This is a genomic window from Blastocatellia bacterium (assembly GCA_016713405.1).
Taxonomy (GTDB): domain Bacteria; phylum Acidobacteriota; class Blastocatellia; order Chloracidobacteriales; family JADJPF01; genus JADJPF01.
In genome coordinates this window covers 57672-107196 of sequence record JADJPF010000023.1, presented here as the reverse complement: position 1 = coordinate 107196, position 49525 = coordinate 57672, and the positions used below count along the sequence as shown (strand labels likewise).

35 protein-coding genes and 3 pseudogenes (1 of these 38 running past the window's edge) are annotated in these 49525 nt (G+C 33.8%); 21 read left to right on the top strand and 17 right to left on the bottom strand.

From position 1 onward, the window contains the following. From IPK14_24105 to IPK14_24095, 3 genes and pseudogenes are all read right to left on the bottom strand, one after another. On the bottom strand, window positions 1-354 hold a 354-nt coding region (locus IPK14_24105; GenBank protein ID MBK7996337.1), incomplete at its 3' end, for a hypothetical protein. 55 nt (window positions 355-409) lie between these two features. Continuing rightward, window positions 410-907, bottom strand: a complete 498-nt coding sequence (locus IPK14_24100; GenBank protein MBK7996336.1) for a TonB family protein — start codon at window positions 905-907, stop codon at window positions 410-412. Window positions 908-1011: 104 nt separating this feature from the next. Then, window positions 1012-1659: pseudogene (locus IPK14_24095) on the bottom strand (hypothetical protein). Window positions 1660-1897: 238 nt separating this feature from the next. Here IPK14_24095 and IPK14_24090 point away from each other — a divergent pair. The 8 genes and pseudogenes from IPK14_24090 (at window position 1898) to IPK14_24055 (ending at window position 15647) form a co-directional block, all read left to right on the top strand. Beyond that, window positions 1898-3204 (top strand): annotated as a pseudogene (locus IPK14_24090) (NAD(P)/FAD-dependent oxidoreductase). 113 nt (window positions 3205-3317) lie between these two features. Further along, window positions 3318-4469 carry a pyridoxal phosphate-dependent aminotransferase gene (locus IPK14_24085; protein MBK7996335.1) on the top strand — a complete coding sequence of 384 codons (1152 nt, stop codon included), beginning with the start codon at window positions 3318-3320 and terminating at the stop codon, window positions 4467-4469. 93 nt (window positions 4470-4562) lie between these two features. Next, complete coding sequence (locus IPK14_24080) at window positions 4563-5807, top strand: MgtC/SapB family protein (GenBank protein MBK7996334.1); 1245 nt, start codon at window positions 4563-4565, stop codon at window positions 5805-5807. A gap of 16 nt (window positions 5808-5823) precedes the next feature. After that, on the top strand, window positions 5824-6528 hold the full coding sequence (locus IPK14_24075; protein MBK7996333.1) for a hypothetical protein: 705 nt from the start codon (window positions 5824-5826) through the stop codon (window positions 6526-6528). Between the two features lie 60 nt (window positions 6529-6588). Beyond that, window positions 6589-7941: a response regulator gene (locus IPK14_24070; protein ID MBK7996332.1), complete on the top strand. Its 1353-nt coding sequence runs from the start codon at window positions 6589-6591 to the stop codon at window positions 7939-7941. Further along, window positions 7941-9980, top strand: coding sequence for a sigma-70 family RNA polymerase sigma factor (locus IPK14_24065; protein MBK7996331.1), 2040 nt, complete (start codon window positions 7941-7943; stop codon window positions 9978-9980). Before IPK14_24070 ends, IPK14_24065 begins: the two co-directional genes overlap by 1 nt. Before the next feature lie 149 nt (window positions 9981-10129). Next, window positions 10130-13717: a VCBS repeat-containing protein gene (locus tag IPK14_24060; GenBank protein ID MBK7996330.1), complete on the top strand. Its 3588-nt coding sequence runs from the start codon at window positions 10130-10132 to the stop codon at window positions 13715-13717. A gap of 190 nt (window positions 13718-13907) precedes the next feature. Further along, on the top strand, window positions 13908-15647 hold the full coding sequence (locus tag IPK14_24055) for a tetratricopeptide repeat protein (protein ID MBK7996329.1): 1740 nt from the start codon (window positions 13908-13910) through the stop codon (window positions 15645-15647). 88 nt (window positions 15648-15735) lie between these two features. Here IPK14_24055 and IPK14_24050 read toward each other — a convergent pair whose 3' ends face one another. The 5 genes from IPK14_24050 to IPK14_24030 all read right to left on the bottom strand — a co-directional run bounded on the left by IPK14_24050 (window position 15736) and on the right by IPK14_24030 (window position 22113). Then, complete coding sequence (locus IPK14_24050) at window positions 15736-18762, bottom strand: TonB-dependent receptor (protein MBK7996328.1); 3027 nt, start codon at window positions 18760-18762, stop codon at window positions 15736-15738. 80 nt (window positions 18763-18842) lie between these two features. Beyond that, window positions 18843-19283 (bottom strand): hypothetical protein, encoded by a 441-nt coding sequence (locus IPK14_24045; protein ID MBK7996327.1) that lies wholly within the window; start codon window positions 19281-19283, stop codon window positions 18843-18845. Next, window positions 19259-19861: a hypothetical protein gene (locus tag IPK14_24040; GenBank protein ID MBK7996326.1), complete on the bottom strand. Its 603-nt coding sequence runs from the start codon at window positions 19859-19861 to the stop codon at window positions 19259-19261. Before IPK14_24040 ends, IPK14_24045 begins: the two co-directional genes overlap by 25 nt. Window positions 19862-19900: 39 nt before the next feature. After that, entirely contained in the window at window positions 19901-20302 is a 402-nt protein-coding gene (locus IPK14_24035) for a response regulator (GenBank protein ID MBK7996325.1), read from the bottom strand. Window positions 20303-20817: 515 nt separating this feature from the next. Then, on the bottom strand, window positions 20818-22113 hold the full coding sequence (locus IPK14_24030) for a hypothetical protein (GenBank protein MBK7996324.1): 1296 nt from the start codon (window positions 22111-22113) through the stop codon (window positions 20818-20820). A gap of 251 nt (window positions 22114-22364) precedes the next feature. Here IPK14_24030 and IPK14_24025 point away from each other — a divergent pair, with 251 nt between their 5' ends. Next, complete coding sequence (locus IPK14_24025) at window positions 22365-22847, top strand: heme-binding domain-containing protein (GenBank protein ID MBK7996323.1); 483 nt, start codon at window positions 22365-22367, stop codon at window positions 22845-22847. 122 nt (window positions 22848-22969) lie between these two features. After that, window positions 22970-24796: a bifunctional homocysteine S-methyltransferase/methylenetetrahydrofolate reductase gene (locus tag IPK14_24020; protein ID MBK7996322.1), complete on the top strand. Its 1827-nt coding sequence runs from the start codon at window positions 22970-22972 to the stop codon at window positions 24794-24796. On the opposite strand, the gene IPK14_24015 is transcribed toward IPK14_24020, so the two are convergent. The 3 genes from IPK14_24015 to IPK14_24005 all read right to left on the bottom strand — a co-directional run bounded on the left by IPK14_24015 (window position 24788) and on the right by IPK14_24005 (window position 28522). Then, on the bottom strand, window positions 24788-26449 hold the full coding sequence (locus IPK14_24015; protein ID MBK7996321.1) for a hypothetical protein: 1662 nt from the start codon (window positions 26447-26449) through the stop codon (window positions 24788-24790). The two genes, IPK14_24020 and IPK14_24015, sit on opposite strands and share 9 nt — an antisense overlap. A gap of 192 nt (window positions 26450-26641) precedes the next feature. Continuing rightward, a complete protein-coding gene (locus tag IPK14_24010; protein MBK7996320.1) occupies window positions 26642-28051 on the bottom strand; it encodes a hypothetical protein in 1410 nt (469 codons plus the stop codon). Between the two features lie 204 nt (window positions 28052-28255). Beyond that, a complete protein-coding gene (locus tag IPK14_24005; GenBank protein ID MBK7996319.1) occupies window positions 28256-28522 on the bottom strand; it encodes an AAA family ATPase in 267 nt (88 codons plus the stop codon). 143 nt (window positions 28523-28665) lie between these two features. Between IPK14_24005 and IPK14_24000 the strand changes: the two genes are divergently transcribed. After that, on the top strand, window positions 28666-29790 hold the full coding sequence (locus IPK14_24000) for a glycosyltransferase (GenBank protein ID MBK7996318.1): 1125 nt from the start codon (window positions 28666-28668) through the stop codon (window positions 29788-29790). 14 nt (window positions 29791-29804) lie between these two features. Here the strand turns inward: IPK14_24000 and IPK14_23995 are convergent. Further along, window positions 29805-30094 (bottom strand): annotated as a pseudogene (locus tag IPK14_23995) (TMEM165/GDT1 family protein). 172 nt (window positions 30095-30266) lie between these two features. Here IPK14_23995 and IPK14_23990 point away from each other — a divergent pair. Further along, the gene (locus tag IPK14_23990; GenBank protein MBK7996317.1) at window positions 30267-32096 is read left to right on the top strand and encodes a DUF4388 domain-containing protein; all 1830 of its coding nucleotides are present in this window, start codon (window positions 30267-30269) and stop codon (window positions 32094-32096) included. Between the two features lie 85 nt (window positions 32097-32181). After that, a complete protein-coding gene (locus IPK14_23985) occupies window positions 32182-32781 on the top strand; it encodes a hypothetical protein (GenBank protein MBK7996316.1) in 600 nt (199 codons plus the stop codon). 11 nt (window positions 32782-32792) lie between these two features. On the opposite strand, the gene IPK14_23980 is transcribed toward IPK14_23985, so the two are convergent. The 3 genes from IPK14_23980 to IPK14_23970 all read right to left on the bottom strand — a co-directional run bounded on the left by IPK14_23980 (window position 32793) and on the right by IPK14_23970 (window position 34788). Next, a complete protein-coding gene (locus IPK14_23980; protein MBK7996315.1) occupies window positions 32793-33437 on the bottom strand; it encodes a bifunctional 4-hydroxy-2-oxoglutarate aldolase/2-dehydro-3-deoxy-phosphogluconate aldolase in 645 nt (214 codons plus the stop codon). A gap of 9 nt (window positions 33438-33446) precedes the next feature. Further along, on the bottom strand, window positions 33447-34067 hold the full coding sequence (locus IPK14_23975) for a cyclase family protein (protein ID MBK7996314.1): 621 nt from the start codon (window positions 34065-34067) through the stop codon (window positions 33447-33449). Between the two features lie 196 nt (window positions 34068-34263). Further along, the gene (locus tag IPK14_23970; GenBank protein MBK7996313.1) at window positions 34264-34788 is read right to left on the bottom strand and encodes a CarD family transcriptional regulator; all 525 of its coding nucleotides are present in this window, start codon (window positions 34786-34788) and stop codon (window positions 34264-34266) included. Between the two features lie 354 nt (window positions 34789-35142). On the opposite strand from IPK14_23970, the gene IPK14_23965 reads away from it, so the two are divergent. Next, a complete protein-coding gene (locus IPK14_23965) occupies window positions 35143-36330 on the top strand; it encodes an amidohydrolase (GenBank protein ID MBK7996312.1) in 1188 nt (395 codons plus the stop codon). Window positions 36331-36348: 18 nt separating this feature from the next. Continuing rightward, window positions 36349-36537 carry a hypothetical protein gene (locus tag IPK14_23960; GenBank protein ID MBK7996311.1) on the top strand — a complete coding sequence of 63 codons (189 nt, stop codon included), beginning with the start codon at window positions 36349-36351 and terminating at the stop codon, window positions 36535-36537. Between the two features lie 65 nt (window positions 36538-36602). On the opposite strand, the gene IPK14_23955 is transcribed toward IPK14_23960, so the two are convergent. After that, the gene (locus IPK14_23955) at window positions 36603-38837 is read right to left on the bottom strand and encodes a DUF4388 domain-containing protein (protein ID MBK7996310.1); all 2235 of its coding nucleotides are present in this window, start codon (window positions 38835-38837) and stop codon (window positions 36603-36605) included. 169 nt (window positions 38838-39006) lie between these two features. Here IPK14_23955 and IPK14_23950 point away from each other — a divergent pair, with 169 nt between their 5' ends. Continuing rightward, a complete protein-coding gene (locus tag IPK14_23950) occupies window positions 39007-39249 on the top strand; it encodes a DUF3006 domain-containing protein (protein ID MBK7996309.1) in 243 nt (80 codons plus the stop codon). Window positions 39250-39251: 2 nt separating this feature from the next. Then, window positions 39252-40283 carry a phosphoribosylformylglycinamidine cyclo-ligase gene (locus IPK14_23945; GenBank protein MBK7996308.1) on the top strand — a complete coding sequence of 344 codons (1032 nt, stop codon included), beginning with the start codon at window positions 39252-39254 and terminating at the stop codon, window positions 40281-40283. A gap of 45 nt (window positions 40284-40328) precedes the next feature. On the opposite strand, the gene IPK14_23940 is transcribed toward IPK14_23945, so the two are convergent. After that, on the bottom strand, window positions 40329-42266 hold the full coding sequence (locus IPK14_23940) for an SUMF1/EgtB/PvdO family nonheme iron enzyme (protein ID MBK7996307.1): 1938 nt from the start codon (window positions 42264-42266) through the stop codon (window positions 40329-40331). A 243-nt stretch (window positions 42267-42509) separates the two neighbouring features. On the opposite strand from IPK14_23940, the gene IPK14_23935 reads away from it, so the two are divergent. From IPK14_23935 to IPK14_23920, 4 genes are all read left to right on the top strand, one after another. Further along, window positions 42510-45815, top strand: a complete 3306-nt coding sequence (locus IPK14_23935; protein ID MBK7996306.1) for a TonB-dependent receptor — start codon at window positions 42510-42512, stop codon at window positions 45813-45815. A gap of 313 nt (window positions 45816-46128) precedes the next feature. Next, on the top strand, window positions 46129-46791 hold the full coding sequence (locus IPK14_23930) for an RNA polymerase sigma factor (protein ID MBK7996305.1): 663 nt from the start codon (window positions 46129-46131) through the stop codon (window positions 46789-46791). 518 nt (window positions 46792-47309) lie between these two features. Then, complete coding sequence (locus IPK14_23925) at window positions 47310-49220, top strand: hypothetical protein (GenBank protein ID MBK7996304.1); 1911 nt, start codon at window positions 47310-47312, stop codon at window positions 49218-49220. A 269-nt stretch (window positions 49221-49489) separates the two neighbouring features. Further along, a protein-coding gene (locus IPK14_23920) for a hypothetical protein (protein ID MBK7996303.1) crosses the window boundary here: on the top strand, window positions 49490-49525 show its beginning. Its footprint extends 300 nt past the window's final position; the window shows 36 of its 336 coding nt (coding positions 1-36); its start codon is at window positions 49490-49492; the stop codon falls past the right edge of the window.

Here is a 49525-nt window from a genome sequence, read left to right as displayed (position 1 = left end):
AACATTATAAACTTCAAGGTCTTTATCATTTACTAGTTTTACTATTTTATCCTTAAAAGGTCTTAAGGTATCTATCATACCTGTGTATATAGGCATATCGCTTAGACTAGGAGCCGTACATTTTCCATTCTCAAGCATTACTTCAAAGACTAATTGCTTAAAATTTCCCTCACATATCATAATTTCATTGGGGCCATATTTATGTTGGTTTGCATAAGCTAGAAATTTACTTCGTTTAGGTTGTGGGTCATGCCGCAAATTCTCTCGACATGCTTTTTCTATAATTAAGCTCCAAGGCTCTGGAAAATTTTCTTTTAAGTATTTTATTCCTGCTTCAAAATCTCTACTTTTCATCTATTTCCTTTTAATCAAAATAATTAATAATTAGCTCCTTAATATATTATTTTTTCTAATCCAATGTAAATCTATAGGTTAAAAGTATAGGTGCAGGAATAGAGTTTTTATAATCTTCTGGAAAAGAAAAGGTTGTTTTACAAGCAGCAACAATAGCAACTTCTTGTAAAAGTGGATTATTAGCAGAATCACCACGTGCTAGAACAACATTTCCTTGCTCATTAACTTCAACTCTTATTAGAACATCTCCTGTAATGTTTTCTGCCTTTGCTTTTTCTGGATAAATTGGAATTTCTCGATGTATTACTTTTACAGGGACTATGTTGCAATATGAACGTTTTACTACTTTAGGAGATTGCTTATTTAATAAACTTTCTTCTATTTCTGTAATGTCTTCTAATAACAAATCTTCTTCAAAATTATTTTGAGAGGGATTTTCTTTAGATTTATTAGTGCTATCAATGTTTATAAAATAATTATTTGTATGATTTACTAATGTTCCAACAAAAAATGCGAGTATTAAAGTAAAAAATTGTTTTATAGAGTTTTTCATCTTTGTAGACTTCCTTTACAAAGTTATGATTTTTTTATTTTAGACACCAACTTTTTACTTTTGTTCCGCTTGCATTTTCTCTTTTTGCTATTGATTACAGGTATTTATTCCCAGTAGTTTTCCCAGTCATCTGCAAAAGCTTGTTTTAATTTTTCCAGATATTCATAGGTTTTAATTTTTACCATCCATAAATCATCCCCTTTTCCACCTTTGCAAATAACTCCTTCAACTACATCATATTTTCCTTCACGTACATCATCCTTAAATTTTCCTGTAAGTTTGCCTTTATAAACTACTTCTGCAATATTTAGCTCTGCAAAATCTACAATAAATTCATCAGGACTAATAATTTCTATATCTGTTTGCACATCAAATAAAACTAATTCTTTAGAGTCGTCTTTTTGTGCATTCCAGCAAAAGAATTAGGGCCAAAAACTCTGTAAAACTATAATTTCTGGGCTAGTTTGATATTTTGGATTTTCTAAAAATATAGTTTCTAGTGGTTTTGCAAAATTCTCTAAGAAAATTTCTGGTGACTCTTCAAGTCCTGGATGAGCTTGGTTAAAATCCTTAATCCCTTGCTCATCTAAATCAAAGCGATCTCGGCGTGTTCCAAAACCATACCAGCTAAGTTCTCTTTCCCATACCCAATGCAAATTTGTCCCATCATATTTCCTAAAAGCAATACAAGCTTTTGTAGGAGAATTTCTACTATCAGGAATTTTTGGGTAAACTAAATTAACTTTGACCATAGAATTTTTATAACTAACAGTATTTTATTTATTAATAAAGATAAAAGCATAGATCTTAGATTTTTTACAATAAATAATAACAATCAAAATCCTTCAAAAACTGTTATTTTACTTAAACTTAATCATTTAACACTAAGATTTTATCTAACAATGATAAACTCTATTGGGTTTGCAGACGTAAAACCCAAGTGTAGTAGTTATATAAAACTATAGAACTAAAGCGAGGTCTTTGGAAGATATGTCAAAAAAACCGCATGTAGTAATTATTGGAGGTGGTTTTGGTGGCTTAAAAGCTGCCAAAGAATTAAAATCGGCTACTGTTGAAATTACACTAATAGATAGACTTAATCATCATCTTTTCCAGCCCTTACTCTACCAAGTTGCTATTGCTGGTATTTCTCCAGCAGAAATAGCCTTTCCGCTTCGTTCAGCTTTGCGAAAACAAAAAATACTAATGTCATCCTAGATGAAGTTTTAAGCGTAGACTTGAGAAATCGGACAATAAAAACTACTAATGGTCAAATTAACTATGATTATTTAATTTTAGCCACTGGGATGAAAAACAACTATTTTGGCAATAACAAATGGGAAAAATATGCTATTGGACTTAAGGATTTAGATGAAGCAATAGAAATTCGTCGTCGTGTGCTAGTTGCATTTGAAGAAGCCGAGCGTGAACAAAATGCAGAAAAAGAACGTCAATTACTAACTTTTGTTGTTATTGGTGGCGGCCCGACGGGTGTTGAACTAGCTGGAGCCTTAGCTGAACTTGCACGTCATGTATTAAAGTCTGATTTTCGCACCATTAACCCTACATCTACAAAAGTAATTTTAGTTGAACGGGCTGATAAAATTTTATCCTCATTTCCAGAAAATCTTTCTCAAAAAGCTACTGAACAATTGCAAAACTTAGGTGTAGAAGTTCGCACAGGTGTAAGTGTTGTAAATATAAATGCTGAAGGTGTAGAACTAGATAAAGGATTTATTCCTTCTGCAACTGTGCTTTGGGGCGCAGGTGTACAAAGTAATTCAATTACTAAAACTTTAGGAGTTGAGCTAGACCGGGCCGGACGAGTAATAGTTAATAAAGATTTAACCATACCAGGTCATAAAGAAGTTTTAGTAATTGGTGATACAGCTTGTTTTACACATCAAACAGGCCAACCATTGCCGGGCGTTGCTCCTGTTGCAATGCAGCAAGGCGTTACAGCAGCTAAATCAATAATTAATATGCTAGAAGGTAAAGAACCCCTAGAATTTCACTATGTTGATAAAGGAAGTATGGCAACAATTGGACGTTCAGCAGCAGTTGCATACTCAGGAAAATTACAATTTAGCGGTTTGCTAGCCTGGGTTATGTGGATGGCTGTACATATTTTCTTTTTAATAGGTTTTCGCAACCGTTTTATAGTCTTTTTTCAATGGGTTTGGTCTTATTTTACTTATAAACGAGGTGCGCGTCTTATTACAGGCCATCGCTTGCATGCAGGTGCGCCGGAGGAAACCCAACTAGGAAAACAACCTGAGCAAGTTTTAACAAAATAGCTAGATGCCATCTTTGGAAAGATTTTTGTATGTTATAATCGCCAAAGCTCTGTTTATCAGTATTTTACTTAGCTTGAAAATAGAGCAAATATCTTTATTTAGTGAGGTTTGGCGTGACCAAAAAATCTAAACCAGATATTCGTATGATTACCCGTCTAGTTCCACCAAGTGGAAATTTAGTGCAGGGTCAATCTGAGGTGGCCCTAGAACCAGTTTTATCAGCCGCGCTTAATCAAGTAATAAGCGATGGGCTTAACCATTATTCATTATTTGAAGGAGTGCCTGAACTACGTAGAGCAACAGCAGAAAAAATAGCTCGTTTTAATAAAATTAAAATTGATGTGGATTCTAAACCCTATCAAATCCTTATCACTCCTGGAGCAACAGGAGCATTAGTATCAATTGCACATACTTATTTGACTAATGCTTCAATGATTTTATTTGAGCCTTATTATCCTTATCACAAAAAAATCCTAGAAACTTGTAATGCTAAAGCAGATGTAATTGAACTGCAAGGACAGGACTTAAAACTAGATGTAGCTGAGCTTCGCGCACGATGTCAAGCAGGAAAAGAGCGCAAAGACTACCCTCTCAAAGCAATTTTAGTTTGTAGTCCAACCAATCCAACAGGAAAAGTTTTTACTCGTGATGAGCTACAAGCAATTGCTGATTGTTGTATAGAATTTGACCTTTTATGTATCTCTGATGAAGTTTATGAGCATTTTGTTATTTCAGAAGAAGACCATATTTCCATTGCAACACTACCAGATATGTACTCACGCACAATTACTTGTAACTCTTTTTCTAAGTCTTGGGCGGTCTCTGGCTGGCGTTTAGGCTATGTTTTTGGTGCTGGCGAGTTAGTAGGGCCAGTTCATAATGTAGGAAATATTTTTTATGTTTGTACTCCTACACCACTTCAACTTGCATTAGCCCGTGTTTTAACTACTGATGAAGGCTATTATGAAAGATTGCGTAGTGCCTATGCAGCTAAACGAAAGATTTTAACCGAGGCTCTAACTAAAGTAGGTTTTGATGTTTATGATTCTCGGTCTAACTTTTATGCTTGGGCAAAAATTCCTGAAAATTTTGCTGATTCAGAAAGTTTAACTCAATTTTTAATTGAAAAAGGCCAAGTTGCTGGTGTACCTGGCACAGCTTTTACTGATAGTGCAGCAGGTGAAAAATATATGCGTTTCTGCTTTGCTCGAGAAGAAGATATGCTCATAAAAGCAGCAGAACAAATTGTTAAAGCTCTTTCCTAACCCCTTTGTTTGATAGCTTCCCAAAGAAATCTTTGGGAAGCTTCACATCATTAAAATTTAATCTTAATTTAGCTGCAAAAGTAATTAATAAAAATGGAATTAACAACTATATTTGAGCAATTAGCAATAGCTTTAGGTTTAGGTTTACTTGTTGGACTGCAAAGAGAGTATGCTGCTGCTGCACATTTAGCAGGGTTAAGAACATTTCCGCTTATTACAATTTTTGGAACAGTTTGCGGACTTTTAGCTAAAAGTTTTGGTGGTTGGGTAATTGCATCCGCTTTTTTATCACTGGCTGCACTGGTTTTAATAGGTAATTTAATTGCTTTAAAAAATGAGACTTCCTTAGCAGGTATAACTTCTGAAGTAGCTATTTTATTAATGTTTGGTGTTGGAGCTTTTTTAACTGTTGGCCCGCTAGAAGTTGCTATTGCTATTGGTGGCTCTGTAGCTATTTTACTACAATTAAAAAACCAGTTACGTGGAATACTAGCTAAATTAGGAGATAATGACTTAAAAGCAATTATGCAATTTGTATTAATTGCTTTAGTGATTTTACCTGTATTACCTAATGAAACCTATGGCCCATACTCAATTTTTAATCCTTATAAAATGTGGTTATTAGTAGTTTTAATTGTAGCTATTAACTTAGGTGGATATATAATTTATAAATATAGATTTTTCCAAGAAGATGTAGGAATTTTTGTTAGTGGCATATTAGGAGGAATGATTTCTAGCACTGCAACTACTGCTAGTTATGCAAAACTTTCTGCAAATGCACCTGCAAATAATAATGCTTCAACTCTAGTAATAATTCTTGCTTCGACCGTCGTTTTTATTCGTGTCCTTTTAGAAATTGCTGTTGTAGCTCCAAGCTTCTTACCTAAAGCAAGTATACCGATTTTAATAATGTTTGTTACTTTTCTACTGCTTTCTTTTTTACTTTGGTTTTTTGGTGACAAAATTACTGGGCAAATGCCTGAGCAAAACAACCCTGCTCAACTAAAAACTGCACTGTTTTTTAGTGTTTTTTATGTTGTAATTTTATTTGCTATTGCTGTAGCTAAAGACTATTTTGGCAATAAAGGAATTTATATAATTGCAGCAATTTCTGGCTTAACAGACGTTGACGCTATTACAATTTCTACGGCTCAACTTGTTAAAAATAATACATTTGATGCTGATAATGGTTGGAGAGTTATTTTAATTGCAATAATGGCTAATTCGGTCTTTAAGGCTGCTATGGTAGCATTGCTTGGTAATAGACAACTTTTTTATAAAGTTTCTCTTATCTACATTTTAGGGTTTATTGTTGGTATATTTTTAATATTGTTTTAAGCAAGGAAGAAAATGTATGAAGCAATTAAGAAAACTTCTTTTTGGTACATTTGATGAAATGCCAGAAAATCATAAAGAACAGTTTCTTAATGAGTTAATGCATGTTAGTTACCTTCAATTAAAGACTTTTGCTTGGTTTTGCATTATTTGGAGCGGTTTTGCAATGTCTTTAATTAATTTCTTAAATATATTTTCTTTTAATTCTGTTTTTGCAAGACCTTTTTGGCTATTACATTCACTACTTCTTATTAGCTCTTTAATATTTTGGCTAATTTTTGACTATAATATACCAAAATTTAGTAAAAACATCAACTCTCTTCATAGATCACTATCGTTTATATATTTGATTTTTATTATTGCTTTTTTTGACATTTTATTTTTACAAACAATGATTGTTAGAAAATATGCTTATATTTATATATTAATGACTTTTATTTTATCTTCTATATTTTATTATCCTAGTAAGTTAATACTTCCTCTATTTTTTAACTATATATTTTTTATTTTATCAATACGAGAGTTAATAAATATTCCTGAAGCTTATTGGGCTGGCACTTTTAGCACTTTTGTAGCTTTTTATTTTGCTAGGTTTTCTTTTAATATTCGGATGGGTAATTTTGTTAATGCCAGAATCATAGAACAACAGACTATAGATTTAGAAGCAAAAAATTTATTATTAGATAAAAAAATGAAGAACTTAAAGAAAAAATTCAGAAGGTAGAGCTATCAGAAAAAAAAAGCATCAGAAGCTAACCAAGCTAAAAGTACATTTTTAGCAAATATGAGCCATGAGTTACGCACACCACTAAATGTAATTTTAGGGCTACTTCAAATAATGCAGCATAAAAAAGAACGTGAAGCAGAAGAGAAAAAATACTTATCTATTATGACACGTAATGGAGAGCATTTATTAGGATTAATTAATGATGTGTTATCTATTTCAAAAATCGAGACAGGAAAATTAGCCCTTATAGAAAAGCCTTTTGAGCCTTTTTTGCTGCTAGAAGATATTGCTTCAACTTTTGCTACTCGTGCAACAGCAAAAAATTTAGAATTTATCTACAAGCCTGCTAATAATTTACCTCAGTATGTTTTAGCAGACGCAAACAAACTCCGCCAAGTTTTAGTCAACCTTATTAGTAATGCAATAAAATTTACTCAAAAAGGTAAAATTATATTGCGTGTAAGTTGGGACAAAGATATTGCTAGTTTTGAAGTTGAAGATACAGGGATAGGAATCCCAGAAAATGAGTTAGAACAAATATTTGAACCATTTGCACAGGCTAGTAATAGAGAGTCAACTCAGGAAGGGACAGGGCTTGGACTATCTATTAGTAGGGATATTATCCATTTAATGGGAGGTAAAATTTATGCTAAAAGCAATTTAGGTAAAGGAAGTTGTTTCTTTTTTAATGTTAAGTTACCTAAAAGCAATATGGAAACCAGTCAAACAGAGTTTGCTAGAGTAGTTGGTTTAGCAAACAATCAAGCTACATTTCGCATTTTAATAGTTGATGATTATTTAGAAAGCCGTTATTTACTTTCTTTAATGTTACAAAAAGTTGGTTTTTTAGTTCAAGAAGCGGCTAATGGACAAGAAGCTATTAAAATCTGGTCAGATTGGCACCCTAGTTTAATTTGGATGGATATGCGTATGCCTGTTTTAGATGGTTATGAGGCAACTAAACAAATTAGAAAACTAGAGTTAAAAAATAAAACTCTTAAGCCTACTGTAATAATTGCATTAACAGCTAGTGCATTTAAGCAAGAGGAATCAGAAATTTTAAGTTGTGGTTGTAATGATATTTTAACAAAGCCTTTTCGAGAGATAGAAATTTTTGACACTTTAGCTAAATACTTAAAAGTAGAATTTCTTTATGAAAATATAATCTCTACAGAAATCTTGCCTGATAAATTACTTACAGAAATTTTTGAAAGAGAAAGATTAAACCAAGTGCCATCAGAATGGCTAAAAGAACTTACTCAAGCACTTACAATTTGTGATACTGACAAGGCTGAAACTATAGTTGATCAGATTAAAGAAAAAGATTCAGAATTAGCAAGGCAGATGCAATCTATGATTAGCAATCTAGAGGTTGACAAACTCTTAGATCTTATCGAAAGGGTTAATTAATGGCTAAAGCAGATATTTTTGTAGTAGATGACAATATAGATAACATAAATGTTTTAGAAAAAATCCTAAAAGAAAATCAATATAAAGTTAGAAAATCAACCTCTGCAACTCGCGCTTTAACAGCAATACGTACTCTACCACCAGATTTAATCCTCTTAGATATTTCAATGCCTGAATTAAACGGCTACGAAGTTTGTCAGGAACTAAAAAAAGACATTAACACTAATAAACTACCTGTAATTTTTATTAGTGCTATGGATGATGTATTAGATAAGGTTAACGCTTTTAAGGTAGGTGCAGTTGATTATATTTCTAAGCCTTTTCAAGTCGAAGAAGTTCTTGTACGAATAGAAAACCAGCTAACAATTCACTTTTTACGTAAAGAGTTAGAAGAAAAAAATCAACTTTTAGAAAATCAATACCAAGAATTAAAAAAAGAAAAAGAAGCTTTAATAGAAGAGCAAAAGCGAACAAATAAAGTTTTTTCCACATTAGTAGATCTATTACCAGGACTGGTTTTAGATAAAAAATATAAATTAGAGAAAAAAATAGGAAAAGGCGGCTTTGGTGCGGTTTATCGTGCAATTCATCTTAATTTGCAAATGGCTGTAGCTATAAAGATTTTTCGCCCCTTTACAGGTAGTGAAAATAAACAAGCATTAGAAAGATTTCAACTAGAAGGAATTTCAGCTTGTCGGGTAAATCATCCTAATGCAGTTACTGTAATTGATTTTGGAATCTCTGAAAATGGAATGGCTTATTTAGTTATGGAGTTATTAGAAGGCTACACGCTTGCTAGTGAAATGGCTCAAAGGACTATTTTCTCACCTGTAAGACTAGCAGAAATACTTATCCCTGTTTGTAATGTCCTTAGCAAAGCACATCAATTAGGTATTATTCATAGAGATATAAAGCCAGATAATATTTTTCTTCATAATTCAGAAAATGTTGAAATTATTAAAGTTGTTGATTTTGGAATTGCTAAAATAATTAGTCAAGTAGAAGGTTTTTCTCAAGAATCTTTAACCCAAACAGGTCATCTTATTGGTACACCAAATTATATGGCACCTGAACGGCTACAAGGCTTGACCTACAATGGTCAATCTGATGTTTATAGCTTAGGTGTAATTGCATATCAAATGCTTTGTGGAACTCTGCCTTTTTTATCAGATTCTAGTAATTTTTTTACTTTAATAGGGACAATTTTAACCCAAGAACCTAGACCACTTAGAGAACTAAATCCTGAAATTTCTGTTTCTTTAGAGCAATTAGTTATGAGTGCTTTAGTTAAAGATCCAAAAAAACGCCCTACCCCAGATGAATTTGCTGAACAAATGCTTTTACTGCTAGAACTTGACCCAAACAGAATGATTTCAAATAGTGAAAGGGTAGAAAAAATTAGTTTTGAAAGTTCAGATTCTACAATCACAAATAAAACGATTAATAAAACAAATTTCATTAATAATGATACTTTGTCACATCTTCTTGATAATCAACTAATTACACAATTACTTAATAAGTGGAATGACGGCGAAAAATTAGCCTTAGATAAGTTATTACCTTTAGTTTATACAGAACTTCATAAAATAGCTGATAGTTATATAAGAAAAGAGCGAAGCAATCATACACTTCAAACAACTGCACTTATTAATGAAGCTTATATTCAAATAGCAGAATCAGAACTAGAATGGGAAAACCGCAAGCATTTTCTTGCCTCAGCAGCTTGTATTATGAAACATATTTTAGTGAATTATGCGATATCACATAATAGAGCTAAACGAGGTAGCAACTTTTATAAAATCCCTATTGAAAATATTCTTCACTTGTCTAAAACACAGGATCTGGATTTATTTGTTTTAGAGGATGCTCTAAACAAATTAGCTGAGGCAAACCCAAGACAAGCCCAAATAATAGAGTTAAGTTTTTTTGGTGGTTTTACTTCAGAACAAATTGCAAAACTATTAGATATTTCAGATTCAACTGTAAGACGTGAATTAACTGCGGCTAAATCTTGGTTACAAGAACTTTTATCAAAATAATCTTCCTAAAATCCACTATATCTTTATCCTAAATTTTCAAATTTACCGGAAAAAGTTTTTATTTTGTGAGCAGTTTTGTTTGAAAAAACTGCATGTCCTAGATGAAGACCAAAAGAAATCACGAATAAACAAGAAGGAGCATAGAATTTATGCTAAAAGTTAAGGCAAGAGGACTTAAAACAGAACTTTCTCCATATAACCTCAAAGAAAGACTATTGCTTTGTTTTATTTGTTTAGTTTTCTCTTTGCTTATCTTTGTCCCATCCTTTGGTTTGCATTCTTCGGCAAATTCAGCAAATAACTTAACTCAATCCAAAATCAATGAAGCTATCAATCCACTAGCACTTGTTCAATGTTCTAACATTAATTTTGATACAGGCTTTATTACTTCTCGTTCAGTAGCAACAGGTGATATTGATGGTGATGGCAAAATTGATTTGGTTATTGGCAGTAATGCTACTGCTTCAACATCAATATTAAGAAATATTGGTACTAATGGTTCTCCTGTTTTTAATGGCAAAATCGATTTAGATTCTGGCATTAATGCTGTGGCTGTTTTAGCAACTGATGTAGATGGAGATAGTAAACTTGATGTAGTGATTGCTAATGCTGGTGGGGCTAATACATTATCAGTCCTAAGAAATACTAGCACCCCTGGTAATATTTCTTTTGCCCCTAGAGTTACTTTTGCTACTGGTAATCAACCTGTTTCACTGGCAGCAGGAGATTTAGACGCAGATGGAAAGCTTGATATTGCAACTGCTAACAACACTGCTAACACAACATCAATATTTAGAAATACTAGTAGTGTTGGAAATATTTCTTTTGCTACAAAAATTGATTTAATGACTGGTAGCAGTCCCCAATCGGCATTAATAGGCGATATAGACGGGGATGGAAAGCTTGATTTAGCTATTAGCAATTTTTCTAGCTCAGTTTCATTATTTAGAAACATTAGCACTTCTGGCACTATTTCCTTTGACACAAGACTTAATTTTTCTATTAGTGGTAATCCTCGTAGGGGAGTTATAGGTGATATAGATGGTGATGGAAAGCTTGATCTGGCTTTTGCTAATAGTAGCACTAGCAATATTATATCAGTGTTAAGAAACACTAGTACAAGTGGCACTATTTCCTTTGCTTCTACAGTTACTTTTGCCATAGGTTCTAGCTCTTTTGGTATAACAATTGGTGACTTAGATGGGGATAGTAAGCTTGATCTAGCTGTTACTAATCAAAATAATAGTAGTCTTTCTGTATTAAGAAATACTAGCATTTCTGGAACTGTTTCTTTTGCTAATCAGCAAATATTCCCTATTGGTGCAGGTTCTTCGGCTGTAGTGGCTTCAGATTTAGATACTGATGGCAAATTAGATTTAGTTTCTGCTAATGATACTAGTAACTCAATATCAATTCTAAAAAATACTAGTATGATTGGTGCTATTTCCTTTACTACCAAAAATCTTAGAGGAAATGAGTTTCCTACTGGCACTAATCCTTTTGCAGTAGTAACAGGAGATATTGATGGGGATGGTAAAGTTGATTTAATTAGTGCTAATCGTCCAGCTAACACAGTTTCTGTTATAAGAAATACTAGCTTAAGTATGTCTGTTTCTTTTGCTCCTAAAGTTGATTTTGCTGTTGGTATTGGCCCACGTTCATTAGTAATTGGTGATATTGATGGGGATGGTAAAATTGATTTAGCTGTTGCTAATAGCAATAACAACACAGGCGGAGCATCAACAGTTTCCATATTAAGAAATACTAGTTCAATGGGTTCTATTTCCTTTGATAATCAACTTACTTTTACTGTTGGTGACAACCCTAGTTCAATAGCAATTGGTGATATTGATGGCGATGGTAAACTTGATTTAGCTATTGCTAATGCAAATATTTTATCTAGTAATCCTATTCAAACAGTTTCAGTATTAAGAAATAATAGCTCACCTGGTTCTATTTCTTTTGAAACTCAACTTACTTTTAATGTTGGTAGTAAACCTGGTTCAGTAGCAATTGGTGATATTGATGGCGATGGCAAACTTGATTTAGCTGTTGCTAATTCTGACAATATTTCAAATGTTAATGTTGATCCTGATACAGTATCAGTGTTAAGAAATACTAGTTCAATGGGTTCTATCTCTTTTGCTAACCAAGTTACTTTTCCTACAGGTATAATTCCTCAATCTGTAAAAATTGGCGATATTGATGGCGACAGCAAGCCAGAACTTGTTGTTGGTGAAACTAACACTAACAACATATCAATTTTTAGAAATACTAGCAGCACAGGTATTATTTCTTTTGCTACTAAGATTGATTTCAATACTGGCGGCGGAGCTAAAGCTATATCTTTAGGTGATCTTAATGGTGATAGCAAACTTGATATTGTTTCTACAATTTCTAATGAATCTAAGATAGCAGTTTTTAGAAATACTAGCTCTATTGGTTCTATAACTCTTGCAACCAAAATAGATTTCCTTGTTGGGGAAAATCCTTTTTCATCAGCTATAGAAGACTTTGACAAAGATAATCGCCTTGATATTACTACAGCTAATACTACTAGTAATAGTGCTTCTGTATTAAGAAATATTTGTTTAGGACAAGTTTGTCCAACAATAACATTAAGCCCAACTAGCCTTGCTATGGCAACAAGAGGCATAACTTATAGTCAAACTATTACGGCAATTGGTGGAATTGCCCCTTATATCTTTAGTCTTACATCTGGAGTATTACCAACAGGTATTACTCTTTCTAGTGCAGGTTTATTATCTGGTACAACTACTCAAACAGGTTCTTTTCAAATTACTATAACCGCAACTGATGCTAATAGCTGTACAGGCTCTCAAAGCTACACTCTAACAGTAGTTGGAGGTGTAAGTAATAACACGCTTTATGTTGCTGATACATTAAATAATCGTGTTCAACGTTCTACTAATAATGGTATGACTTGGCAAAGCGTTGGAAATGGCCCAGGAACTTCACCAGGCCAATTTAATACTCCTCGCAGTGTAGCAGCAAGTTTTGATGACACAATTATTTTTGTTGCAGATACAAACAATAACCGCGTCCAACGCTCTACCAACAGCGGAACAACCTGGACAGTAATTGCAGCAGCAGGAACAGCCACAAATCAAGTAAATAGACCTAATAGTGTATCTTACGATGAAACAAATAATAAACTTTATATTGCTGACACAATGAATAGTAGAATTCTAGTTATAAGTAATGCTACAAATGTAACCCCAATATTTGAAATATTTGCAGGGGCAACAGCAGGAACAACCGTAGGGAAATTTAATCAACCTCAATCAGTAGCAGTAAATGCAAGTGGAATGGTCTATGTTGCAGATACAGCAAACAACCGTGTACAAATGAATATAAACGGTCTAACTAATGGTTGGTTAGTTTTAGCTACTGCTGGACTGGAAGTTGGTCAAATGAATACACCAAAAGGTGTTTATGTAGATGATAGCGGACGTATCTGGGTAGCTGATACAGCAAATAACCGTATTCAAGTTAACACTAATGGAATTTGGTCAATATTTATGGGTGCTGGAACTACTATTGGTTCAGTAAACCGACCTGAAGCAATGGTTGTTAACCTATCAGGCAATCTCTTTATTGCTGATACTGGAAACAACCGAATCCAAAGCAAACCTGTTAATGGTGGTGTAGCTAGTTTGGTAGGCGGGCCCGGAACAACATTAGGTAAATTTAATCAACCTAGTGGCATTCGCTAGTAAAAACTCTAGGTTTTACTCCTTTTTCTTTATCCATTCTAATTTATAGCTTGGTACTAAAAAATACCAAGCTATATTTTTTTATTTTTGATGAAAATTACTAATTTTTTACTTAACAAAAATCCGATATACTTAATGCTTTCGTATTACAATAAATATATTAATATTAAAAACTTTTTGGTGTAGAAAAATGAGCCGACCATTACAAACTTTTCAAGAAAGATTAGTCTTTACTTCTCTTAGTGGAAATAATTTACCTAAACGCAATGATTTCTTTACTGGTAGAGAGAATATACTTAATAAATTATATGAGGTATTCTCTATAAATGAAAATAATGCAGTTATCCAAGTCCTTAGAGGTTTTAATGGAACTGGAAAAACACATACAGCACTTGAGTTTTGCTATCTTAATATCACTAAATACCAAAATATTTTTTGGATTAATGCTAAAAATGAGGTTACTTTTAGCAATAGCTATTATGATATTGCTCGTCTTTTAGGTTTAATAACAACTGGCAGTGTTAACAACTTTAATTCTCGTCGTAATATATCATTGGTTAACAATTGGTTATCTACTCACTCTGATTGGCTTTTAGTTTATGATCAATTGGAAGATATGGCATTATTACCAGAATATTTACCAGCTAATTATCAAGGTCATATCTTAATTACTACTAAATGCCAAGACCTAGCAAATTATTCTTATGTTATAAATTTAGCTCCTTTAAGTGTTGATGAAGCAACATTGTTTTTATTAAAAAGAGCAAATTTAATCGCAAAAGATGAAAAATCGTTAGAAAGTATTTCTGATAAAAATAAATTCCCAGCACAACAAATCATCCAAGAAGTTAATGCCTTACCATTAGCTTTGTCTTTGATTGCTGCTTATATTGAGCAAACAAAGTGTTCATTAACAGATTATCTTACTCTATACCAAAATATTAAGTACTTTCCTGGTAAGCTCACTGACATAAGTGGTGAAGAACTTGATATTGACAATATTATTAATGCTATTTACAAGTTGACTATTGACCAAATAAACAAAAAAAATCTTGCTGCAACAGAGTTACTTCAATGCTGTTCAATCTTATCATTTGAAAAAATTCCAGAAGAGATATTTATAGAATCAGCGCACCTTTTGAGCGATATACTTTCTGATTCATTTAATAATTTTTTTATCTACAATGAATCTCTTTCGCTTTTGTTAAATTATTCATTGATAGAACGAGATAATATTGATAACTCTATTTCCCTTCATAGTTTGCTTAAAACATCTATTGTCAATTCAATGAACTACAATACTAAAGTTTCATTAGTTGAAAGTTTGACAAAGTCTTTAAATTATTTGGTGTTAAAAGATCCTCAAGGCTCTCAATTTACCTTTTTACATCAAAGGATATTATCTTCTGCCCTAGCATTGTCAGAATTTATTATTTCCATGAAGTTTAACTGTTTGGAAGTAGCTACTTTATTTTACCAACTAGGAATTTATTGCCAAAAGCAAATGCTATTAGACTCTTCTTTAGATTGTTATTTTCTTGCGCTAACTAGCTATAGAAGTACTTTTGGCGATAATCATTCTTGTGTTGCTGTCACACTTAATAATATTGGTGAAGTTTATCGCAGCCAAGAAAACTACTACTTAGCCTTAAATTGTTACTTACAATCACTAGAATGTTACAAAGAATCTTTTTCTGATAATCACCCTTCTGTTGCAATGACTTTAGCTAATTTAGGTATTTTATGTGCTGAAACAGCTAGAGAAATGGAAGCAGTTGATTATTACAAAAGAGCTATAGCAGTCTTTGACCTATCGCTAGCCAATGATCATCCTTGGGTTATTAAAACAATAAGAATGTACTCTAATTTACTGTTTCAACTTAATAGAAATGAAGAAGCCCAAACTCTATTAAATCGCATCAATGTTTAATCTATGGGGAAGTCAATACACTGTAAACTAAATTTTCTGACTATAGTGAAAGAGCAGTTTTTAACAAACTGCTCTTTCTAACTAAACATTAAAAAGATATTTTTACCCCTATCTGAAACTGACGAGGTGAAAAAGCAGCACGAAAGCGATCACGTGGTGCAGTAAAGCGATTTCCATCTTTAGCAGGTAAATTAAAATTACCATTAGCATCAGGTGGGAAAATAGGATTAACATCACTAATATTGGTTCGATTAAATAGGTTAAATGCTTCTATTTGAAATTGTAAGCGATATTTTTCATTAACAGTAATGCTACGAGATAGCCTTAAGTCAACATTAGCAAAACCTGGAGTTAAACCGCTGTTTCGAGCAATACTAGTAGAACCTACTAAAGGTCTATCACCTGGAGGGTTGTCTCCATTTAAGTTTAAATCCACTCCAGCCAATAAGTTATAAGCGCGGCCAGACTCTAAATTAACTATGCTAGATAATTGAAAGTCTCTCAAAAATGGATTTTTTGTATAGGACAATTCCCAAACACCAGAAAAAATAAATCGGCTACGAACGTCTTGTAGTGATAATCCTCTTTCGCCTCTTGGGTTTGTAGGATCTACAGATTGTTGTAGTTCATTACGAATATCAATAAAATTGTCTATTGATTTTGCAAAAGTATAGCTACTTAAGAAACCAAATAGCTTACTTAAACGACGATTGAATGAAACACTAAATGAGTTGTAGTAGCTATCATAAGCATTAGTAAATTCTAAAACATCCCCTTTTGTTGTATCAATTCTTCCTGTCATTGCACTTCCTGTAGGATCTCCAACAATTGGTCTGACAATAGGATTTATATTGCGTTGGGATAAGATTTTTAATCCTCTAACAAAAGCATAGCTCACAGAAAGAACTGTATTACTATCTATTAAGTAGTCTATCCCTAGATTTGCTTGCTGTGTATAACTAGCACGTGGGTTAGGTTGGTTGATAAAACCTAAACTAAGTTGAGGAATTAAGCTAACACCTGGTGGTAAAGTTTCTCCAATAGGTAATCGCCTATTTGGTGAATTATATAAAGGGATTGATAAAGGAAATTGTAAGGATAATATTTGTAAAGCACCTTGTTCTCCTTCATTACCAACAAGAGCAGGCCCATAAATAGTAGGAGCAAAAAATAACCCATAACCTCCATGGATTCGCATTTTAAGTAATCGGTTAGGTTGATAAGAAAAAGCTACACGCGGAGCAACATTTCCATTATTACTACCTAATACATCAACACGGCTAATATCATAGCGCACTCCCAATTTTAATAAAAAATTAGAACTTATCTTTATGTCATCTTGAAAGAAGGTAGAAAAAGTATTTCTAGCAACATCAGTTGTTCCACCTGTAGTACGTGTAAAGCCTTGAATAAATGCAGCAGGTAAGCCAGAATTAGCTAAATCCAATCGAGGAAACCCAGGTATCATTCCTGGTAAAGCTTGAGATAAACCCATTAGAAAAGCTTTTTGTTCTGGGGTTCGTAGTGAAGGATCAAATGCTTGTAATCCGCTAAATGCAGGGCCACCAAGAGGGCTTAAATCTAAGGGTTGAAAGAAAGCAAATCCTGCTCTAAATATAGGAACAAAGCCTGATGCTATACCATCTCTAGTATAGTCTGCTCCAAACTTAATTTGTTGAGAACCTTTACTAAGACTAACATTATTAACTATTTGATAAACATTTTGTATTCTAGGTTGTGGTAACAAAGTCCCTGCACCAAAAACTACTAAACCCTCTGGAGCAACAATGTTAACCTGTGGGCCGTTAGGGTCAATAGGTACAATTGTTTGGTTTCTACGACTATAAAGAAACCGAGTTTCATTGACTAGATTTGAGCTAGGATTGACATAGCTATTATTAACAGCTATGGAATTATCATCTAAAGACAATCGACCAGCATTAGTATCTGCTACTCTTGAACCACCTATTAAATCTCCAAAAGGTTCACCAGCACCATTGAATGTACGTCCATAATTATATCTAACAAAAAGCCTATCATTGGGAGCTATTTGGAAATCTGTTCTTGCCAAAAAGGTAGAAGTACCAATGCCAAAAGCTATAGGGCCATTACGAATAGAAAAACCTTGACTGTTAATTGACCTTACAGTATCATCTGTAATAGTTACTACACTATTTTGTTTTACAGATAAACGTTCAAAAGAAAGGAAATAGAAAGCTTTGTTTTTCTTAATTGCTCCTCCCAAAGTTGCACCAAATTGGTATTGCTTAAACTCAGGTTTAATTGGTGAAAAAGCATTACGGGCAGCAATAGACTCATTACGATTAAGAAAAAATAATGAACTGTGTAGTTCATTGCTACCACCACGAGTAATAATATTAATTACTCCTCCTAAAGCCTTACCAAATTCAGCAGAATAGCTATCAGAGACAACTTGAAATTCCTGTACTGCTTCCTGACTAAATGTTGAACGCACCCCTCCAGGAGCCGCATCATTATTATCTAGACCATCAATAGTAATTGAGTTATTACGAGCAGGTAAGCCATTAAAGGACAATCCAGAAGTAGCAGCAACACCTTGTTGAGGTGTGCGATCTGGTGTAACTCTAGGAGAAGTTAAAGAAAAATCTAGAAAATTTCTTCTATTAATTGGTAGCGAGTCTATTCTACCACGATCATTATTTGAACTACTTGCTGTTCTATTTTCATCTAGGATATTGTTTGCAATAACTTCTATTATTTCCTGCTCTTTTGCTTCTACAGTCAAAATAAAATTGTAATAACTAGTTGTTCCTAATGTTAAATTGAATTTTCTTGAAATCTTAGCAAAGCCTTCGGCATAAGCAGAAATTTCATAATTGCCGGGAGGAAGTTCATTTAGTAAAAACAAACCTTTTTCATTTGTTTGAATTTCTCTTGTTTGATTTGTTTGTAAGTTTACTGCTGTTACAGAAGCATTAACTATAACTCTACCTTCTTCATCTGTAACAACACCATTAGCATTAGCAGTGGTTGCTCCGCTTTGAGCTAAAATAGGCTGGGGATTACCTAATAAAAAAAAGTATAAGAGCAATATTAAGAAAACAAATTTAAGTTGCTTACCATTGTGCTGCATCAGTGTCTCCAATCTATATATTCATAAATTTTAACTTGACTTTTGAAAACTACAAATTAGGAGGATCAATTTATACAAATCTATACATACGGTTTATGTATATTATTTGTATTCTTAATAAAAAGCTTTGTATTACTATCAATGTATAGTCTGCAAGAGACTAATAAAGACTCAATAATAAAAATGTCTTGATCTACTATTGTATGTTCTATCATTTTTCCAAAAACGCTGAGTAATCTAAAATCATTGTTATTACCAAGATACATTTCTTGACTCAAGAGTTTTAGCCTTTGAAAATCCTTTTTAGCTAAAGCTTGCTCAAGCGATAAAATGACTTGTTTTTCTGAAGAAATTTTTGTGTGGGCAAAATTTTTTTGTGTATTTTGAAACATAATATTAGTGTTTTTGCAGATTATAAATTCCTTTTGATTAATAAAATAGGTAAGCCAAGTATTATAACTATAATAACCTAAAATTTTTACTTTAGAGATTTCATCTAAAGCTTTGATGGTTTTTGCCAAGAGATTTCCCATTCACAATGAGAACAACTAAGGGAAAAACATTTAGTATGAAATACTTTGACATTTTCTAGGCCATTTAATTGATTAGTTCTTTCTAACCAACCGTAAATACGATCACACATAACTGGTTGAGTTGGTATATTTGTTAGTTTAACAATAGATTTTCCTTTGTCTACCCTCAGAGTCTCCATCTGACCTTTATCATATAAACTAGACCAAATTATAGAAGCTTTTGCTAAATGTACGTTAGGAGTACGTATTTTTGAGTAAATATTATAAGTACTTTTCATTCCTATTTCAGCACTAAATCTTCCTGCATCTCTAGCAAAAAGCCTTATAGGTTTTCCTTTAATAGTAGCGGCCATTATGGTTAACTCATTTAATGTAGACACAGACACTTTATGAGTGGGAAGGATATTGTTATTAATAATTTTGTCTTTATATTCTGAACTAATTTGAGAAATAAATTTCTCTTTTTGTTGTTGGTCTAGTTCTTTAAATATATAAGCCAACAAACTTAACAAAACATTCCCTTTTACTAAACCTGCATCTTGTTTGGAAACAACTGTTTGACTCATCTTTATTCTATTACCCTATCAATAATTAGCTGCTTTTTGTTATGAAATACTAGAGGTTGTATAAGTGATAAGAGCATGATCAACAGCCTTTTTAAGAGCTTTAATAGAGCCATTTTTAGGTAGAGAAAAATCTGCTCCAGCAACTAAAACAGAGTTTTGAATTTGTTGGTCATAACACAAGCCAGAACAAACAATAATTTTTGCTTTACCATCAGCTTTGCGAAGGTTTTTTAGGAATTCAAAAGTATGGTTTTGTTTAGGAAAAAAACCATTAATGTCAGGAACACGCAAATCTGTAAGAATCAAATCGGGTTGGTGTTGAATGGCCGCTTCTATTGCATCATTGGTATTAGTAGCTTGTAAAATCACATGTTCTTTTAATACTGTAGAGTATAATTCACAAATAGTTTGATCATCTTCTATGATTAGAATAGTAGACATGCTCTCACCTTTGCCTTTTTTAATCTTTAATTCAAATAATCAGTAATATAACTAGCTATATAATATATAAAAAACAGTGAGGCTAACCTTACCTAATTTAGTAAAGTATTTTATAGTTATTAAAATGAAAAAATATTGCCTAAGTAAAGTTATAAACTACAAGTAAAGTATTCAAAGTAACAATTGCACAGTAATTATAGGGGCTATTTTTATTAATACAGGCATTGTTTGTTAGGGGTATCTGGTAAAGTTACTACTATCTACACACTAGCTATATGTAGGATAGCAAAAATGCGATAAACTAATCAATAGTTTTGTTTATTAAAATCCCTATTAAACCGCTTAAACCGCGGCCAGCCAGAAATAATTGCTGTAAGGGTAGCTAAAGAGCTAATAACTAGCTATAGTTGAACGCAGAATCAGCAATTTACAGACGCTAAGAACTATAAAAATATTGGCAATTTTTCCTTTCTACCTTTGGCCCCGATCCATTGGAGTGCTAATATCTCACATGATTACTTATCGGTGCTAGAAGTATCTAGCCCTAAATCTATTATTCCATCAGTTGTTAAATTTAAGGGATTAGTATCACTATTGATAGGATCATCTGTTTCGGCTACTAATGGAGGAAGTTCTAAAGGTGATAAGTCTCCTGATAAAATTGTTACATTTTTGATTCCAAAGGAAACTTGTTTTGACTCATTTTCTGTTATTTTGTCTTCCACTTTATTTGGCTCAAAAATTGGTTCTATAAGTCCAGGAGGCTCAAAAAGAGGCGTTGAAGGTGCTAAATCCGGTTCAAAAATTGGCCCTGATGGAGACAGGTCTGGCTCAAAAGTTGGTATTTCTTCTAGTATTTCAACTCCATTTTTTGCTGTCTCTATAATCTTTTGCCTAGCCGCTAGTTCTCGATAAGGAATCGGAATTTCTGCTGAAGTACGATAAAATTCTGGTGGTCTTTCCAAAAAAGCACTTTCTTGTATATTTTCTGTATTATTTTTACCTTCTATAACTTCTACGTCATTAATACTAAACTGTTTCTTATCTTCTACAGCACTACCCAGCAATTTTTCTTCTAGTGCTGTTGGTTGTAGTTCTCGAATTAGCCCAGTTAATGAAGGTATTTTTTCTAAGAAAATAGCTGGTGAAAGTAGTCCAACCAAGCTATTTGGTTCTGTAGGTGCAGGCCCGTCAAGACAAATAATTACACCTTGAGTTTTTGGATCTACTTTTAAGTTTTTAGTTGAAAGATAATCAATATCTATTGATTTTGCTGATAAAAAGACTTCTGTATGAGCAGTAAGTTTACCAATTTTTAATGTATTTCGTAGCTGAAAATCTAGTTTTGACCCTGTAACTACTTGTACTTGCATTGATTCACAGCTAAAACTAGCGGTTTCCTTTATTCCAATATGTTGGCCGTTAAATTCTGCCCCAGAAAAATTTAATGTATTAGCAGACACAGCATTAGCCTGAACACGTCCCCGATTGATCGTTATTTCCTCATCAACACGAATAACTTTACTTGATAAAGATTTAATATCAGCAAAGATTTCCTTAGCGCGAATTTCCATTATGTCAAAATCTTCACCTACAATTTTCACTTTTCCATTAAGGGCTTCTACGCTAGTCAGATTCTGTTTTTCTCCCTCAGTAGAAAAAATATGCACATCCCCATTTAATGATCGTATTACTGCGCCAGCAAATTTAGCATGTAAAATAATATCGCCATCATTAACTATTTCTATTCCGCGTTCTGTGAGGGAAAACTGAGCCATTGCAGGTAGCACTAAAACGTTTTCTTTTGACATTAAAAAAACTCCCTAAATATTTATAGTGCTTAATTTAACCATAAAGCCCTTTTTGGTCAATTGTTGATTGAGATATAAAGTTTGAAATTGGTCGTATTGCACTTTCTAATTATTAAATATGAAAAAATCCTCATCTTATTCTTAAAAACCCATTAATTTATAAGCTACTTTACCAGCAATTTAATGGCACAAACTTTGCGTTCTATATATTAAAGCAGGGCAAATAAAAGTGTTTGTTAAGGTAGGAGTGTATGAAAAAGAAAGTAGTTTTTTCTATTGTAGCAATTATATTTATAATTTTTCTAGCAATTCAATTTGTCCCTTATGGGCGCAACCATTCTAATCCACCAATTACAAGCGAACCTAATTGGAATAGTGCAACAACTAAAGACCTTTTCTCTCGTGCTTGTGCAGATTGTCATAGTAATCAAACATCTTGGCCTTGGTACAGTAATATTGCTCCTGTTTCTTGGTTAGTGCAAAAAGATGTTGAAGAAGGACGAGCTAAATTTAATGTTTCTGAATGGGGAAGAAAATCTGAAAATGAAGGTCATGAAGCAGCAGAAGAAATTCAATCTGGTGAAATGCCACTTACTACTTATTTGCTCACACACCCTAGAGCAGATTTATCAAATCAAGAAAAAAATGATCTTATTCAAGGTTTATCTGCTACTTTTGGTGACAAAATTGATAAACAAGAACATTCACATGCTCAAGAAGATGATGACGATTAAAATTAGTTGTTTCATTATCAGACAGTATATTAACAACCACCTTCCTTTGCTTGGTTGCACCAAATAGCTAAGATTAATACAATGGGGCTTTGTGCTAATTACTCATTAAATTGGGGTTAATAATGGTTAGAAACCTACCTGACTTTCTCTCTTGCCTTGATAAAGAAATTCTACTAGCTGATGGAGCTAAATCAACTGTTTGGCTAGAACAAGGTTTAAGTCCTGCTAGCTCAATGGAACAAAATTTATCTAATCCAGAAAATGTTATTAGACTTCATCTAGAATATATTGAAGCAGGGGCAAGAATCATTGAAACCAATACTTTCCGAGCCAATCGACTCCAACTTGCACGCTTTGGGCTAGCTAGCCAACATCAGGAAATAAACGCTGCTAGTGTTGCTATTGCTAAAGAAGCCGTGCGGCGTAGCGGAAAACAAAATATTTTTATTGCTGGTGCAATTGGGCCACTAGGGGCATTAGTTAAACCTTATGGTAATCTTTCTTTGTCAGAACTTGGAGCTATTTACCAAGAACAAATTAAAACTCTTTATCAAGCAGGTGTAGATATATTAGTTATTGAAACCCACCCTAGCCTTCTAGAAGCTTTAGAAGCTGTTAGAGCAGCACGAACTATAGATTCACGTCGTCCAATCATTGCACAAATGACATTTCTTGAAGATGGACTCTCAAAATTTGGTGATGAGCCTCGTCGAGCATTAGAAGCACTTGCTGCCGCAGATGCCGACGTGGTGGGTGTAAATTGCAGCATTGGCCCACATCATATGTATAATTTACTAGTAGATTTTCTAAAGACTACTAATTTACGTGTTTCTATACAGCCTAATGCTGGACACCCTCAATTAATTGGAAATCGTCAAGTTTATCTAACTTCTCCAGATTATTTACAAGAATATGCACGTCTTTTTGTTGAAGCAGGTGCAAACATTATTGGTGGTTGCTGTGGAACTACACCAGAACATATTCAAGCAATGTCTAAAGTAGTTACAGGTCAAAAACCGCGTCATAGCAGCCATACTTTAAGCTCAGATCCAATAATTGTTACTAGTTCACAAGTTAAAATGAGAGATGAACTAGAAAAAAAACTTGGTAAAGAGTTTATAGTTACAGCAGAAATAGACGCTCCTTCAGGGCTTAATTACAAATCAAATATTGAACAAGTAGAAAAATTAATAAGCTTAGGTGTTGATGCTATACAAATTACAGATAATCCAAAAGCTAGAGTAAGAATGTCCTCTATTGCTTTTGCTCATTTAGTACAAGCTCAAACTGGAATGGAAGTAGTCCTACATTTTAGCTGTCGTGATCGCAATTTGTTGGCAATTCAATCTGAATTAATGGGAGCCGCCGCGCTTGGTATTCGCTGGATTTTAGCTTTAACCGGAGATCCATCAAGTGTTGGAGAATTGCCATCAGCAACTTCCGTCTTTGATGTTAATTCTGCTGGTCTTGTACGGATTTTACACGGTCTAAATCAAGGTTTTACTCTAGCTGGAACAGACATTCAAAGACCTACCAACTTTCGCATTGGTGCATCTGTAAACCCGGCAGCACCTAATCTAGATGTAGAGTTAGATAAATTAAAAGAAAAAATTGACAGTGGTGTAGATTTTGTCCAAACCCAACCAATATTTGATTTAGATCTGCTAAAACGTTTTGCAGATAAGACTAAAAACCTTAACCTACCCATCCTAGTTGGACTAATGCCGCTTAGAGATGCTCGACATGCAGAATTTCTTCATCATGAAGTGCCGGGAACAAAAATTCCTGACAAACTCCGTAAAAGACTAAGTAATACTAATAAGGCTGAATTATTTAATGAAAGTGTTGCTATTACCCAAGAATTATTATTAGCAATAAAAGAGCTTTTCCCAGGAGTTCATATTTTAGTGAATGAAGATACTAGAATTATTGAAAAATTATTAATTTAAGCATTTTTTAGCAATAACTTCTGTGTCCAGACGAACAGAAATTAATTTAGAAATACCTGGAGATTGCATTGTCACTCCATAAATTGAGGCTGCCATTTCCATAGTACGCTTACTATGTGTTATTACTAAAAACTGTGTGTTGTTACTCATATGTTTTACTTTTTCAGTAAAACGCCCAATGTTAATTTCATCAAGTGGCGCGTCTACTTCATCAAGAACACAAAAAGGGCTAGGGCGAAATTGAAAAATACTTAAGACTAAGGCTAATGCAGTCATAGCCTTTTCCCCGCCTGAAAGCAATAAAATATTTTGTAATCGCTTGCCTGGAGGTTGTGCATTTATATCAATGCCGCTTTCTAAAATATCCTCTTCGTTAATTAATGACATTTCACCATGTCCGCCTCCAAAAAGCTCTTGAAACATAACAGAAAAGTTAGCATTAATTTTTTGGAATGCTTCACGGAATTTAATACGAGAACGGATTTTGATTTCCCTTAAAGCTGCTTCTGTAGCGTCAATTGCAACTAAAATATCTCTATATTGTTCTTGTAGAAAGGCTTGTCTTTGTTCTGCTTCGGCTAGTTCTTCAAGTGCCATCATATTTACAGCACCTAAATCTAATAATTTATCTCTAGTTTCAACTAACAATTGCTGAACGCTAGCAACATCATTTTGACTTTCTAATAACTCATTTAATTCTGCACTAGTAGGACTATTAATTAGATCTACAATATTTTCTGTAAGTTCATTTAAGCAATTTTGTGATAAATGTTGTAGGTCGCTTTCCTGACGAGCCTTTTCAACCTGAAAATTAGCTTTTAACTCTCGGTGCTTAGAAATTTGGTTTCTTAGGTCTACTATTTTTCTCTCAAGTTGGGCTATCTCGCCATTTTTGCTAGCTAAGTCTTCTTCAGCCTTAGTTAGATTGTTTTCTGTAATTTGTATTTCTTTTGTTAGGTTACTAATTATTTTTTCCGCTAAAACTAAATTATTTTTTAATTCCTCGCCACGTTTAGCTAGTTGTGTTAAATCAAACTTAAGTTTTTCATTTTGTTGGATTAGCTCTTGATTTTCTGTAATTAATTTTTCTAAAGTTTGTTTAATTGCTCGGTAGCGTTCTTGTTTAGCGGCTGTTTCTGTTTTTAGCTCCATTAGTTTTTGGTTTGCTAGCTCAACATCAGGTTTTACTTGACTAATTACAGCTTTTTTTGCAGCTAAATTATTCTCTATATCAATTTTATATTGCTCTGCTTCTTGTAATTCTTTAATTGTTTCTATAATTCTTGCTGCTAATTTTATTATTTCTTGCTCATTTTCTGTAACTTTTGTTTTAACCACTTTAATTTGTTGGCGAGTTCGTTCAAGCTCTTTAGCACTTTGTGAAACTTCGACTTGTTGCGCAGCTAAGGTTTTTTCCTCTGTTCTTAACAAAGAATCAATTTCTGCTTTTTCTTCTTCTAGTTGTCTGACTTTTTCTTGTTGAACATTTAATTTATTTTTAGCTGTTATTTCATCTGATTCTAGGTTAATTAACTTATCATTTAACTCTTTAATCTCTCGTTTAAGCTGTAAAACATTGCTGCTAACTTTATTAAAATTAGTAGTTAAAAGCCTTCCGGCCCTAACTTTTTCGCCATTAACAGTAAAAAACAAATATTGTGGGTTATTCGCGGAAAGCTCTAAAGCTATTTCTAAATTATCAGTAACAAACGCTTTAGCAAGTTCAGGAAAAGTTAGCTGAAATAAATTTATATACTCTGCCTTTAATCCTAATAAATTTAGTAATAATTTTGCTCGCTTATCATCAATATTAATAGTTATTGTCTCTTGGCTATCTACTTTATTTTAAATAACTAAAAAGCTAGCTTGGCCTCCTTTTTGCTTACTTAACCATTCTATAGCGTTAACTGCATCTACACTTTGTTTAACCAAAATTGTTTGTAAAACATCTGTAAGCACTTTTTCTACAATAGTTTCATTTTCCACCTTTACAGACAAAATATCGGCTAATGTACCAACTAAATTAAACTGTTTTTGTATTTTTTTATCACCAAGGAGTTTTTGCACAGATTCGCTAAAATAGGCTTGTTTTTCGTCTAACTGTTTTAATGAGCCAAGGCGGTCTTCACTACGAGCAATTGAGCGTGTTATTTCATCTAATGTTTTTTGTGCTTGTAAAGTGCTTTGTTTTTCTAATTTTAAGCGGTCTTCAACATCTTCTAAATCCGTTAAAAATGTCTCAATTTTATCTTCTGTTTGAGTAAGTTTCTTACGTAATTTATTAAATTCCTGCTCAGAATTTGCAAGTTGCTCTTCTGTTTTTCCAAGTTCACTATTTAACTGCTCTTTTTGCCAATTAGCCCGCTTTTGATTATCTAATAGCTGTTGGTGAAGGTTTTTTAACCTCTCTGTATTACTTATTTCATTTAGCTGTTGTTTTTGAAGGCTATCTAACTGTTTTTCTAACTCAGCTAAATTTTTTTGCTGAGAACGATAAACTTTTTCCTGATTATCCAAATCTTTTTCTAGTTTATTTACTTGCTCGCTTAATATTTCTTTGTCTATTTTATGTTTAAGGATTTCTTGTTGATTAATTACAAGCTTTTCTCCAATATTTTTTATTTCTTGCTCAGAATTAATAATTCTTATTTTTATTTCCTTTTCTTGCTCTTTTTGATAATTAATTGAACTATGTGTTCGCTGTGATTCTATTTCTAATTCTTTATGGTGTTCTTTTATTTGCTCTAACACTTCCTTATATTTATCAACTTCTAATTGTAAAACATGACTTCTAGCTTCTTCTTTAGTAAATTCAATTATTAAACTTTGCTCTATCTGTTGATTCTGATTAAGTTTAGCTACCACGCTATTTAGATTATCATTAATTCTTTTATATTCATTAATAAAAATATATTGCCAATATAGGCGGATTTGCTCCCGTAATTTACGATAACGGCGAGCTTTTGAGGCTTGTTTTTTTAGCACTGCTATTTGTCGTTCAATTTCTGCCAAAATATCATTTAGGCGAGACAAATTTTGTTTAGTTGCTTCTAGTTTAAGTTCGGCTAAGTGCTTTTTGGCCTTAAATTTAGTAATTCCTGCTGCTTCTTCAATTAATCCTCGTCTCTCTTGTGGTTTAGAAGAAAGGATTTGTCCAATATGGCCTTGCTCAATAATTGCATATTGCGCCCCACCTAAACCAGTACCAGCAAAAAAGTCTTGAATATCTCGCAACCGGCAAATATGCCCATTCATTAAATAATCGCTATCCCCAGAACGATAAAGCCGACGACAAACCGTTATTTTTTCGCCTTTTGTAATTGTAGGCAGGCTTTTTTTCTTTTTGCTAACTTTTTTAGCCTCTACTTCTAACGTGTTATTAGCTAATAAGTTATCAATTTTTACATTTGACTCTTTAATCTCAATATCATCGGCTTCATTATCACGTGCAGAAATATCTTATGTAGCCATAAGCGTTAAAGTGACTTCTGCTAGCCCTAAAGGTTTACGTTCAGCCGTCCCATTAAAAATTACATCTTCCATTTTACTACCGCGTAAAGACTTAGGGGACTGCTCACCTAACACCCAAGAAATAGCATCCAAAATATTGCTTTTTCCACATCCATTAGGGCCAACTACAGCAGTTATTCCTTGATGAAATTTAACTTCTGTTACTTCAGCAAAAGACTTAAAGCCTCTGATTTCTAATTTTTCTAGCTTTAACATAATCAAAACAAATGACTTAAAAGATTTGCACAGTTAAATATTAATTTTTAATTATTTAACTTTACTTGTAAAATTTCCACACTATAGATTAGCATTGCTATTTTGTCAAATTTTCGCCTACTAATCTAAAATTGTTTTTATTTATGCTATTAAATTTGCAAATTTGCTTACTTGTATTATTACTATTAGTTACAATAAATTTTTTTACTAATTACTTAACAATAAAGCTAGTTTTACCAACACTCAAAGTAGAATCAGAGGAACTTTTAGTTTCTGTTTTGATTCCTGCCCGTAATGAAGCTAATAATATTACTGATTGTTTAATATCGCTTCAAAATCAAACTTATTCTAATTTAGAAATCTTAGTGCTTGACGATGAAAGCACAGACGACACTAGCAAACAAGTTGCTAAATTAGCAGAAACAGACAAGAGAATAAAATTAATTACAGGTCAAAAACTGCCTAAAGGTTGGGTGGGAAAGTCCTGGGCTTGTCATCAGTTATCAGACGTGGCAAACGGAGATTGGTTACTTTTTACTGATGCTGATACACGTTACACCCCTACAGCAATTTCAGCTAGTGTAGTTTTTGCAACTAAAGAAAAGGCAGATTTACTATCTTTATTACCAAAGCAATTAGCTCCTACAACTAGCACCCAAATAATGATGCCGCTACTTTACTTTATCTTTTATACTTTATTTCCTGGATTTTTTTTAAGTAGAACTAAAACCGAGTCTATTTCTGCGGCCATAGGGCAATTTTTATTATTTAATCGATCTGCTTACCAAGCAATCAATGGTCCTAAGAGCGTGGCAAGCTCTATTGTTGAAGATTTAGATTTAGCAAAAGCTGTAAAAAAAGCAAACAAAAAATTAGTTGTAGCTGATGGAACGCTACTTTTATCTTGCCAAATGTATCAAACATTATCAGAACTATGGAAAGGGTTTACTAAAAATTTCTTTGCTTCTTTTTCTTATTCAATTATTAAGCTAATAGGCTTTATTATTTTTAATTTAATAATTTATATTTGGCCTTTTATAGCATTATTAATAGCAACAAAAACTGTACTTTTTATTACTATTTTTCAAATATTACTAGTTTATTTACTAAGGATTATTTTACTAAAGCGTCATAGCTATCGAATTTATAGCGTTTTGCTACATCCTGTTGCAATAATAGTAATGCTAGCAATTAGTTGTAATTCTATTTACTCAATTATTAGTAGTCGTGGAGTAGTTTGGAAAGACCGTAATTACCAGCAAAACTAAGAAATTTAAGAGTCTTATCTTTTTTCCAAGTAAAATACCTTAATCAAAGTCCAAGATCCAACTAATATAAAACCGACCCCAGCAATTATAGAAAGGTATTTTTCATTTAAGTATTTTGAAATTAGGCTGCCAGCCAGTACTCCTAAAGCAGAAGTAGTTACTAAGGCTAGAGCAGAAGCAAAAAAAACACCCAGCGGTTAACATTTTGCCCAGAAGCAAAAAGCATTGTAGCTAGCTGGGTTTTATCGCCTAGTTCAGCAATAAAAACTGTTATAAAGATGGTTATAAAGTTTTTAAGATCCATTTTTTCCTCAAAAATTATTATTGATCTAGTTTAATGTTTAACATCAAAAATACTTAACTACTTGTATTTTATTTATATGTTTATTTTTAGTATGTTCTTGTTCTTGCAATTAGTTAGTTAGCAAAGTATTATCAAATTTATTAACTCTCAAAAAATCAGGCTAAAAAATTATATGCAAGGCTCACTTTTAACAACCCCTTTTCCAGAAATCCTACGAGTTATTTATAATGAACGTCGAAGCGGTGAATTAATAGCAAAAGCTACAGTAGAAACCGCTAATCTAGAAAAACATGTCTGTTTTGAACGTGGACAAGTTGTTTTTGCTTCTAGCAACCAACCCGAAGACCGAATTGGTGAAACTTTAGTCCGTTATAATAAATTAACACGTCAACAATTAGAACAGTTCTTCACCCAACTTCCTTCAGGACAAAGGGTAGGACGTGCATTAGTTGAATTTGGCATACTTAGCGAAAGAGAGTTAGTTAATTATGTCACCCTACAATTTATAGATATTATTTATTCTGTTTTTAATTGGAAAACAGGCAATTTTCAATTTAATACTGGTGAAAATTTAGCTCCAGATGAGCTAAAAATGAAATTTTCTACTCCAACAATTATCCTAGAAGGAATACGTAGGCTTAACGATTTTGATGTAATTAGAAAAGGTATAGGATCAGCATCTAAATGGCTACATACAACAACTACAGGTCGCTCTAAAATCCAGGCCATAGCCTTTAATCCTGTAGAACTAAGTTTAATGAATATGGCTAAAGAGCCGATAGATATATTAAAACTACTAGTAAATTCTAAAGATAGACCTGAAAAAATTCTACAATCTATTTATGGATTATTAGTAATAGGAATGCTTGAACAAGTAGATGAGCCTGCTCAACAAGAACAACCTATTTTCCCTGGCACAGATATTACACCTACAGAATTTGAAGCAATAAGACAAAGAATTATGTCCCGTGATCCAAGGGCAATACTTGGAGTACAACCACAAAATAATATAAATGAAGTTTATGAAGCATACCTACAATTAGCTACACGTTTCCATCCAGATAAATTTGCTAATGCACCTCAACAGCTAAAAACTGAAATTGAAATAATTTTTAACTCTATTAATGAAAGTTACAATTATATTCGTACTGCTCCAGTTGCTCCACCTCCACAAGCTATGCAACCTATAATGCCCGCTCCAAATACAATGCCTCCACCCTTACAACCTCAGATGCAACAACCTATGATGGGTTATGGTATGCCAGGCCAAGGCTATTACCCACAACAATCTATGCAACAACCTATGCAACCGCAAATGCCATCACCTTTTGCCCCTCAAACACCTAATGCACCTTTACCTAATACTAGGTTACAAACCGGTGCAGCAAGAAATATCTGGCAAACCGGCGCAGTACAACAAGTTCCTCCTCAACCCGGCTATGCTACGCCAAATAATTATCAGCCGCCTCAACCACAACAGGGTTATTATCAACCTAGTAATAATCCATCTGTAAATCCTGCTATTAACCCATTAGCACAGCTACAAGCCTCTAAACGAAGTTCTATAACTCGTGCTGTTTCTGATGAACTTGACTATAAAGGGGAAAAAGATAAAAACCCATTTGCAGCACTGCAAAAAAAGAATATGGGAGCAGACCAGGCTATTAGCGAAATGTTAGATTATTTTGATGATCGCCGCGCACCTCTTTTTACTTCTGATGCTCTATCAAAACTACTACGTACCAAACCTCCAACAACCATTAGCCAAAAAGAGTTAGTAGAAACTATTATTAATTGGGCAAGAAATAAGTCTAGCGTTATGGGGTGGCCGATACCTATAATTTTATTAAGAGTAATAACTTTAATAAAACAAGCAGAGCAATCTCAGCTTATAGAAGACTTTGATGGTGCTAACTTTTACCCAAATTTTATCAATGAGTTAGCTAATTATTGTAATCCAGCAGAAGCTGAAGAATTTATGCGTGGTTTAAGTAGTATTTAAGAATATGTCAGAAAAGAAATTTTTTACTCCTAAAAAAACTCTTTTACTAAAAAATTTTTTTATCCATTGCTAGCTTGTTGATTATTTGGATATTAATAGATTTTTATGGCCCTGGTCAGCTAATTTACGTAAATTTAACCCTGTAGTAATTGCACAGCTAGAAACTAAAATGTGGCGTGCCTATTATGATAAAAAACCTGCTGAACTTTACTATTTACTAGTAATAATGCTTAGAGAACAAAATAAATTACCATTTTGGCAAGCTAATCTAACTGCTTATTATGCAGCAAAAGCCGCTTTTGCTTTTAAGGAAGGAAAAAGCCGTGCTGATTATGAAAAAGCTATTCCCTATTTACAAAATTATTTTGCATCAATAAATCATATAGGTAATATGTCTAGTAATACTCAAGAATTAGCTAAATTAGAGCTAGAATGGTGGATTGTTCATAGAGAAAGAAAAACCTATGGTGAGCAAGCTTTGGTTAATGCAATTGCTGAAACTTCAGCAAAATTTTATGGTGTTGAAATAAATAAGCTTAACTCTTATGCTGAGGCTCGTACAAAAGCAATGCTTTATCGAGACAACCAACAAGAATTAGGTAAAGTAACAGAAGAGGATTGGAAGGCAATTGAAACTGATCTAACTCAAGCCTATACATCTTTAGTGACAGAGATAAACCATTGATAAACAGCTACTTAGCTTATACTCTCAACTTCTTTAATTAAAGTGCGTGAGCGTTCTGCAATACTAGCATAATTATCATTATTAATATCTGCTAATCTAAATATACTACCGCCAACTCCTACAGCAAAAGCCCCTGATTGTAGAAAATCTTTTACATTATTAATAGTAACGCCGCTAGTTGGTAGAAGTCTAACTTCTGGCATAGATTCTTTTAAGGTGTGAATATAAGAGGAAGCTCCAAGAGTATAAACAGGAAAAACTTTAATTAAAGGGACTCCAAAATCCCATGCAGACAAAATTTCTGTAGGAGTAGCAGCACCAGCTATAGGAAAAGTTTTTTTGCTAATAGAAAATTCAATAATATTAGCATTTGTATGAGGAGAGGAAATAAATTGCGCTCCACCTTTAATTGCTCGATCTGCCATATCAATAGAAATTACATTTCCAGCACCAACCCTAATAGCATCTCCATATTTACGGCGCAAATCAGAAATAACCCTAACGGCTCCAGAAGTTGTAAGAGAGATTTCTATTAATTTTAACCCTCCAACAACCGCCGCTTCTGCTGCTTTTAATGCTGTTTCTGCTGAGTCGGTTTTTATTATGGCAAAAATTTTATGACGTTCAATAACACTTAAGATGGAAAAATCTATCATAAATTCCAACTAACCCCGTAAAATAACGCGTGCTGGCGCACCATCAGCATTTTCTATTTTTAATGGTAGGCAAATCATTTCATAATCCCCTGCTTCAACTTCTGCTAAATTTAGCCCTTCAATTATTATTACACCGCTTCCAAGCAAGGTTTTATGGGTTTGGTAGTTAGTAGATCCATATTGCTCAATCGATAAATAATCAATCCCTACAAGCTTAATTCCTGACTCAACCAAAATTTCTGCGGCATCAGGTGTTACATAAACATAATCGGTGACAAAATTTTTGTTACTCCATAAATAAGAGTTCCGGGTCTTAAAGATTAACCTTACACAATCGCCTAAATCTATTTCCTTAAGCACATTTTTATCAATTTTAGCTGAAGGGATTTCTACAACACGAGTGCGTCCAATTAATAAATTAAGTGGTATTTGGTCTACTTTAATTCCTGTTTCAATAAAATGATAAGGTGGGTCTATATGTGTGCCTGTATGAGAACCAAGAGAAATAGAGCTAACATTACAAACACCGCCTTTAGCTATACTTTCTCTTAAATGAATGTCTATCTTAGGATCACCTGGATAAACTGGCATTTCAGGGCTAATTGGCACTGAAACGTCATAAATTTTCATTAGTTTTACTAGTACAAAATTACTGTACTGCCTCCACTAAATATTTATTTTAATTAAATTAAAGCAAGGAAAATAATACCGTAACATTGGCATATTATTTTCCTTGTTATAGACATATATTAAAAAGCTAAAGATTTATTTAAGCTTAAAATTCACTTTAGCTAGGACGTTTATTCTTTAGTTACAAAAACATTACTTATGCAAAAGCATGCATATGCTTACTTTCATGTTTAACGCAAGCTCTATTTAACGCATTGTCAACTTGATCTGAGACTTCTTTTTCAGAAGAGACTGAAACAATTGCTAATTCACTGACAACTAGAAACTTAGCTCTTTCTAGCATTCTTTTTTCACGAAAAGACAAAGGTTTAGCTTTACTTAAGTAAGTTAGATTTTTTAAGATTTCTGCTACAAAAAATATATCACCTGTACGCATTTTATCAGAAAAATCCTTAAAGCGATCTTTCCAATCTGCTGGAGGTTCAGAAAAATTATCGCTTAGAAGTTTCCATAGTTGTTCACATTGATTTTTAGCAATTGGCATTCTGAGTCCAACTTGTTTGGCATTATTAATTGGCACCATTACAACAGAGTTAGTAGCAGAAAGGCGTAAGTGATAAAACTGGTTATCCGCACCATCCATATATCTAGTAGTTATTTGTTCAATAGTTGCAACACCATGATTAGGATAGACGACTTTTTCCCCAATATTAAATAACACAAAACACCTCCCTATAAATAAAAACAAAACTTGAGAAAAAAAATTTTACTGTGAAGATCATATATTTATTCTTGAAAAATTTTCGCAGGCTCACCAACCATTAGATTTTCAGTAATTTGAAATAGATGGAAAACGCTGTTAATTTAAGAAGAGCGAATCACTAATGGATTTTAACATTGCTGTTACGTTATGGTCAAGAAATAGCTTTATTACAACAAAATAAGCTAGAAACTACCTAGATTAATTTGCCAGGCTACTCATTTACTTAAATTTGTCTGACAATGGGTTGCTTAATTTTGGCTAGTTTGGTTAATATTTTCTCCAAAGAAATAACTAATAAAGCAGGAACATTTAATGACATTAGCTGTAAGTATTTCCCCTGACGACAAATCAGAATTAATTTCTAACCGTCGATGGTTTCATAAACACCCAGAATTAAAATTTGAAGAAAAAAAGAGTGCTGAGTTTATAGCTAAAAAGTTAACTAGTTTTGGCTACAAAGTAGAAACTAATATTGCTCAAACTGGTGTAGTAGGGTTAATTAATAGTGGTAAACCTGGCCCCTGCCTAATGCTTAGAGCCGATATGGACGCTTTGCCTGTAGCAGAAGAAAACCTTTTAGATTATTGCTCTTCACATAAAGGAGTAATGCATGCGTGTGGACACGATGGACATATGGCAGCTTTACTTACTGCTTCTAAACAGCTAGTACCGTTAACTAACGATCTATCAGGTCAATTAAAAGTAGTTTTTCAACCTGGGGAAGAAGGCGGAAACGGTGCTTTAAGGATGATTGAACAGGGTGTCTTAGAGAATCCAAAAGTAGATGCTGCTTTTGGACTACATTTATGGAATGGTTTGCCTGTAGGCCAAATTGGTGTAATTACTGGTGCTGTTATGGCTTCAGTAGATGAGTTTTCTTTAGTAGTTAAAGGTCGTGGCGGACATGGAGCAATGCCACATCAAACCGTAGATGCAATTTTAGCAGCTTGTCAAATTGTCAATATGCTACAAAGTATAGTTGCTCGTAATATTAACCCATTGGATTCAGCCGTAGTTACTATAGGCAGTTTTCATGCGGGTCAAGCCTTTAACGTGATTGCAGAAACAGCAGAACTTCGCGGCACAATACGCACATTTAGCCAAGAAGCTTATGAAAAGATTCCTGACCTATTTGAGCAAGTAGTTATTAGCACCGCAAAAGCTCTAGGTGCAGAATGTTATATTGAATATGAACGCCTTGGGCCTCCAACAATTAATAACCCTGATATGGCTGAGTTTGTACGACAAATTGCAGCAGAAGTAGTTGGAAAAGAAAATGTTATTTCTGATGACCGGGCCCGAACTATGGCAGGTGAAGATATGGCTTATTTTCTATCTAATGTTGCTGGATGTTTCTTTTTTGTTGGTTCTCAAAATTCTGAAAAAGGCTTAATTCATCCACACCATAGCCCATTTTTTAATTTTGATGAAGAAGCATTGCCCATAGGCGTAGAAATGTTAAAACGTATTGCTTGCCAATTTCTAAAAACAAATAAGTAAAATCTTTAAGGGGAAAAAATGAAAACTAAAATACCTGGTATAATTGCCATTGTCCTAGCTTTAGCATTAATAGCTACTGGTATTATCGTTAAGCGCACTTTAGGAATGCCACAATACTTAATTATCTTTCATGGTTTAGGTGGCCTTTTGCTGGTTACAGGAATTAGCCTTTTATTTATTGGCCGCAAAGGAAAAGAAGAAAACTAATACAAAATATCAAAGCCCTGTAAATCTAGTTACAGGGCTTCAAAAGAGGCTTTAATTTTTATATTTTAATTATTACTTGGTAGTAATTTAGTTAAAAAGCTAGGTACGCCTAAAGTGTCATCTCCAATAATTGCTTTTAAGCCTTTTTTAGCAACAGGATTTTGTGGCTCTATTTTTAAGGCTTCTCTAAATTCATTTTCTGCTCTACGAACCAATCCAACTTTACTATAAAGTTGAGCTAAACCTAAATGAGCCATTACATTTTGTGGCTCAATATCTAAGACCTGGTTAAATTGCTCTTCTGCTTCTTTTTGCCAACGTTGGTTATTAGATAAAACATGTCCTAACAATAATCTATAGCGGGTTTGCCTAGGAGAAAGCTTTACAGCCTCACGTAGGTTTTTTACTGCCCCTCCAACATCTTTAGATTGAAAAGCATTTCGTCCAACAACAAAAAGCTGTTCAGCTTGTTCTTGCTCATCTAAAACAGGCGTAGTTTCTACCATAGAAAGCGGGCTAGTTGTTGCTGATTCCATTTCTGATAAATTCATCATTACTTCTTCTGTAGAAAGATTATCTAGTGCAGTTGTAGAAAGTGCTTCTTGAACCATTCTTGTATTTTCTGACATAACTGTAGTTGGAGCAACAGGACTTTCTAAAACCTGGCTTTCTGATGATAAAGCTAATGGTTCTGTCATAGATGAATAATTTTCTTCCTCAACAACAGGCGTAGAAAGTTGAGAGAGTTCATCTAAAGCATCCATCAAAGCTTCCGCCTCAGAAGTATTAACCAAGGCTTCTGTAGGTGAATCAACTTCTTTTGCAATTTCTAAAGACTGTGTAATTGCAGGAGCATCTAAAATGGTTTGTTTTAGCTTAATATCTAGCTCAGAAACAGCTAACTTGCTACCTGTTCGGCTAAATGGCTTTGAATTGCTAGCTAAAGAACCTGTGCCTAAAGACAATGTTTCATCTTCTAATACAGCATCTTCCGTAGTATCAGTGTTTAAGCTTTCTTCAAAGCTAGGTAATGGTTTAGTAGAATGATGCCCTAATGTTTGTGCAATTACAGGAGTTTGTACTGGACTTGCTTCTACATTAGCAAACTTCCCTGTTGCACTTTGTTTTTGTGCTGGTGTTGGCGGAAGATTTTCTAACGGTTGTGGTGCAGTATTGCGCCTAATTGGGCCTGTAACACCTGTTGGAACTGGCATTGCTGTAGTTTCAACCATTACCAAATTACGTGCTTGGTCATATAAACTAGTTAATTGGGTAAATAGCTCATCTATTTCGCTTCTTAATTCTTTAGTTGCAGATAAATGGCGGTCTGGATGAAATTCCCTAGCTAATTTATAATAAGCACTTTGTAATTCTTCTAATTCACACCCTGGATTAATAGCAAATAATTGATATACATCCCCATCTTTCATTCGAGCTTTTACTAAATCTATTCGTCGTCTTAGAGCCATTTCATCAACTTTATGTGCGCCAGTTTGCCGGTTACTAGCCACCACAACCGGAACAGGTTCACCCATTCCTAAAGTTTGGCGGACTACTTTTTCTGGAACTTCCATTTTGCCGCTTTCTTGTGAAAGTTCAGCAGGAGCAAAACGTTCTAAAACTCCAGCAGATAACAATCCATATAAAGACCTTAAAACAGTTTCAGCAGGAGATTTTACTTTTACTAGTAATTTAATTAAACTTAAAGGCTCTCTAATAACATCTATAATTTGTCGCTCAAGTGGTCTTAAGGAAAGCGTTTGAAGTCTAAGCAGTGGGTTGGTTGATGGCCCAACTAATCTATTTAAGTCCCCTAGCCCACGCTCAATAACGTCTATATCACTTATTCGGCGAACGCCTTCTAAAATAATGCTTGCTGTAGATAGGTCTAATTTTAGGTCTTCAGAAATGGTTTTTCCTACTTCATAAAATTCATAACTGCCTACTGTCCAGTTAAATACTGAATAAATTATGTCTAATACCTGAAAAGTAACATTAGCAATTAAATCCCGCTCAGAAATTATTTTTAGGTCTACTAAAATCTTACCAAAACGTTTACCTCTACCCATATGAGCTTGAGCTAAATCAAATTGTTCTTGGCTAATTGTGCTATGTCTAAGCATACTTTCACCAATTCGGTCTTCTCGGCGATTACTAGAAGCAAAAACCATTGCTCCTAGCTCAAAAAATATCTCTTTCCGAGTATGGTCTTGAGTTAACCTTAAACAACCCGATCTACGCTCTAAATAAATTTGTCTTAACACATCTGGTAAACAATCTTGGTTTAGTTGTCCCCGCATAAGTTCTTGATTCTCCCTTTAGCTTTAATAGCCATAATTATTGATAGTCGGCAAATAGGCTTTTGTGTGTTAGTCACTCACAGATATACTAAGCCAGCATTCTAAATTCTTTATTCTTAATAAAGCAAGCATTTAGTAACCCTTTTTTAAGGTATAATTTTATAATTTTATGAAAGTATTTATTGACCGTATTGAGTCAAATATAGCAGTAATGCTTATTGTAAATAGAGAAGAAATTAACTTAGATATTCCGCTAGAATATCTTCCAGAAGGCTCTCGCGCTGGAGATTATTTTGATATTTCCTTTACTGTTGACCCTGCTAGCCGTTCTAGCGTTGAAGAACGCACCAAAGATTTATTAAAAGAACTTACCAAAGATAGCGACCCTGACCAAACAGACTTTAAGCTTTAATTATGGAAAAAATCACTTACCAACAAGCCGGTGTAAACATTGATGCAGCCAATGAAGCTAAACACCGTATTAAAAACTTAGCTCGTAAAACCTTTAATTCACAAGTCTTAACAGAAATAGGAAGTTTTGGCGCACTTTTTCGCACAAACTTTCAAAATATGAAAGATCCTGTTTTAGTTGCAAGTACCGATGGAGTCGGCACTAAACTAAAAATTGCCTTTCTAACAGGTATTCATAACACAATTGGTTATGACCTAGTTGCTCATTGTATTGATGATATCGCGGTTCAAGGTGCAAAACCTTTATTTTTTATGGACTATATCGCTACAGGTGAACTTTCTCCAAATGTAGTTGCAGATATTATTGAAGGTATAACCCGCGCCTGCCTTGAAGCAAATTGTCCATTAATTGGCGGAGAAACGGCAGAAATGCCCGGTTTTTACTCAGCAGGTGAATATGATGTTGCTGGCTTTATTCTTGGAGTTGTTGACCGTGATAAAATAATTGATGGCAGTAAAATTAAAGCTGGTGATCAATTAATTGGGCTTCCTTCTTTAGGCTTACATACTAATGGCTACAGTTTAGCACGTAAGCTATTTTTTGATATTGCTAAATATAATGTAGACAGTTATTTACCAGAATTAAATAGCACTGTAGCCGAAGCTTTACTTAAAGCTCATCGCAACTACTTCCCTGCTCTATCAGGACTTTTTGAGCAAGATTTAGTTAATGGACTAGCTCATATTACTGGAGGAGGCTTTCTAGAAAATATTCCTCGTATCTTGCCAGATAACACTCAAGCAGTAGTAAATTTAGGAACTTGGCCGGTTTTACCTGTTTTTGAAGTAATGCAAAAAATCGGCAATATTGACCAAAATGAGATGTACCGAGTGTTTAATATGGGTATAGGAATGATAGTAGTTGTTTCTAAAGAAAACTTTGAAACAGTGATGACCCATTTTAAGAACTTAAATGAGACTTGTTATCATATTGGTGAAATAACTGTAGGAAATAAAGAAGTTAAATTAGTTTAATAACCTAGGGTCAAAAACCCCAGGTTATTAAAGATAGCCTAAGCTTTATTTCTTGGCTGGAACGGTCATTGCGACTCGTAGCCCATAATCATTGCGCTTCCAAGTTAATTCTAAGTCATTGCGATAAGCTGAATGACAAGCCCCACCTCGACAAATCCATGAACCTCCGCGAGCAATTCTTTTTGCTTGATCACCGCCTGTTAACCAAGCACTACCATCAGTTGGCGCACCTTCATAGTTTTCATGCCAAACATCTTGACAATATTCCCAAACATTTCCATGCATATCAAATAAGCCAAAGTTATTAGCTACTTTTGTTGTACCAACAGCAAATGTCTGATCTAAATAGCCTTCTGGCTCTGGCCCTCGATAATGCCCTGACATTATTCCTGTAAAATTAACTTGAGTTAAAGTAATACTATCCCCAAAACTATACATAGTATCTGTTCCGGCACGACATGCATATTCCCATTCTGCTTCTGTAGGCAAGCGATATTCTTTTCCTGTATGTTTTGAGAGTCTAGCACAAAACTCTACAGCCTCATCCCAAGTTATTTGTTCAACAGGTGAATCATCTCCGCGAAAAGCTGAAGGTTTTGCTTTTATATCCATGTTAACTTTTGGCAAAGCAGCAACAAATTTCCATTGTGCTTGGGTTATTTCAAATTTGCCTAAGTAAAATGCCGGTATATTAACTTTATGTTGTGGCATTTCGTTTTTGTCATATCTACCACTATATTCTTCTTCTTTTTCTGAACCCATTAAAAAGCTTCCTGATGGTATTTCTACCATTTCCAAGGCAATACCTTCTGCTAAATTTTCTGAATAACTTTTAGCTTGTTTTGTACCTTCTTTAATAACTTTTCCGTTGATATTTAAGTCTACAGTCTTAAATTCATAAGTTTTAAGTGCTAAACCCCCTGCTCCAATTGTTGTTGCACTAGTTGTTGAATTTGTTGAATTTGTTGCTAAATTAGTAGTTGTTGTGCTAGTAGTAGCACCATTAACATTTACATTAACTGTAATAGAAACCACCAAATCATTAGCCTTATAGCCTTCAACTACAACTTGGGGTTCTTGTTTTTTCCCTACGCCTAAATCAATTTTTACCCGTTTAGGAACTTCTTCTTGAACATATTTTTTTAAGGACTCTAAAGTTACTTCGCCTTTTTCATTTGCTGCACCACCCTTTAAGCCTTCAACTATTGCTAGAGTAAAATAACCGTTTTTCTTTTCTGTATTTTCATAAGCTCTTGCACCAACATTAGTAGCATAAAGAGTAGCAAACGCATTTACTTCCTGATTACGTACATCAAAGCTAAAACCGCGTGTATAGGCTTCTGATAGATTATTGGGCGCGTCTGCTCTGCCTGCTGTTGGGTCATTTCGGCAAGCGTCCAAAATTACCATTACTTGTTTAACACCTGTTTGACGAATACGCTCTTTAATATTATTAACACTTATTGCTGTATCTTCTAGTAAGGTAATATCCCCGCTTACTTGAGCATTTGCTGGTAGTAAAAACGCTTTTCCATCTCTTTCTATCCCATGACCAGCAAAAGAAACTAGCAATAATCCATCTGGCGGAATTGCGGCTCTTAAATTTGATAACCGTCTTAAGATATTTTCCCTAGTTGGCTGGCGTTCTGCTGGCTGGTCAGAAGCTAGCAAAACTACTTGATCAGCAGGAAAACCAGCATATTTTGTTAAAGCATCTGCTAACAACTTGGCATCATTCACGGCAGCCGTTAAAGGTGTAATTTGTTTATCTTGATACTGCTCTACACCTATAACTAAAGCATAGCGTTTAGAGCTTGTAGGCCAATTTGCTACTGTAGCTAACCCTAACCCACGCTCATTTGTTGTTTGAGTGATATTTTTTTCCTGTTTTGACCGAGCATCTGTACTAACTGATAGACTTAAAAAACTAACCATTAAACAAACAGAAATAGAAAGTAATCTAATTATTAAACTTTTTTTCATACAACAAGTTACCTGCCAAAGATAAAATTATATTAATTAAATAACTATACCTAGTTACTTTTTAGGCTTTTTAAGAATTTGCTATTGGGGTTATTTTATTAATTTTTTGTTTAATTTTTGAAAAATGATAGCAAATCTTAATATAAATAAACACCTATTATTTGTTGTGGTTGGGCAATTAATATGGTTAAATCCTTTTTATCAAATAAAAGCTATAAACAAACCAACTAAGAGGAAAATCTTATGCAATATCCTCAAATAATTCTTAGTAAGTACAAACTGTTATCTATTTTGCAAATGTTAAGCTTGTTATTGCTGACTACAATTTTTGCTAGCTCAATACAAGCACAAACATTTCGGGGTACAATATTAGGTACAGTTACAGATCCTGAAACAGCCGTCATTGGTGGTGCAAGTGTTACAGCAAGAAACATAGACACAGGTATTGAAAGAACCACTACTACTAATGAAACAGGTAATTTTTCCTTGCCTGAACTGCCTACAGGAAATTATGAACTCAGAATTGAAAGAGATGGCTTTCAATCTGCATTAGTAAAAAATATTGTAGTAGAAGTTGCCTCAGAACGTCGTGTAGATATAGTCCTTAATTTAGGTTCAGTATCTCAAGCTATTGTAGTAGAAGCAACTATTCCACTACTTAACACAACTTCTAACCAATTAGGCCAAATATTTGAGAGTAAAAAAATTGAGCGATTACCAGTCAATGGACGAGATTTTACTAAACTTTTAGTAATTTCTCCTGGCACAACAGGCGATCCAAGCGGTGTAACAGATGCTCCAGGCTCATTTGGGCTTTTTAGCGTAAATGGTAATCGTGGTCGGGCTAATAACTATTTGCTAGATGGTACAGATATGAATGATGGCTATCGAAATCTACCAGCAATTAATGAAGCAGGTGTTTTTGGTACTCCAGCAACTATTTTGCCACTAGAAGCAGTTTCAGAACTAGCAGTTATTTCTAATTTTCCTCCTGAATATGGCCGTAATTCTGGGGCAATCGTCAATATTGTTACTAAATCAGGAACAAATGAATTTCATGGCTCAGTGCTAGAATTTTTACGTAATGACAAATTAGATGCACGTAATTTTTTTAACACTAAACCAAATCCACAAAACGCATTTCGTAATAATCAATTTGGTTTTGCTTTAGGCGGGCCAATTGTAAAAAATAAAACTTTCTTTTATTTCAACTATGAAGGTCAACGTGAGCGAGTTGGCGTTACTAGTCTAGCACGTGTTCCAGATCCGGCTGAAATTGCTGCTTTAGGTGGGGTAAAAAATCCAATAATTGCCCAAATTCTTAACCGAAACCCTTATCCAACTCCTAATATTCCAGTTCCACTTTTTGACCCATCTCCAAATCTTTCTGTTGCTACTCGTGCAAGTAATGATGTTAATGCTGCTACAGTAAAAATAGACCAGTCATTTTCTCCAAAAGATTTACTTAGTGGAAGATATTACTATGGAGATAGTGATCAAAGCTTTCCTCTAGCATTAGTTGGAGGTAGCAAATTACCTGGCTTTAACACTGTTACACCAACTAAAGTGCAAATTGCATCTCTTTCCTATGTTAAAGTCATTTCCAGTACAAAAGTTAATGAACTGAGATTTGGTTATAACCGATTTAAGCAAAACTTTTTTTCTGAAGATAACGACTTTAACCCAGGTGCAATTGGTCTAAATACAGGTGTTACTAACCCAAGAGATTTTGGACTACCAGTAATTAGAATCCGTCAAGACCCAAATTTAGGTTCTTCAATTGAGCCAATAGGGTCAAATCTCTCTCTTCCTAGAGGTAGAATTGCTACTAATTTACAATTAATTGATAATTTTTCCTCAAAATATGTCAAACATGACTTTAAGTTTGGTGTAGAGTTTCGACGAACTTTTGTCAACGGCTTTTTTGATGCTGGTTATCGTGGAAGAATTGATTTTGCTTCTTTAAGCGATTTTCTAGCAGGAAGACCTAGCGGTGGACGTAGTGCAATGGGTGATTCTCAACGCGGGACTTTCCAAAACTCTGTTGGGTTTTACTTCCAAGATAGTTTTCGTATTAAACCAACTGTCCTTATTAATTATGGTTTACGCTACGATTATTTTGGCGTGCTTGGTGAAGAGCGCGACCGCTTAAGTAACTTTGACTCTGCTCGTGGGCTAGTGCAAGTTGGTAAAGATATAGAACGCCTTTATGAACGAGACTTAGACAATTTTGCTCCTCGTGTTGGCATTAGTTGGGATATTAACGGCAAAGGAAAAACCGTGCTACGTGCTGGATGGGGACTATTTTATGATAGTTTTTCACAAGATTTCTTTGTTGGACAACTACCATTTAATACTTTTAATCCTGGGCCAGCTTATAACCCAACAGGAGAATCCCCAATATTATTTTCTTTTTCAGCAACAAATCAATTAGTTCCTGGTGCGCCTGTATTTAGCGGTTTTACTGACTCAGATGTTTTTGCTGTTGACCGTCGTTCACGTACTCCTTATGTACAAAACTACAACCTTACTTTACAAAGAGAACTTTTTAAGAATGTAGTTGTAGAAATAGCCTATGTAGGTTCACAAGGTCGCAAACTCTACCGTTATCGAGACATCAACCAACCTAACCCAACAGTTTCTTTATCACGTCCATTTGACAACGGGCCATTTGCACCTTCTGGTGGAACATTCTTTTATGTTAACCAACTAGAAACTACATCGATTTCTAGCTATAACTCTTTACAACTTAGTTTAGGAACTCGTAATCTACGTGGTTTAACTGCTTCTGTTTTTTATACTTATGGACATTCCATTGATAATGCTAGCGATGGACAAGATTATGTTCCTAATGCTTCACAACCTGATGATAGCAACCGACCTGATTTAGAAAGAGCTAGCTCTAATTTTGATAGCCGTCACCGATTTGTTTTTAACTTTAACTATGAACTGCCTACACTTAGCCAACGATTTAAGAAATTAACTAGTGGTTGGCAAGTTGGCGGACTTGTCACCTTAAGAAATGGCAACCCTTTTAATGTAAATCTTTTTGATGATTTCAATGGCACAGGCGAGTTTTTCCCAAGACCAGACCTAGTTGGTGATCCATTTGCAGGAACAAAAGGCCCTGATAGATTCTTGAACTTATCAGCTTTCCGAGTTCCTTGCATATTAAATCCAAATGGTTCAGGCAGTGCAGCAGATTGTTTAGCAGGTACACAGCGTTTTGGTACTTTAGGGCGTAATTCCTTAGTTGGGCCTGATTATAAAAACTTTGACTTTTCTGTAGCTAAAATGACTGAGCTAACAGAAAAGCTTAAATTAGAATTTCGTGCAGAGTTCTACAATATCTTTAATCATCCTAACTTTGCTTCTCCCCTTGTTCCAAACTTTGCTGTTGATGCCGGTTTTAATGGCATTGACCCTCAAACAGGTCGCGGTATTGGATTTTTACCACTAACTGCAACTCCTGATGTAGGCATTGGTAATCCATTCTTAGGCGGTGGAGGCCCTCGTAACATTCAATTAGGCTTGAAACTACTCTTCTAGTTTTTAGCAAACAAAAGTTATCTTAAATTTATAAACACCAGCTAATGTAAGTATTTAGCTGGTGTTATTTATTTAGAACTCTTTTTTAGAAGAAAAGTTTTATATAAAACTTTTTAAGTACAATCATTAAATAGTTTAAGTGTAATCAAAAAAGAATAGGAGAATAAATAAAAAATAATATTAGGATAAACCTGCTAAAATACAAAAAATTGTTTGTATACATCTAAATGCTTGACTATTGAGTAAATAATAGATAGTCTACCAGAATTTATAAATAAGATTCCTAGTAATTTATCTTGTTGGAATATTCTAAATGGATAAAAATAAACCACTTCAGATAATTTCTTCTGTTGAGCTTATAGCTCTTTGCAGAAGTAACAATGCTGATGTTTGGGAAGAATTTATAAAGCGTTTTCACCGCTATATTACTGTTTGTGTTTTTCGTGAAACTCGCAACTCTAAATTAGATACATCAGAAATTATACAAGAAGTTTTTCTTAAGTTATTTGCTAATAATCAAAAAATTCTAAAAGATTTTCAGGGTATAACAGAAGATTCTGTGTTTGTTTATTTAGCTACTGTCGTTCATAGCGTTGTAAAAGACCAAATCCGCCGAGAAATTGCACAAAAACGTTCTACTGTTTTTGTTGAATTAGATAAACCTATAGATAGACAAAAAGAAATACCCTTAAGCGAGCTTTTGCCTGCAACATTAGAAACATCTCCAGATGTAATGTTTGAAGAAAGAATCATTCCTAAAAAATTAAAAGAGTTATTAAAATCTGCACTCTCTGGCCCTAATGCAGCACGAGATACAATTATTTTTAATCTTCATGTAATTAACGGTTTATCTGCTCGTGAAATTGCAGAACTTCCAAACTTCGTTCTAAACACAAATAATGTACAAACTATAATCACTCGCACTAAAGAAAAATTAAAAGAAATCCTAGCAAAAAAAGGTGTGCTAGGATTATAAAATCTCTGTACAAATCTAAAAGCTTTTTACGTCTTATTTGTTATTGCTAAAGAAAATTTTATAGATAAGTAGTTAACATGGCGTAAATTAACTAAGTTAATATTTTTTTAATTTCTTAAATAATACGTAGGGTTGAAACCCTACGCTACAAATATGCCGCCCCGCTGGGGCTTAAGATTAAAATATCAGAATATTTAATTTACAATGTAGTTAAGAACTTATGCAAAAAAATCTAAGTGTAACTCAAATATTAATAAACCTCTATCAATAAATCTTAACCTATATTAATAAAGTACTAGGTATTAATTTAATTTATTTAATAATAAATTTTAATAAAATCTTGACTTTTTTTTAGCTTAAGCAATATAATGGCAAGCGTTTTAACCGAGAAAAATATATTAAGCTAGACGCTAGTTTATCTTAAACAATCAAAACCAACAAAGATTTACAATAAATTCACTAACTACAACAAATTCATTGGGTTACATTTTTAGCCCATCCAAAACTAAATTTATTATATGAAATTCTTACAGCCTAAGTATGTTTTAACAATCCTTAGTTTGTTGTCTCTTGCTGTTATGGCAATGTTGGCAACAAAGATTTGGTATATCAAAACTAAAAAGGAAACTGCTATGGTAGCACTAGCAAAAGCCGCAGGAAAAATTCGCACTACCGAAGCCCGCCTAAGTGGTGAATTTGCCTATGCTCCCTATGTCGCGCCAATTCCATCAGCAAAAACCAAAGTAAATCATGCGTTAGAAGAACTTAAAAAAGAACTGCTAGCCCAAGAAAAAGATTCTTCTAACTCCAATAATAAAAATTCCATTAGGCGTAACAATACTTTATCTATTTCGCCAAGATCGGCTACTCGTGGTGAAAGCAATGCAGCTAGCGATAAGCTTTATGAAACCAGCATTTTTATTGACCCAGTTTTATCTAATTTATATTTTTCTGAATTAACCCCATTTATTCCTGCAACCCTTTCGCTTACACGTTCAGCAGAATCTAGCGATCAAGTAAGTAGAGCTAGAGCTAATGAAACAAAAGCCTTTAGAAATCTAGCGGCTGAAATAATGCTTGATGACATAGTTGTTCCCACCCTAGAAACTGCACATGCTAAAGCACTAATTTATATTTTACGTAATGAGTTTAACTTAGCGATTGAGCGACTAGAGCAAGCCTTAAAAGAAATTCCAGCAGCTAAAACCAATGCTGAGTTGTTAAATGATTTAGCCGTAGCCTACCTAGCCCGCGCCCACGACGAAGAGCAGCCAGCAGATATTTTTGAAGCTCTATCTGTAATTGATAGCGCGGTGACAGCCGACCCAAATTTACTAGTAGCCCAATATAACCAAGCATTAATTTTGCAAAAGCTTTATCTATCTATATCAGTGGGTAAATACTGGGATAAGTATTTAAGAAAAGAAAAGTCTGAAGAATGGAAAGCAGAAATTAACAAATATATTGATGAACTTAATCAACCAACATTAACAGCACTTTGGGAGAAGGAAAAACCTAAAGTTAGTTCAGCGGTTCTTAGAGGTGATTACACCACAGTAAAACAAATAGTAAGCGAGTACCCTCATTTTGCTCGAATGTATGCTTTAGAGGAATTATTCCCTAGCTGGGCAACATCCTATTTAGAGCGTGATTTTGACAATGGGGAAGAAGTTTTAAGGGTTATTCAAGCCATAGGCAAAGTCTTAATAGAAATCCACCAAGATCATATGATAGACGATGGTTTAGCGACAATTTACCGAGTATATGATCAACCAAACTCTGCCAAGGCATTGTCCCAACTCGCCCAAGCCCATTTACTTTACAACGAAGGCTACAAACTTAATGAAAATAATGATCCTGCTAAAGCTAGTAAGCCTTTAGCCGAAGCTTTAGCCATTTTTAAGCAATATGATGATAGTGCTTTTACAGCATTGATTTATTTTTATCAAGCACGTAGTTATTTTTTCAGTTTAGAAAATAAAAATGCTTTTGAGACACTCGAAAAAACAAAATTACTTTCAGAAAAATATAATTATCCTTATTTATTAGGACGCACTTGCTCAATTAATAGTCAAGAACAAAGGAAGTTATTTCAATTCTCTAAAGCATTAGAAATAATGCCTCTAGCAATCAAACTTCTAAAACAAACTTCCGCATGGAGTGATTTATCTATAGCATTTGTTAATTATGGTCAACTTCTTACAGAATTAGGTCAATCTAAGCAAGTTCTTAATCAATACTATAAGGCTTTACAAAGTATTAATAAATTAGAAAGCACTATTCAAAATACTATATCTATTGGAACACTAGCCATTTATTTTACAAAAACAAATAGAATTAAAATTGTTTTCTACTTTTATGATGAGTTATTTGATATAGCTATGAAAAATAAATTAGAAAAATCTTTTTTCTATGCTGCGCTGGCGTAGTTTAGCTTATCACAAGACAAGGCAAAGATGCTGCTGCGCTAAAAGATATTGAACAAACAAAAACATATCTTTCACAATTTACAGATAAAACATTTCGTTTAAGTGCAGAAAATGAATTAGCTGCCGCAGAAGGTGAATATAGTTTAGAAGTAAATCCTCAAAAATCTATTCAGCTTTTTACTAAAATTATTGATACTTATATTAAAGCAAAAAGCCAACAAGAAAAACTTTCTTATCTTTACTTGTTACGCTCCCGTGCTTACCTTGTTTTGAATGATTACCAAAATGCAGAAAACGACCTAAAA

Coding starts and splice junctions, on each gene's coding strand:
- IPK14_24100 (MBK7996336.1), bottom strand. CDS start 907: ATGAAAAACTCTATAAAACAATTTTTTACTTTAATACTCGCATTTTTT.
- IPK14_24080 (MBK7996334.1), top strand. CDS start 4,563: ATGGAATTAACAACTATATTTGAGCAATTAGCAATAGCTTTAGGTTTA.
- IPK14_24075 (MBK7996333.1), top strand. CDS start 5,824: ATGAAGCAATTAAGAAAACTTCTTTTTGGTACATTTGATGAAATGCCA.
- IPK14_24070 (MBK7996332.1), top strand. CDS start 6,589: ATGAGCCATGAGTTACGCACACCACTAAATGTAATTTTAGGGCTACTT.
- IPK14_24065 (MBK7996331.1), top strand. CDS start 7,941: ATGGCTAAAGCAGATATTTTTGTAGTAGATGACAATATAGATAACATA.
- IPK14_24060 (MBK7996330.1), top strand. CDS start 10,130: ATGCTAAAAGTTAAGGCAAGAGGACTTAAAACAGAACTTTCTCCATAT.
- IPK14_24055 (MBK7996329.1), top strand. CDS start 13,908: ATGAGCCGACCATTACAAACTTTTCAAGAAAGATTAGTCTTTACTTCT.
- IPK14_24050 (MBK7996328.1), bottom strand. CDS start 18,762: ATGCAGCACAATGGTAAGCAACTTAAATTTGTTTTCTTAATATTGCTC.
- IPK14_24040 (MBK7996326.1), bottom strand. CDS start 19,861: ATGAGTCAAACAGTTGTTTCCAAACAAGATGCAGGTTTAGTAAAAGGG.
- IPK14_24035 (MBK7996325.1), bottom strand. CDS start 20,302: ATGTCTACTATTCTAATCATAGAAGATGATCAAACTATTTGTGAATTA.
- IPK14_24030 (MBK7996324.1), bottom strand. CDS start 22,113: ATGTCAAAAGAAAACGTTTTAGTGCTACCTGCAATGGCTCAGTTTTCC.
- IPK14_24025 (MBK7996323.1), top strand. CDS start 22,365: ATGAAAAAGAAAGTAGTTTTTTCTATTGTAGCAATTATATTTATAATT.
- IPK14_24020 (MBK7996322.1), top strand. CDS start 22,970: ATGGTTAGAAACCTACCTGACTTTCTCTCTTGCCTTGATAAAGAAATT.
- IPK14_24010 (MBK7996320.1), bottom strand. CDS start 28,051: ATGAATGGGCATATTTGCCGGTTGCGAGATATTCAAGACTTTTTTGCT.
- IPK14_24005 (MBK7996319.1), bottom strand. CDS start 28,522: ATGTTAAAGCTAGAAAAATTAGAAATCAGAGGCTTTAAGTCTTTTGCT.
- IPK14_24000 (MBK7996318.1), top strand. CDS start 28,666: ATGCTATTAAATTTGCAAATTTGCTTACTTGTATTATTACTATTAGTT.
- IPK14_23990 (MBK7996317.1), top strand. CDS start 30,267: ATGCAAGGCTCACTTTTAACAACCCCTTTTCCAGAAATCCTACGAGTT.
- IPK14_23980 (MBK7996315.1), bottom strand. CDS start 33,437: ATGATAGATTTTTCCATCTTAAGTGTTATTGAACGTCATAAAATTTTT.
- IPK14_23975 (MBK7996314.1), bottom strand. CDS start 34,067: ATGAAAATTTATGACGTTTCAGTGCCAATTAGCCCTGAAATGCCAGTT.
- IPK14_23965 (MBK7996312.1), top strand. CDS start 35,143: ATGACATTAGCTGTAAGTATTTCCCCTGACGACAAATCAGAATTAATT.
- IPK14_23960 (MBK7996311.1), top strand. CDS start 36,349: ATGAAAACTAAAATACCTGGTATAATTGCCATTGTCCTAGCTTTAGCA.
- IPK14_23955 (MBK7996310.1), bottom strand. CDS start 38,837: ATGCGGGGACAACTAAACCAAGATTGTTTACCAGATGTGTTAAGACAA.
- IPK14_23950 (MBK7996309.1), top strand. CDS start 39,007: ATGAAAGTATTTATTGACCGTATTGAGTCAAATATAGCAGTAATGCTT.
- IPK14_23945 (MBK7996308.1), top strand. CDS start 39,252: ATGGAAAAAATCACTTACCAACAAGCCGGTGTAAACATTGATGCAGCC.
- IPK14_23940 (MBK7996307.1), bottom strand. CDS start 42,266: ATGAAAAAAAGTTTAATAATTAGATTACTTTCTATTTCTGTTTGTTTA.
- IPK14_23935 (MBK7996306.1), top strand. CDS start 42,510: ATGCAATATCCTCAAATAATTCTTAGTAAGTACAAACTGTTATCTATT.
- IPK14_23930 (MBK7996305.1), top strand. CDS start 46,129: ATGGATAAAAATAAACCACTTCAGATAATTTCTTCTGTTGAGCTTATA.
- IPK14_23925 (MBK7996304.1), top strand. CDS start 47,310: ATGAAATTCTTACAGCCTAAGTATGTTTTAACAATCCTTAGTTTGTTG.